Below are 56422 nucleotides of genomic sequence, written 5' to 3'. Positions count from 1 at the left end.
TGGCTGGAGCCGCTGCTGGCCGGCGAGATCCGCTCCGCCTTCGCCATGACCGAGCCGGAGGTCGCCTCCTCCGACGCGACGAACATCCGGACCCGGATCGACCGTGACGGCGACGACTACGTCATCAACGGCCGCAAGTGGTACATCTCCGGTGCGATGAACCCGAACTGCAAGATCCTCATCGTGATGGGCAAGACCGACCCGGACGGCGACGACGTCCGCCGCCAGCAGTCGATGATCCTCGTCCCGCGTGACACGCCGGGTGTCGAGGTGCGGCGCGCGATGCAGGTATACGGCTACGAGGACCACTCCCACGGAGGCCACGCGGAGGTCGTGTTCCACGACGTGCGGGTACCGGCGGCCAACCTGATCGGCGAGGAGGGCGGAGGCTTCGCCATCGCCCAGGCCCGGCTCGGGCCGGGGCGCATCCACCACTGCATGCGCCTGATCGGCATGGCCGAGCGCGCGATCGAGCTGATGTGCCGCAGGGCCGTGTCCCGCGAGGCCTTCGGCAAGGCGATCGCGCAGCAGGGCGTCGTGCAGAACTGGATCGCGGACGCGCGGGTCACGGTGGAGCAGCTGCGGCTGCTGGTGCTGAAGACGGCATGGCTGATGGACACGGCCGGCAACCGCGGCGCGCACACCGAGATCCAGGCCATCAAAATCGCGACGCCGCGGGCGGTCGTGGACATCCTCGACAAGGCGGTCCAGGTCCATGGTGCGGGCGGCGTCAGTCAGGACTTCCCGCTGGCGGAACTGTGGGCGGCGGCTCGGACGCTGAAGCTGGCGGACGGCCCGGACGAGGTGCACCAACGGTCACTGGCGCGGCGGGAGCTCAAGCGGTACGTGTGAGGTCCGGGCGGGGGTGACGCCTGCGGGTGGCGCCTGCGGCGGGCCGTTTCCCCACCCCGCCCCTTCTCCCGAACCGGGGCAGGCCCCGGGCCCCGTTCCGCCCCGCGGACCGCCTGTACCGCCCTGGCGGGCGGTGCCCCCAAGCCCCTACTGGCCTGGCGGCCGTGGGTGCCGGCACGGGCTGACTGCGCCGCTGCGCGGCACAGTCAGCCCGCCGACGGGCCATCTTTCAGCCTTGCCGACGTTTGAGGCGCGAGGGTCCGGAGCCAGAGCCACCCGAAACACCGCGCACCACAACCTCGCCGGCGCTTGGCGCCCGGAGGTCCGGGGGCGGAGCCGCCCGAAACACCGCGCACCACAACCTCGCCGGCGCTTGGCGCCCAGAGGTCCGGGGGCGGAGCCACCCGAAACACCGCGCACTTCAGCCTCGCCGGCGTTTGAGGCGCGGGAGTCCGGGGGCGGAGCCCCCGAAACACCGCGCGGAGCGCGGTGTCGGGTCCGGGCGGAGCCCGGTTGCGGGAAGGGGCGGGTGGGGGAACACGCCCCGCGCAGCGGCCCCGCACCCACCCGCTCAGTAGCCCGCGAACGGCGTATGGTCCGCGAGAGCCAGCTCGCGAAGAAACGCCCGCACCCTCAGCGCGAGCCTCGCGAGCCCCCGCAGGGCCGGTCCACGCCGCGAGCCGTACGCGGCAGTCCACAACGCCGGTACGCGATCCATCAGGTCCATGGATCAAGCGTCGCGCCGCCCCACCCCCTCGGTCCAACAGATGGTTTAGCTGGCAGCCATCGCGAACGGCGATGGGTAGATTGGCCCCCGTGGAGATCCGTCAGCTGCGCCACTTCGTGGCCGTCATCACCCACGGCAGCTTCACCGCCGCCGCCCGCGCCGAGCTCATCGTGCAGTCAGCGCTCAGCACGTCCGTCCGGAACCTGGAGCGGGAACTCGGCGCCGAGCTGTTCGACCGGACGGGGCGGCGGGTGGTGCTGACGGAGGCGGGGCGTGCCCTGCTGCCGGCCGCCCGCGGGCTCCTCTCGGACGCGGCCGCCGCCCGGGACGCCGTCGCGGCCGTCACCGAGCTGGCCACCGGCCGCGTGGCGATCGGCACCATCCAGACGCTCACCACTGTCGACCTCCCCGCCCAGTTGGCCACATTCCACCGGCGGTGGCCCGGCATCCAGGTCTCGGTGCGGGACGCGCCGGTCGGCGAACTGCTCGACGCGCTGCGCGCGGGTGAGCTGGACCTCGCCTATGTCGCCCCGGACGCGGACCAGTTGCCCGAGAGCCTCACCGCGTTCGCGACCTGGCACGAGGAACTGGTGCTGATCACCGCCCCGGGCCATCCGCTGGCCGCCGCGGGCCGCACCCTCCTGCACGATCTCGGCAGCGAGCCGTTCGTGGACTTCCGCGCGGGGACGGGCCTGGAGACAGCGGTGCGCCGGCTCGCGGCGCACTGCGGGCTCGAGCGGCGCATCACCTGTGACGTCACGCAGATCAAGTTGCTGGTGGACCTGGTGCGGGCGGGGATCGGCGTCGCGATCGTGCCGCGCCGGATCGGCGAGGACGCGGGGCTGCCGTGTGTGACGATCCGGCAGCCCGACCCCGGCAGGACCGTGGTGCTTGCGGGACGCGGTCCGCGCCCGCGGAACCCGGCGGCGGCCGCGCTCCTCGACCACCTGGCGGGCGCTACGGCCGCAGTGCCCTGAGCAGCAGGTCCGCGAGGTGGTCGGCGACCTGCTGCTTGGTCATCGGGCCGTCGGGTCGGTACCAGGTCGACAGGTGGTGCACCGAGCCGAAGTGGTAGTCGACGACCAGGTCGGCGGGGGTGGCGGCGGAGAAGACGCCGCTCTCCTGCCCTTCCTCCACCAGCGCCCGGAAGCGCTCGTGGTACCGGCGGCGTTCGGCGCGGACCTGCTTGTGCTTCTCCGGGCTCAGATGGTGCATGGAACGGAAGAAGATGTCCGCGTCGTCGAGGTTCTCGATGGTGGTGACGACGACGTCCGCCGCCGCGCCGCGCAGTCGCGCCTCCACGGGCTCGTCGGCGTCCGCGTAGGCGTCGAGCCGCTGCTGCTGGACGCGCAGCACGCGGGCGTAGACCTCCTGGAGGAGGTCCTCCTTGGAGCCGAAGTAGTGGTAGAGCGCGCCCTTGGTGACGCCGGCCGCCTCCACGATCTCCTGCACCGAAGTGCGGTCGTAGCCGCGCTCGGCGAAGAGCCGGGTGGCGGCGGCCAGCAGCCTCTGCGGGACGGGGGCGCCGTCCCCGTCCGTCGTCCTGGCCATTGCCGCCACCCGCCTTTCTTTCCGTTCTCCGAGCCGTGTTCCGCTGTGTGTCACGCGGGAGATCGCGGTTCCCGCCTGAGGATCTTCCCACTTGTCGCCTTCGGGAGCTCCGGCAGCACCTCGACCTCGTGCGGGTACTTGTACGCGGCCGGCCGCTCGGCACAGTACGCGGAGTCCGGTTCCGCCGCCGCCCCCGGGCGCAGGCAGGCGAAGGCCGATGTCGCCGGTGCGCGGTTCGCCGTCGGGGACAGCTCGTAGGTCTCGCGGTTGCTCGGACGGCCGTCGAAGTGGGCGAGGGCCGTGTGCCCGGTGGCACGGGCGACCGCGGCGCGGAAGGAATGCACCACGGTCGCGGGCGGGTCGACGGCCGCCCGCTGGGCGTCGCCGAGCTGGGACAGCCAGGGCCCGGCGGCGTGGATCGGGCTCATCGGCCGGTCTCCTCCCACTTCTGCTGGATGTGGTTCATACCGGCGAGCCACCGGTCGCTCCGGGTCGCTCGGGCCGCGTAGTACTCGGCGACCTCGGGGTGCGGCAGGACGAGGAAGCGGTCCTCGTCCATCGCCTCGAAGAGGGACTCGGCGACGTCCTCCGGCTCGATCGCGGTCGGCGTCAGGACCAGTTCGCCGGCCGTGCCGCTGGCGGTCAGCATGTCGGTGCGTACGCCCTGGGGGCAGATCGCGTGGACCTTGAGGCCGCGGTGCCGGTAGGTGAGGGAGAGCCACTCCGCGTAGGCGAGCGCGCCGTGCTTGGTGACGCTGTACGGCGCGGCGCCGATCATGGTGAGCAGCCCGGCGGCGGAGACGGTGGAGACGAAGCGTCCGCTGCCGCGCTCGAGCCAGTCTGGCAGCAGTGCCCGGCTCGCCCGTACGTGGGCCATGACGTTGACGTCCCAGGCGGTGGCCCATACGTCCTCGTCGGCGAAGGCGTCGCCGCCGGAGCCGAGTCCCGCGTTGGCGCAGTAGACGTCGACGACGCCGCCGAGGGCGTCACGGGCCTCGTCCACGATCCGCGAGGCGTCGCCGGGTACGGCGGTGGCACCGATCTCGTCGGCGACCTTCCTGGCCTTGCCCGCGTCGATGTCGTTGACGACAACGCGCGCGCCCCCGGCGGCGAACCGGCGGGCCAGCGCGGCTCCGATTCCGCCGCCCGCGCCCGTGATCACGACCCCAGCGCCCTGCACCGTACTCATCGGCTCCGCCTCTCCGTCCACCGGTCGATGTCTACAGACTAACCAGTCGGTATGTGGCCGCGGAAGAGGCAGGCACAACCACGTGCGCGGGTCGTTCCCCCGCGGCGACATGAGCGCTAGCGTGCGGTGGTCATGACACAAGGCGATCACGGAGGTAGCTCTATGAGCCTGTCCAGACGGGGTTTGCTGGTCGCGGGCGGCGGCGCGGTGGGAGCGATGACCGTCACCCCCGGGTCCGCCACGGCCCACTCGGGCCGCGGCAGGGTCCGCACCGGTTTCGAACGCCTGGCCGCCGACGGGTACGCGGCACTGTCCGGGCAGCGGGTCGGGGTGGTCACCAACCCGACCGGCATCACCCGCGACGTCAGCCACATCGTGGATGTGATGCACGCCGACGACCGTGTGGACCTCGTCGCGGTCTTCGGCCCCGAGCACGGCTTCCGCGGCACCGCACAGGCGGGCGGGTCAGAGGGCCGCTACGACGACCCGGCGACCGGGCTGCCCGTCTACGACACGTACCTCAAGAGCGGTCAACCGCTCGCCGACATCTTCACGGCCTCCGGCGTGGACACGGTCGTCTTCGACATCCAGGACGCGGGCGCCCGCTTCTACACGTACATCTGGACGCTGTTCGACTGCATGCGGGCGGCGGCGCTGTCCGGCAAGCGCTTCGTCGTGCTCGACCGGCCGAATCCGATGACGGGCAGGTCCGCGCTCGGGCCGGTGCTCGACAAGGCGTTCGCGACCTTCGTGGGCCGCGAACCCATCTCGCAGGCGCACGGCATGACCGTCGCCGAGCTGGCGCTGCTGTTCAACGGCGAGTTCCTGCCCCGGCCCGTCGAGCTCGGGGTCGTGACGATGAAGGGCTGGCGGCGGGGCGACTTCTTCGACGAGACGGGCCTGCCCTGGGTGCCGCCGAGCCCCAACATGCCGACGCCACAGACCGCGCTGGTGTACTCCGGCACCTGCCTGTTCGAGGGCACGAACCTCTCGGAGGGCCGGGGAACCACGCGCCCGTTCGAGCTGCTCGGCGCCGAGGGCATCGGCCCGGCCTGGGCCGGGGCGGCGAACTCGCTCGGCCTGCCGGGCGTCCGCTTCCGTGAGGCGTACTTCGCGCCCACCTTCTCCAAGTTCGCGGGGAAGACCGTCGGCGGCGTCCAGCTGCACGTCCACGACCGCGAGTCCTACGACCCGGTCCGCACGGGCATCGCCCTCCTGGTGACGGCGAAGCGGACCTGGAGCGGTTTCGCCTGGCGCGCCGACAACTGGATCGACAAGCTGACGGGTTCCACCAAGGTTCGCACCCTGATCGACGCCGGCGCGGACACCGACGAGGTGGTGGGCGCGTGGCAGGAGGAGCTGGCGGCGTTCCGGGCCGTCCGGAAGGAGTACCTCCGCTACTGACGCGGGGCGCGCCGGTACTGAAGCGGGGCTCGCTCCGAGCGGCTCGCACGGCACGAGGTATGGCCGTTTCTCCTCTTGCGCAGGATGCTGGGCCGCAGCGGAACGCAAGGGGAGGGGCGGGCCATGGCGGGGACGGGTGCGGGACCGTACCGGGAGATCTGCTTCGACGCGGACGGCGATCCGGGAGGAGGGGCGTACGACACGCTCGCGGCTGCGGACGTCACGGATCTCGTGGTGTTCGCACATGGCTGGAACAACTCGCCCGCCACCGCGCGCCGGTTCCACCAGTCGTTCTTCGCGCCCTTCCCCAAACTGCTGGCCTCGGCACCCGGGGTCCGTATCGGGTACGCGGGCGTGCTGTGGCCCTCCATGCGGTTTCCGGACGAGCCGTTCCCCGCCGCCGAGCGGGTCGAGGAAGCGGCGACGACGGCAGGGCCGGGGTTGGGCAAGCCGACACGGGACCTGCTCTCCTGCCTGTTTCCCGGGCACGGGGCGACGGTGGACCGGCTGGCGTCGCTCCTCGACGAACAGCCGGAGTCGCGGGCGGCGTTCGCGGAGTTCGGGATGCTCGCCCGGCAGCTGGCGGCGGTACCGCCCGGAGGGCTCGAGGCGGCGTTCGCGGAGGACCTGCCGCGGGACGAGCAGAGCCCGCCGGCGGTCCTGTACGAGGACGGCCTCACGCTGTCCCTGCGGCTGGCCGCTGCCCTCGACGGCCACCACCGGGACCACGGCGGGCCGGGGGCGGCCTGGCGGGGTGCGAAGGAGCTGCTGCGGCAGACGACGTACTACGCGATGAAGCGTCGCGCGGGAACGGTCGGCGAGCTGGGTCTCGGCCCGCTGCTGGGGCGGCTTTCCCGGTCCGCGCCCCACCTGCGGGTGCATCTCGTCGGCCACAGCCACGGTGCGCGGCTGGTCGCGTTCGCCCTGCGGGGACTGCCGGACGGAGCGTGCAACGTAAAATCGCTGACCCTGTTCCAAGCTGCTTTCTCGCACTACGCGTTCGCCACGAGCCTGCCCCACGCTCCGTCCCGCTGCGGGGTGCTCGGCGCGTTGCAGGACCGGGTCGACGGGCCGGTCGTGGCGTGCCATTCACGGCACGACACCGCGCTCGGGGTCTTCTACCCGCTGGTTTCGAGCCTGGCCGGCGACGAGGCGGCCGCGGCAGGCACCGACCGCAGGTGGTGGGCGATGGGACACGACGGAATCCGGGGAGTCGCGGACACGCCACGGCTGACGCTGGAGGAGGCGCTGCGGACCGGGCTGCCGGCCTCGGGCTGCGTCAGCGTCGACGCCTCGGCGGTGGTGCGGCGCGGCCGCCCGCCGGTGGGCGCCCACGGTGACGTCTGCCATGAGGAACTGGCCCGGGTGGTGCTGACGGCGGGCCGGGTCGCAGGGCACCACGCGGGGACGTGATCCGGCCGAAGCGCACATTCCCTCTTTTCGATGGAGCCGAAACGGGAACTCCTACGTCCATTCTTCAACGCCGATGTACCAGCGACGGAGGTGTCGTTACGATGGCCGGTTTCCGGAGTCTCGCGAGACAGGTGCGCGACCCGCGGTGTGATCTGGCGCTGCGGCGCTACTCGCTGCGCAAGTGCCTTGAAAGGTTCGCCCCTTACGGGCACCGGGCCACATGGGACCACCTGTGCGGCAGGCATGGCATCGATCCCGAGGACAGGGCCCCGGATCCGGCGCGGCTGGTGGCCGCGCTCGAGGAGCTGGAAGAGGCACGGGCCGTCTGGCTCGCGTACGAGGACAACTTCGCGGACCGCCGCAAACGGGAGAAGCACGACGGGCTGCGGCGGCCCGGACACATCGACGACTGGCACCGAAGGACATGGGGCGGCAACGGGGTCGCCCGCTGCGACACGCCGGCGGAGCATCCGTCCGCGCCCCTCGGTGAGGTGCTGCGCCGGCTGATCGGCGCACTCGAGGCGGAGCCGGGCTCCGGCTGCCCGGTGTGCCGGGGAACCGACATCGTGTGGCGACAGGACCTGCAGCGCGAACCCTGGTTCGGACCGGTCTGCACCGGCTGCGGGATCGTCGTGCCGCAGCCGGTCCTGACACCGGAGGCCGTGGCGGCGGCGAAGCGCGCGGGCCGGCGCGAGCTCGCCTCCGTCGCCTGACCTCCACGGGTTCCGGGGCGGGGGCCCGGGGCCCGTGGGCCCGGTCGGGGCCGGCCCGGTCGGGGACCCGTGGGCCGGGTCGGGGCCGCAACCGTGGGCCCGGTCGGGCCCGGGACCAGGCGGGGCGCGGTCAGCCCGGGAAGTCCTCCCACGCCTCGTCGGTGAACCGCCGCTCACGGGGCAGGTTCAGCAGCCCGACCTTGAAGAGGAGTGCGGCGTCGGCACCACGGCCCCGCAGCCGGCCGGGGGCGTGTGCCGCGATCCATGCCTGGAACTCGGCGACCGGTTCCTCCCGCCGGTGGTCGCCCCACCAGCTGCTGAACAACGGCCGGTCGTCGAGCAACTCGTCGATCCACAGCTCCAGGTAGTCGTGGAGCTGCTCGTCCGCCGGTCCGCCCGGCGGCTGCCGGGCCCAGGTCGCGAGGAACGGGGTGACCGTGGCGCCGACGACCACGCAGGCGTCGAAGACGTCGACCGCCGGATACAGGGGTCGTGCCCTGCCGACGGTGTCCGCCCACCAGGCTTCGAGGAACACACGGACGGCTTCCGCCTGCTCGGTCGGCCAGGTGCGCCAGCCGGAGCGCCCCAGCCCTGCCATCTCGTACGCGCAGGGCCCCTCGTAGCGGCCCGTCGCCAGCTGCCCGGCCAGTTGCGGAAGGATCCGGCGCATCACGGCCGGATGGTCGTCGAAGTGGGACGGCACCTCGTGCGTGAACATCCGCAGCACGTCGTCGGGCAGTTCCACGTCCGGCGTGCGCAGCAGCGCCGTCTCCTCCGGCAGATGACACAGGCCGCAGCCCGTCTCGCCCGGGCTGGTCATACCGGCGAAGACCTTCCGAACGCGCTGCACCGCCGTGTCGAGTACGGGTGAGGCCATGGGTGCCACCTCCTGTCGGGTGACTCCGGCCGCGGCTTACGCCCGCCGAAGATCGCGACGCTACCAGGCGGAAAAACCGATGGGCCAACGGGATTCGGCGGCGGCACAGTTGGCTGCGTTGCGGAACACCACCGAGGAGCCCCGACATGTCGACGCTGCGCGTCACCGCCGAAGTCCTGACCGTGCACGAGCACCCGAACGCCGATGCGCTCGAACTGGCCCAGGTGGGCCTGTACCGGGCCGTCGTCGCCAAGGGCGCCTACCGCACCGGCGATGCCGCGCTCTACATCCCGGAGCAGGCCGTTCTCCCGGCCGCACTCGTCGAGGAGCTGGGCCTGACCGGCCGGCTCGCGGGCGGGGAAGCCAACCGGGTCAAGGCGGTGCGGCTGCGCGGCGAGCTGTCACAGGGAATCGTGTGCCGGCCGAGCGCGCTCGCGGACGTCGACCTGGTGCGGGCGGCCGCGGACGGCACGGACTTCGCCGAGCGGCTCTCGATCACCAAGTGGTCGCCGCCGATCCCGCCCAGGATGAACGGTGACATCGAGGCTGCCCCGGACCTGCTCCCATGGGTGGACATCGAGAACCTGCAGCGTTATCCGGGCATCTTCGAGCCCGGCGAGGCGGTCGTGATCACCGAGAAGCTGCACGGCAGCGCCTGCCTCATGACCTACAGCACGGAGGACGGCGGGCGGGTGCAGGTCTCGTCCAAGGGGTTCGGCGCCAAGGGCCTCGCCATCAAGAACGACCCGGCGAACCTCTACTGGCGCGCGATCCTCGGGCACGGCGTGCCCAAGATCGCGGCACGCCTCGCCGAGCGGCTCGGCGCGCACCGGGTGGGGCTGTTCGCCGAGGTGTACGGCGCCGGTGTCCAGGACCTCGCCTACGGCAAGGACGCCAGAGCGCGGGACGGGCTGGGCTACGCCGTGTTCGACGTCTCGGCGGAGATCGACGGCCGGGTCCGCTGGCTGGATCCGGCCGCCGTGCTCCGCGGTGAACTGCCGGTCGTGCCCAGGCTGTTCACGGGCCCGTACGACGCGGACAAGGTGCTGGAGCTGGCGAGCGGCCGCGAGACGGTGTCGGGCCGGCGGCTTCATCTGCGGGAGGGCGTGGTGGTCCGTCCGGTCGTGGAGCGGTACAGCCCGGTCACCGGCGGACGAGCGATCGCCAAGGCGGTGAGCCCTGCGTACCTGACCCGCAAGGGCGGCACCGAGTACGAGTAGGAACCCCGCGCGGAGGGCGGGCCCGTCACGGGGGTGCGGGCCCGCCCTCCGGCCTGTCAGGCGCTGTCGCCCTTCGCGCGCCGCTGCTCCGCCAGCAGTCGCGAGCCGGTCAGCCGCTCGCCGAAGACGTCGTCAGGGTTGGACAGGACGCAGTTCTCCAGCGAGAGGCAGCCGCAGCCGATGCAGTCCGTCAGATGGTCGCGGAGCCGGCCGAGCTGTTTGATGCGCTCGTCGAGCTCGCCGCGCCACGCCTCCGAGAGCCGGGCCCAGTCGTCGCGGTCGGGCGTCCGCTCCTCGGGCAGCTCCGCGAGGGCTTTCCTGATGGTGGCGAGCGGGATGCCGACGCGTTGCGCGGCACGTACGAAGGCCACCCGGCGCAGCGCGTCCCTGCTGTAGCGGCGCTGGTTGCCGCTGGTACGACGGCTGCTGATGAGGCCTTTGGACTCGTAGAAGTGCAGGGCGGACACGGCCGCTCCGCTGCGCGCTGCGAGCTGGCCGACGGTGAGCTCGTGGATCTTCTCTGGAATCTGTGGCACTCCTCGAAGCCTACTGGTCCGTCGTTGACAGGACGGTGCCGCCCGACCATGCTGAGCAAGCGCTTAGAAACTTGTGGAACGCCTGAGAGGCAGGGACAGGGACATGACAGAGCCGAGGATCTTCACCTCCCCCGAGGAGTTGCGCGCCGGAGTCGGCGAGCGACTGGGTCACAGTGACTGGCTGGAGGTCGACCAGAAGCGGATCGACCTCTTCGCCGACGCCACGGGCGACCACCAGTGGATCCACGTGGACCCGGAGCGAGCCGCGAGCGGCCCCTTCGGCACGACGATCGCCCACGGCTACCTGACGCTGTCGCTGCTGCCCGCCCTGGTGCCCCAGGTCCTCCGGGTGGAGGGCATGAAGATGGGCATCAACTACGGCACCAACAAGGTCCGTTTCCCCTCCCCCGTGCCGGTGGGCTCACGACTGCGCGCCACCGCGGTTCTGCAGGGTGTCGAGGAGGCGGGCGGCGGCGTCCAGGTGACCGCCCTCGTCACGATCGAGCGCGAGGGCGGCGACAAGCCGGTGTGCGTGGCGGAGTCGGTGTCCCGCTACTTCTTCTGAGTGCTCCGGGGGCCCTTGGCGCTCACCATGCGCAGTACGAGGTCGGCGTAGAGGGCCCCGACCTCGTCCGGCGTCCGGCGGCCCTGGGTGTTGAACCAGCGCGCCACGTCGATGCAGAGCGACAGGACGGCGACGGTGGTGCCGGGCACGTCCGGCACGTCGAACTCACCCGCCTCGACACCCTCGTTGAGGATGCGGCGCACCACGGCGTCGGTCTGCCTGCGCAGCCCGAAGATCTCGGTGCGGTGGCCGTCGCTGAGCGCGTCGAGTTCGTACTGCACGACACGGGCGGTGGTGTGGCGGCCCGCGTGCCAGCGGACGAAGGAGCGCACGGCGTCGGCGAGGCGATCGGTGGGCGTGCCGGCGCCGTCGTATGCGGCGTTGAGGATCTCGAGAGCCTTGTCGTGCCCGATCCGGCTGATCCGGTGGAGCAGCTCTTCCTTCGTCTTGTAGTGGATGTAGAGCGCGGCCGGGCTCATGCCCGCACGGCCGGCGATGTCCCGGGTGGTGGTCGCGTGGTAACCGCGCTCGGCGAAGGCCTCGACAGCGGCGACGAGGAGTTTCCTGGCCGCGTCAGGGGTGACCTCGTCCCACGGCTTGTCCTCCTCAGCCGCCCGGTCCGCCGTCTCGTCCGCCGCACTCATCGCTCGTTCGCCCCTTTCGTGGCACAGGACGAACACCATACCCCGAAGGTGAGCAAGCGCTTAGAGTCTGACGGGTGCTTCCGGGCGGCCAGAACCCGGAGAACCACCCGGCCCACCCGCCCGGGCCGACCGCCGACCCCCGGCGCGCCTCAGAAGGCGGAGACCCCGGTCAGCGCCCGCCCGATGATCAGCTTCTGGATCTGGCTGGTGCCCTCGTAGAGAGTCATGACCCGGGCGTCGCGGAGCAGCTTTCCGACGGGGTACTCGTCGATGTAACCGTAGCCGCCGAAGACCTGGACGGCGTTGTTGGCGGCGCGTACCGCCGCCTCCGAGGCGAACAGCTTGGCCTTGGAGGCGGCCGTCGCGAACTCCTCGCCCCGGTCGATCAGGTCGGCGACCCGCCAGGTCAGCAGCCGGGCGGCGTCCACGTCGACCGCGATGTCGCTGATCAGCTCCTGGACCAGCTGATAGTGCGCGATCGACCTGCCGAACTGCTCGCGTTCCTTCGCGTAGCCCACCGCGGCGTCGAGCGCCGCCTGGGCGATGCCGACACAGCCCGCGGCGACCGACATCCGCCCCTTGGCGAGGGCGGACATCGCGATCGAGAAGCCCTTGCCCTCCGGGCCGAGCATCGCGGACGCCGGCACCCGGACGTCCTCGAGCACCAGCTCGGCGGTGGCCTGGCCGCGCAGCCCCAGCTTGCCGTGGACGGTGCGACGGGTGAGGCCGGGCGTGTCGGTGGGAACGAGGAAGGCGGACACGCCCTTGTGTCCGGGGGTGTCGTTGGTCCTGGCGAACAGCAGCACCACATCGGCCCAGGTGCCGTTGGTGATGAACATCTTGGAGCCGTTGATCACGTAGTCACCGCCTTCGGGGACGGCCCGGGTGATCAGGTTCCCGGCGTCGGAGCCGGTACCGGGCTCCGTGAGACCGAAGCAGCCGAGGGCGTCGCCGGCGGTGAGACGGGGCAGCCAGTGGCGCTTCTGATCCTCGGTGCCGTACGCGGCGACGGTCTTGGCGACCAGGCCCAGCGACACCGAGACGATCCCGCGCACGGAGGAGTCCCCGCGCCCCAGCTCCTCCGTCACGAGGCAGTACGAGAGATGGTCGCCGCCGGAGCCGCCGTACTCCTCGCCGACGGTGAGCCCGAGGAAGCCGAGCGCGCCGAGCTTCTTCACGATGCCCCGGTCGACACACTCGGCGCGGTCCCATTCGACGACGTGCGGGGTGATCTCGCGGGCGACGAAGTCCTTCGCCAGCTGCCTGACGGCCGACCGCTCCTCGCCGAGCTCCAGGTTCATGCGTAACCCCACTTTTAACTACCACTGCTAGTTTCCATCTGGCAGGCCCTACTATGTGCCGCATGGCCCGACCGCGCAAGCCCCTCCTCAGCAGAGACCGGATCGTCGAGACGGCGAGCGCGCTCGTGGACGCGGAAGGTCTGGACGCGGTCTCCACCCGCAGGCTCGCCGCGGAGCTCGGAGTGAGCGGACCCTCGCTCTACAACCACTTCCGCAACAAGGACGAGATCCTGGACGCCGTCGCCGACGCGGTCAGCTCCCGTGTCGACCTGTCGATGTTCGACGCGGACGACGCCCGGGACTGGCGCACCGCCCTGCACGACTGGGCCGTCTCCTACCGCGCCGCCCTCACCGCCCACCCCAACACCGTGCCCGTCCTCGCCCGCGGCCCCGGCCGCCGCCCGGCCGGCCTCAAGGTCGCCGACGCCGTCTTCGGCGCGATGGTCCGCGCCGGCTGGCCGCCCGCGCACGCCACCCGTATCGGCGCCCTGATGCGGTACTTCATCACCGGCTCCGCGCTCGGCTCGTTCGCCCGCGGCTTCGTCGACGACGCGACGGCGTACGACCCCGCCGACTACCCGCACCTGGGCCAGGCCCACCTGCTGGCCGACCAGCAGGAGAAGATCGACGAGGGAGCGTTCGAGACGGGGCTGACGGCCCTGCTCGACGGGCTGGCGATGCAGTACGAGGCCGTCCGCCACGACACCGGCGGGCACGACGCCGTCGGCATTGAAGCCACGGGGCACGACGCAACGGGGCACGACACGCTTCGGCCCACGCCGAACCGTCCCTGACGCATCCTGGGAGCCATGACCTCCTCCCGCGACCTCGCCGCGTTCGCCGCGCTCCTCGCCGACGAGACCCGCGCCGGCTTCGCGCTCGCGCTGCTCGACGGGCGGGCCTGGACCGCCGGGGAGCTGGCACGGCACGCCGAGGTAGCCGCGTCCACCGCGAGCGAACACCTCGGCAAACTCGTCGCCGGCGGGCTCCTCGCCGAGGAACGGCAGGGCCGCCACCGGTACGTCCGGCTGGCCGACGACCGGGTGGCACACCTGGTCGAGGAACTCGCCGCGTACGCCGCGCCCGGCCCGGCGCAGCCGCCGCGGACCCTGCGGGAGTCGAGCGCCGCACACGCCATGGCGCGCGGCCGTACCTGCTACGACCACCTCGCGGGACGGCTCGGCATCACCATCACCCACGCCATGACCACGCGCGGCCTGCTGACCGTGGACACCGGCTTCGCCCTCACCGAGGCCGGCACCGGCTGGTTCGCCGAACTGGGTGTCCCGCTCGACGCGGCCGGGCGCCGGCCGCTGGTGCGCGGCTGTCTCGACTGGACCGAACGCAGGCCGCACCTCGCCGGCCTGGCGGGCGCACGGCTGTGCCGGCACGCGCTGGACGCCGGCTGGTGCGTACGGATCGGCACCGAACGGGCCGTGAAGGTCACGGGGGAAGGCGAACGGGCGCTGCGCGCACTGCTCGGCATCGATCCCGCGATATTGCGGTGAGCGCCGAAGGGTCGGCACCGTACGGTCGCCCCATGACAACGGAGAACCGCCACTCGCAGTGGCCCGCGCTGGTGGCCGCGTGTGTGACCGTCGTGCTGTGGGCGTCCGCGTTCGTGTCCATCCGCAGTGCTGGGGAGGCGTACTCCCCCGGCGCACTCGCCCTCGGCCGGCTGCTCGCCGGGTCGCTCGCGCTCGGCTGTGTGCTGCTCATACGGCGGGAGGGCCTGCCGCCACGCGCGGCATGGCCCGGCATCGTCGTGTCGGGGCTGCTCTGGTTCGGCGTCTACATGGTGGTTCTCAACTGGGGCGAGCAGCAGGTCGACGCGGGCACGGCCGCGATGGTGGTGAACACCGGCCCGATCCTGATCGCCCTGCTCGGCGCCCGGCTGCTCGGCGAGGGCCTGCCGCCCCGCCTGGTGGCGGGCATGGCGGTCTCGTTCGCCGGAGCGGTGGTCGTGGGCCTGTCGATGTCGGGCGAGGGCAGCGCCTCCACCCTGGGCGTGCTGCTGTGCCTGCTGGCCGCGGTGGGCTACGCGGGCGGGGTCGTGGCCCAGAAGCCGGCGCTGGCGCACGGGAGCGCTCTGCAGGTGACGACGTTCGGGTGCCTGGTGGGCACGGTGGCGTGCCTGCCGTTCGCGGGGCAGCTGGTCGATCAGGCCTCCGACGCGCCCGTGTCGGCCACTCTCAACATGGTCTACCTCGGTGTGTTCCCGACCGCGCTGGCTTTCACGACCTGGGCGTACGCCCTCGCCCGTACGACGGCCGGACGGATGGGGGCGACCACGTACGCGGTGCCCGCGCTGGTGGTGCTGATGTCGTGGCTGGCCCTCGACGAGGTGCCCGCGCTGCTGACGACGGCCGGCGGCGCGCTGTGCCTGGCGGGCGTGGCCGTCTCCCGCTCCCGGACCGGTGCCCGGCCCGGGGCGGCCCGGCCGCGGTCGGTGTCCGCGGCCGGGAGCGAGGAGGACGTCAGCCGTAGGGGGATGCCTTCTCGGCGCGGGAGGCCGGGATCCTGATCGCGACGAGCGAGATCACGGCGAGCGCGACGATGCGGGGCAGGACCGCCGTGGACGTGACGGTGGCCGCGAACAGGACGGCGGGAGGACGGGCCGCGCAGGGGCGGAGCCCGACGGCGACCGGCCCGTCAGAACACCACCAGCGCCCGTCCGCCCTTGCCCGCCACCATGTTCTCGAACGCCGCCGGGATGCCGTCCAGCGCGATCCGTTCCGTGACCAGCGTGCTCATGTCCAGTCTGCCCGCGCGGATGTGGTCCGCCAGGACCGGAAGGTCCGCGGCCGGGTCGGAGTTGCCGTAGACGCAGCCGGACAGGGTGCGGCCCCAGTGGAAGAGCTCCAGCGCGTTGAACGTGACCTGCTGGTCCTTGCCCCCGATACCGACGACGATCGTGCGGCCGCCACGGCGGGTGGACTCCCAGGCGGCCCGGATGGTGACCGCCCGGCCGACGCACTCGATCGCCACGTCCGCGCCCCGTTTGCCCGTCAGCGCCCGGATCTCCCGCGCGGTGTTCTCGGAGGCGACGACGTATTCCGTGGCACCGGCTCGGCGGGCCAGCTCCTCCTTCTCCGGGGACACGTCGACGGCGATGACGGGCCCGGCGCCCGCGATCCGTGCGGACTGGAGCGTGGCCAGGCCCACGCCGCCGACGCCGTGAACCACGACGGACTCGCCCTCGCGCACCCGCGCGGCGTTGTGCACGGCGCCGTATCCGGTGAGGACGGCGCAGCCGAGCAGCGCCGCGTCCTCGAGCGGGACGCCTTCGGGGACGGGCAGCACGCAGTTCGCGTCGACGACGGTCTCCTCGGCGAACGCGGCGACGTTCAGGCCCGGATGGAGCTCGGTGCCGTCGGCCGCGACGGCGTGCACCCGGCCGGCGCCGGTCAGCGCGTCGGCGCACAGCCACACCTCGCCGATCGTGCAGGCGTGGCAACGGCCGCAGGACGGGGCCCAGTTGAGGACGACCGCGTCACCCACGGCGAGACGGGCCACGCCCTCACCGACGGCCACGACGGTGCCGGCGCCCTCGTGTCCGAGAACCGCGGGGACGGGCACCCGCATGGTGCCGTCGGACAGGGACAGATCGGAGTGGCACACCCCGGCGGCGGCGAGCCTGACACGGACCTGGCCGGGGCCGGGCTCCGGCAGGGAGATCTCCGTGATTTCGAGGGGAGCGCCGACGGCGGGCAGGACGGCTGCACGGACCACGTTGGTTTCCTTACCGCTCAGAGATGTCAGGGGGTGTCGGTGGTGGTGCCGGAGGTGTGACAGGAGGTGTGACAGGAGGTGTGGCAGGAGGTGTGGCAGGAGGTGGTGCGGGACGTGATGCGGACGTGGCGCGCGGGCATCAGAGCTGGAGGGATTTGGTCTGGAGGTACTCGGCCAGACCGTGCGGTCCGAGCTCGCGGCCGACACCGGACTGCTTGTACCCGCCGAAGGGCGCCAGCGGGTTGAACCGGCCGCCGTTGATGTCGACCTGGCCGGTGTCCATCCGGCGGGCGAAGGCCACCGCCTCCGACTCGTCGCCCGCCCACACCGCGCCGGCGAGGCCGTAGACGGTGCCGTTGGCGATGGCGAGGGCCTCGTCCTCGTCCTCGTACCTGAGGATCGACACGACCGGCCCGAAGATCTCCTCCTGGGCGATGGTCATGCCGGGCGTGACGTCGGCGAAGACGGTGGGGCTGACGTAGTAGCCGGTCTCCAGCGGCGCCTCGGGGCCGCCGGCGACGAGCCGGGCCCCCTCCTCGACGCCCTTCTCTATGTAGCCCCGCACCCGTTCCTGCTGCTTCGCGTTGACGAGCGGGCCGACCCGGTCGCCGGGGACGTACTTGGCGACGGCGGCCGCGGCGAGGGCGACCGCTTCGTCGTACCGGTCGCTGTGCACCAGCATCCGGGTCCACGCGCTGCAGGTCTGGCCCGAGTTGGACATCACGTTGGCGATGCCGACGTTCACCGCCCTGGCCAGGTCGGCGCTCGGCAGGATCACATTGGCGGACTTGCCGCCGAGTTCGAGCGCGACGCGCTTGATCGCACCGCCCGCGGTCGCGCCGATCCGCCGGCCGACGGCGGTGGATCCGGTGAAGGAGACCAGGTCGACGCCTTCGTGCTCGGCGAGCGCCTGACCGGCCACCGGTCCGAGCCCGGTGACGAGGTTGAACACCCCGGCGGGGATTCCCGCGTCGTGCACCGCCTCCGCGAACAGCTGCGCGGTCAGCGGCGTGTCCTCCGCGGGCTTGAGCACGACCGTGCAGCCGGCCGCCAGCGCCGGTGCCACCTTGGCGACGATCTGGTGCAGGGGGTAGTTCCAGGGTGTGATCGCCCCGACGACGCCGACCGGCTCCATCAGCACCGTGGAACTGCCGATCCTCTCCTCGAACGGGTACGAGCCGGCGAGCTCCGCGTACGACCCCGCGACCATGACGGGAAGACCCGCGTGGACCGCCCGGGCGAGGGCGGGCGGCGCGCCGAGTTCGGCGGTGACCGTCTCGGCGATCTCCTCCGTCCGGCGTCCGAGTTCGTCGCGGAGTGCCGCGATGTGCCGCGCGCGCTCGGCGGGTGGCGTCGCGGCCCAGCCCGGGAAGGCCGCGCGGGCTGCGCGTACGGCGACGTCGACGTCCTCGGCCGTACCGGCCGGGACATGCGCGATGACCTGCTCGTCCGCCGGATTGACGACCGCGATCGTCTCCGGTGCCGCGGCCGGCCGCCACTGGCCGCCGATGTACATGCCGTCGTGGGCCTTCATCGCTCTCCTCCACGCCTCGCGGTACTGTCCGCGACCCAAACTAGCGCCGTTAGTTTTACGGCGCCAGGGGCATCCGGCGTGCTGGAGGCCACTCCTTCGTACGGACTTCGGGCCCGCCCCCCGCCCCCGTCACAGGCCGGCACCCTCGCGCGAAGCCCCAGGCCCCCCCAGTACGTGCCGAGCCCACCCGCCCTCGTCCAGGCCGGGCCTCTGCCCCGATACGGCTCGGCCCACCGCTCGCACGCGCCCTGCCCCGCGTGCCGGCGGAGACCACCGCCCTCGCCGTCCGGACCGCACCCCCTTCCCCACTACGGACCGGAGACCGGAGCCCTCGCTCCGGTCGCGCCCTGCCCATGTGCGGGCGGACCTCACAGGGGCCGGTGCCCCCGCCCGCGTACAGGCGAGGCCGCTGCTCCCGGCCCGCACCAGCCCGCACCCGCGTCAGGCGTCGAGGCCCGGGAGGTCGGGCGGAGCGGGGCAGATCCGGCGGCCCTGGTGGTCGAAGACGTACAGGTGGGCGAGGTCGACGAGCAGCGGCACCTGCGCACCGGTGCGCAGGTGGATGTCGGGTCCGGTGCGGACGACGAGGTCGCTCGAACCCCCCGCCCGGCGCTCGCGGAAGGGTGCCGGCTCCGGCTCGTCGAGCACCGCGACCGGTCCCGCGACCTGGGCCATCGCACGGTCCTTGAGCCGAGTGAGCATTCCGGGGCCGACGTTTCGCCGACGCCGGACGGAGGTCTGCGGACGCGGCGACTCCAGATCGGCGACGACGGCGGGCGTCGAGCCGGTGTTGAAGTGCACCAGTGCCTCGTGCCCCTGGTACTCCATGTGTTCGACGAGCCCGGTCAGCGCGACCTCACCGGGGCGGGCCTGGCTGGGCGGCGCGATACGCGCGGCCTCGGACCGCAGTCCGACGATGATCTGCCGCCCCTGCTGGATGCGGAGCAACTGATGGTCGGGGCTCAGGGGTTCGGGCAGCGGCAGCCGCTGCCTGCCCAGGTCGATCGACATCCTGCCGTCCAACGGCGCATGGACGACGGCCTGCAGCAGATTGATCCGCGGCGTGCCGATGAACGCGGCGACGAAGACGTTCGCCGGGAGGGCGTAGGTCTCACGCGGGCTGCTGACCTGCTGCAGCACTCCGCCGCGCATCACCGCGACCCGGTCGCCGAGCGACATCGCCTCCGCCTGGTCGTGCGTGACGTACACCGTCGTCACACCCAACTCCGCTGTGAGCTGGGCGATTTCTGCGCGCAGATGATTGCGGAGCTTGGCGTCGAGGTTGGAGAGCGGCTCATCCATCAGGAAGACGGACGGCCGCCGCGAAATGGCCCGGCCCATGGCGACGCGCTGGCGTTCGCCGCCGGACAGCTGCGCGGGGAACCGGTCGAGGAGGTCCTCGATACCGAGCATCCTGGCGGTGGCCTCGACACGCGGATTGCGGTCGGCCCGCGGGTTCTCCAGTTTCAGCGGGAAACCGATGTTCTCCCGGTTGGTCATGCTCGGGTAGAGCGCGAAGTTCTGGAAGACCATGGCCATGTCGCGCTCCCGCGGCGGCGTGTCGTTGGCGTACTCGCCGTCCAGCAGCAACTCGCCCTCGGTGATGTCCTCCAGCCCGGCGATCATCCGCAGCACCGTCGACTTGCCGCAGCCGGATGGCCCGAGCAGTACGAGGAACTCCCCCGGTGCGACACCGAGGGAGAAGCGGTCGACGGCGCGGGGAGCACGGCCGTATCTCTTGCTGACGTTGTGCAGAGCGATGGCGCGAGTCATGGGTCCCGCCCGGGATGAGAAGGGGCAGCTGCGTGGCCAGAAGCTAACCCACTGTGTCCCGTCAGGGAATGGATCGCGCACGCCGGAAGGTGCACTTGTTGCACATGTGTCCACCATCCGAGACCGGGCGGGGCGGTGGAGTGGTGCGGCCGGGCAAGACGGCCAGGCAGGGCGGCCGGAAACGGTCGGTCCGCGGCGTACGTCCGCGGTCCGCACCGGAAACCGGGCCGGTTCCCCGGGCACCCGGCCGCGGGGCCGCCGTGTCGTACGGCAGGCCCCGCGTGCCGTGCGGTGCGGTCAGACCTGTTTGACGTCGGTGAGATGGGCGAAGACGACGACGTTGGCGGCGTAGCCCTTCTTCTTGTCGAAGCTGCCGCCGCAGGTCAGCAGCCGCAGTTCGGGCCGGCCGGTGTGGCCGTACACCTCCGCGTCGGGGAACTCCTCCTTCTTGTAGGTGCGCACCTTGTCCACGGTGAAGACAGCCGTCCGCCGGTCCGCGCGTACGACGTTGACCTTGTCGCCGGGGTCGAGCGCGTTCAGGTTGAGGAAGATGGCGGGGCCGGTCGTGGTGTCGCGGTGGCCGACCACCAGCGCCGTTCCCTTCTCACCGGGCGCCGGACCGTCGCGGTACCAGCCGACGAGGCGCGGGTTGTTCACCGGCGGGGCGCTGAGCTGACCCTTGCTGTCGAGACCGAGCCCCATCACCGGCGACTCGATCATGATGGCCGGGATCGACAGTTGCTTCGCCGGGGACGGCGGAAGGACGAGTGAGCCGCCCTTCGCCGTGTGCGCCTTGGGTGTCGCCGGCGCCGTGGGCCGCGCCGTCCCGGGTTTCGAGGGCCGGGGTGCCGGCTGCCGGGACTGCGCCGGCGCCTCGGTCGCCGGCGTGGCGACCGGCCTCGCGGTACGGGTGGTGAGGGGCGGCAGGTCGATCACGTTGGACCCGCCCTGCCCGCTGGGGCCGCCGGCCCCGGCCGGGGTGCTGCTCGCGGCATCCTGCTGCTCGGCGACCGGGCGGCCGGCACCGAGCGGTGTGTCCGCCGCGACGGTGACCGGCGGCGCGTCCGGGGGCGGGTCCTCGCACCCCCGGACGACGCCGGTGACCAGCGTTGCCGTCACGCTGAGCGTGATGGTCAGACGGCAGGCACGGCTCGGTCCGCGTCTGCGGCGGCGGCGACTGCGGACGTTACGCGGCGCCATGGGCGCGGCGGCGGGCCCGTCGGACGAGGACCAGGCCGGCCACTCCGGCGGCGCCGGTGACGAGCGCGGTGGTCACGCCGACGGAGGAGCCGTCGTCGCCGCCCCCGCCGGTCATGTCGGCCATGCCGCCGCCACCCGCGGGCACCGCGCCGTGCGGCCCTTCCTTGTCACCCTTGGACCAGTCCTTGCCCTGCTCCTTGTCCTCGATCTTGTCCTTCTCCTGGCCCTTGGCCCCGTGCTTGTCGCCGTACTTCTCGCAGTCGACGGTGAAGACCTTCTGCTTGGCCTCGGGGTTGCCCGGGACCGTCCAGGTGAGGAGGTAGTCGCCGTCGGGGAGGGCGTACTGCTGCGTGTGGCCTCGGCCGGCGATGAGCGCGATGGTGTCGTTCAGCGTCGGGCCGGTGGCCGTGGGCGGCTGCGGGGTGATCTCCCAGGCCAGTACCTCGAGGCTTTCGAAGTTGAAGGCGCTGAGGCTGAACTTGCAGACCCCCTTGATGTCGTCCCGGGTGTCCCAGTGCTCGACACCGGCCTTGTGGATCTTGAGGTCTCCGCTGTCGCCGGGCTGGGCGTAGGCGGCCGGTGCGCCCGCCAGGGTCACGCCGGCGAAGGCGACGGCGGCGAGGGCGGCGGCCCCCCGGCGTACACGGCGGGGGCGGAGGGTTGCAGTCGTGCTCATGCGAGGCTCCTTCAAGCCGATGCGATTGTCATACTGATCACGCGATCGCCTGACTAGATGTCACGAATTCGGCAGAAAGAAGCGTCGAAACGCTGAGAAGCCGTCAGAAATGCCTCTACTAGCGGACACGACGTGTATGCCGACCGGGGGACTGAGCCCCGTCGGCGTCGTGCGGACCGTCGCAGGCGGCAACCCCGTCGGGGCCGCCGGCATCTGCCGCCCCTGCACGACCGGCGCCCTCGGACGCGCCTGCACGGCCGCCGCCCTGCGCCGCGGCCGCCCCGGCCCGCCCGGTACGGACGGCGACCGCGCCCGACACGAGCAGCAGCCCACCCAGCATCACGAAGGGCGCCGCCGTGCCCGCGACCCCGGCGATCAGCCCGGCGGCGGCCGGGGCGGCGACCTGGCCGAGACGGTTGCCGGTCAGGCGCAGGGCGAGCGCCGTCGAACGAGCCCCGGCCGGAGCCGCCTGGACCACCGTCGTCATGGACAGCGGCTGCCCGACGCCCAGGCAGAAGCCGAGCGCCGCCAGCATCGCCGCGAGCGCCCACAGCGGCACCGGCAGCGCGACGGCCGCGCACAGCGCCCCCGCCAGCAGACAGGTCGTGGTGAGCAGGGCCGTTCGGCCGAGCACGCGGATCATCGGTGTCATCACCAGCCGGCAGGCGATGGTGGCGGCGGCCCGCAGACTCAGCAGCATGCCGACGACGACGGGCGGGATGCCGCGGTGCTCACCGACCACCGGCAGATACGCGGTCAGGATGTCGGTGGCCGAGAGCACGGCGAGGCTGATGAAGATCCCCGCAGGCACGCCACGGGTGCGCAGGATGCGGTGCACGGGCACCTTCTCCGCCGGCTCGCGCCGCTTCCGCTCGGCCCGCGGCGTCCGGCGCTCGATCCGCCACAGCGAGGTGAGGGCCGCGGCGCAGACGGCCGCGGAGACGACGAGCGCCAGCGCACTCGTCCGCATCATGTCGCCGCCGATCAACGCCCCTGCGGCAACGGGCCCGGCCAGCTGCCCGAGGGACGCGCCGATGGTGAAGTGACCGAAGTTGCGGTCCTGTTCGGCTGGCACGGACTGCCGGGCGACGATCGACTGGGCGCCGATGACGAAACAGAGATGCCCGAGTCCCATGACCCCGCTCCACGCCGCCATCGCGGCGAGCGAGCCCGCGAGTCCGCTCAACGCGCAGCCGCCCGCGATGAGTACGACGCCGAGCGGCAGCAGCGGCGCGCACCGGCCGTGGTCGGTCCTGCGGCCCAGCGGTACGGCGGCGAACAGCGGAAGCAGCGCGTACGCACCGGCGATCACGCCGATCGCCCGCTCGTCCGCGCCGAGCGCCAGCGCCCGGTACGAGACGGCCGGACGCGCCATCGACACCGCCCCCTGCGCGAAGCCGAAGGCGATGACGAGACGGAGCAGCCAGAACCTGCCCATGTCAGACGATGCCGAACAGGATCCCGGCCCCGAGCACCACCAGGCAGGTGAGCGCCGCCCACTTCACCGTGAATCTGGTGTGGTCGCCGAACTCGACCTTCGCCATGCCGACGAGGACGTACACCGCGGGGACGAGCGGGCTGGACATGTGCAGGGGCTGCCCGACGAGGGACGCCCGGGCGATCTCCAGGGGTGACACGCCGTGGGCGGCGCCCGCCTCGGCGAGGACCGGCAGGACACCGAAGTAGAAGCCGTCGTTGGACATGAAGTACGTGAGCGGAAGGCTCAGTACGCCGGTGACGATCGCCATGTGCGGGCCCATGCCGTCCGGGATGGCGGCGACCAGCCAGTCCGCCATGTGCTCGACCATGCCGGTGCCGGTGAGGACGCCGGTGAAGACCGCGGCGGCGAAGACCATGCCGGAGACGTTGAGGACGTTGTCGGCGTGTGCCGCGATCCGGGCCTTCTGCTCGGACATCTTGGGGAAGTTGACGGTCAGGGCCAGCGCCGCGCCGATGAGGAACAGCACCGGGATCGGCAGCAGTTCCATGATCATGGCGGTGAGCAGGGCGAGGGTGAGGCCGGCGTTGAACCAGTACAGCTTCGGGCGCAGGGTGGGGCGGTCGGGGTCCAGGCCCTGGAACCCGCCTTCCAGGTGCGGCTCCCCCGAATCGGAAGCGGAGTCGGAGTCGGAGCCGGCCGACGAGCCGCCGGTCGCGGGGCGCTCGCCGCCACCACCGGCCTTGACGAGCACCGTCTCGGTCTCCGGCTCGAGCACCTCGTCGAGGCTGAGGTACCCGAGCCGCTTGCGCTCGCGTCGGCCGAGGACGCAGGCGAGGAGGAGCACGAAGACGAGGCCGACCCCGAGCGCCGGGATCATGGGTACGAAGATGTCGGCGGCGTCCAGCTTGAGCGCGGTGGCGGCACGGGCGGTGGGGCCGCCCCAGGGCAGGGTGTTCATCACACCGTTCGCCGTGGCGGCGATGCCGGTCAGCACGACCAGGCTCATCTTGAGGCGCTTGTAGAGGGGATACATCGCCGAGACAGTGATCATGAAAGTGGTGGAGCCGTCACCGTCCAGCGAGACGATCGCGGCGAGCACCGCCGTACCGACCACGATGCGCAGCGGGTCCGCCTTGCAGAAGCGGAGGATGCCCCGCACGATCGGGTCGAAGAGCCCGACGTCGATCATCACACCGAAGTAGACGATGGCGAACATCAGCATCGCCGCCGTGGGGGCGAGGTTGCCGACACCCTCGAGGACGTAGTCGCCGAGCTGGGCGCCCTGCCCGACAGCGACGCAGAAGAGGGCGGGTATGAGGACCAGCGCCGCGATCGGCGACATCTTCTTCATCATGATCAGGACCAGAAAGGTCCCGATCATGGCGAAGCCGAGGATTGTCAGCATGGGGACACCTAACGTTCATCCTTGAACTGCCACCGGCGGAAGCGGCCACCGGGGTGCGGTCCGGATGACGTTAGGTGTCGTCATCTGCCGTTAACAAGATGTCGACGTGTGAGCAATACGAGCAAAACCCCAGGTCATCGGGTTGGCGTCACATCCACGGGGATGGCGTTGAGCACCGCCGTTCCCGAGAGGGGGTCCAGGCGTGATCCGTCCAGCAGCTGGTTGACGTTGACGCCGGGACTGCCCGCGGCCACCGTCATACGGGTGCCGGGACGGCTGTGGCCCCACCCGTGCGGCAGGCTCACGACTCCCGCCCGTACCGAGTCCGTGATCTCGACCGGGGCCTCGACACTGCCGCCGTCCGCGGTGACGCGTGCCGTGGCACCGTCCTCGAGGCCGAGCCGGGCGGCGTCGTCCGGGTGGACATGGAGGGTGCAGCGGTTGGAACCGCCGTTCAGCGTGGGCACGTTGTGGAGCCAGCTGTTGTTGGAGCGCAGATGGCGGCGGCCGACGAGTACGAGACCGGCAGGCCGCTGGGTGAGCGCCGCGCGCAGCCTGGGCAGGTCGTCGGCGATCGGGCCGGGCAGCAGTTCGACGCGTCCGCTGCGGGTCCTGAGGATCTGCGGGAGGCGGGGCCGGAGGGGGCCGAGGTCGATTCCGTGCGGTGCCCGCAGCAGGTCGTCGAGGACGAGGTCGTACGGGCCGAGGCGGAGCATCATGTCCAGCCGCCGTTCGGGGCCGCTGCTGCCGCCCAGCAGCCGCGCCTGCTCTGCGGGGTCGGTTCGGAAGAGCGGCGAGTGCGGGTCCGTGACCGCTTTGGCCAGGGCTTTCCGGATGACCATGTCGTCGACGGCGGACGGATCGGCCCCGTGCATCCCCGACACGGCCAGGACCAGTCGCGCGTGGATCTCGCACTCGTCCATCAGCCCGGCCTCCAGCGGTACGGCGGCGGGGCTGTAGCGGACCTGGTTGCTGACGGCCAGCGCGTTGAACGCGAAGTCGAAGTGGGCGCTCTGGGCCGGCGGCGGTGGGGGCAGCACGACGTCGGCGTGGCGTGAGGTCTCGTTGAGATAGGGGTCGACGCTGATCATCAGGTCGAGGCCGGCCAGGGCCCGGTCGAGGCGGTCGCCGTCGGGGGCGGACAGCACCGGGTTGGCGGCGACGGCGATCACGGCACGGATCCGTCCCTCGCCCGGTGTCTCGATCTCCTCCGAGAGCGCGGCGATGGGCAGTTCGCCCTTGGCCTCGGGGTGGCCGCCGACCCTGCTGTTCCAGCGGCCGAGCGCGAACCCCTTGCCGGGGGCCGCGGGGCGCGGGGCGCGATCGGTGGCGGCGAGCGGGAAGAGGGCGCCACCGGGCCGGTCGAGATTGCCGGTCAGGACGTTGAGGACGTCGACCAGCCAGCTGGCGAGGGTGCCGTGCTCGACGGTGCAGCTGCCGATGCGTCCGTAGACGGCTGCCGTCGGTGCGGCCGCGAGTTCCCGGGCGATCGTACGGATCTCCTGCGCGTCCATGTCGCAGGCGCCGGCCACGGCTTCGGGCGTGAAGTCCTTGACCGCGGCCTCCACTTCGGCGACGCCCTCGACGTGGCCGGCCAGGGCGCCGAGATCCGTGAGCCCCTCCTCGAAGAGCACCTGGGCGAGAGCGGCGAGCAGCAGGGCGTCGGTGCCCGGGCGGATGGCGACGTGCCGGTCGGCGAGCCGGGCGGTGCGGGTGCGGCGCGGGTCGACGACGGTGAGGGTGCCCCCGCGGCGGCGGAGCGCCTTGAGCTTGCCGGGGAAGTCGGGCGCGGTGCACAGGCTGCCGTTCGACTCCAGCGGGTTGGCGCCGAGCATCAGCAGATGGTCGGTGCGGTCCAGGTCGGGCACGGGGATCGCCACGGCGCTGCCGAACAGCAGTCCGCTGGAGACGTGCTTGGGCATCTGGTCGAGGGTGGAGGCGGAGAAGATGTTGCGGGTGCCCAGCGCGGAGATCAGTACGGGCGGATAGAGGCCGCCGGCCATGGTGTGGACGTTCGGGTTGCCGAGGACGACTCCCACGGCGTCGGGTCCGTGCTCCTCGATCAGCGGCCTGATCCGCGCGGCGATCAGGTCGAACGCCTCCTCCCAGGTCGCGTCGCGCAGCTCGCCGTCCTCCCGGATCAGGGGGGTGCGCAGCCGGTCCGGGTCGGCGTCGAGCTCCCCGAAGGAGGCCCCTTTGGGGCAGATGAAGCCCTGGCTGAAGATGTCGTCCTGGTCGCCGCGGGCGCGGGTGACGCGGGTGCCATCGATGGTGAGGGTGAGTCCGCAGGTGGCTTCGCACAGGGGGCAGATCCGCAGGGCGGTGCGCGTCTGTGCGGCGGGCGGGGACGTCGTCGTGCGGGTGTCGGGGGCGGTGCGGGGCATGAGCCCTCCCGGGGCGGCGGCAGCGGCGAAGTGTCGGCCGATCGAGCATACCGACCGGTACGCATGCGCGGGAAGGCCGCTTTCCGACGCGTCGGCCTGGCCGCCGTCGGCCGAGGATCCGGGCGGGACACGCGCACAGCGGCGCCCATGTCTCGGTCACGATCTCCTCGCCCCCGGTGGGCAGCAGGTTCGGCGTAGCCGTCCAGGTCGCGGCGGGCGAGCGCGCTGACCAGGGCGCGCTTGTCGCAGAGGAAGCGGTGGACGGAGCCGATCGGGACCCGGCCCTGACGGCGACCGTCCGGGTGGACAGCCGCTCACAGCCGTCCTCTTCGAGGACTTCGGCGCAGGCGTCCAGGATCCGGGCGAGCGGGCCGGCGCTGCGCCGCTCCACCGGTGCACTGCGGAGACGGGGACGGGAAGGAGGAGGGAAACCTGCCGTCGACACGCGGTCCGTCATGCCGTCCCGTTGCCGATGACGGGGTGGACCTGCAATCCTGTGGTTGTCCATAGGAATGGGTCGGCGGACCCTCAGCACCAGGAGCGGGCGATGAGCGGCACCGAGCAGGCGCGGAAGATTGTCGAAGGACTGACCGATCAGTCGTTCTCCCCCGGCTTCGGCAACGAACACAGCTCCGAGGCGGAACCCGGAGCACTTCCGCGCGGGCGCAACTCCCCCCAGCGCGCCCCCCACGGTCTCTACGCGGAGCAGCTCAGCGGGTCCGCCTTCACCGAGCCCCGCGCGCACAACCACCGGTCCTGGCTGTACCGGATCCGCCCGTCGGCCGCGCACCCCCCGTTCGTCCGCGCCGACAACGGCCACATCCGCAGCGCCCCCTTCACCGAGACCGTGCCCGACCCCAACCGGCTGCGCTGGAACCCGCTGCCCGAGCCCGCGCCCGGCACGGACTGGCTGGCGGGCCTGTGGACCCTCGGCGGCAACGGCGACGCGACCCAGCGCACCGGCATGGCCATCCACCTCTACAACGCCGACACGTCGATGACGGACCGGGTGTTCAGCGACTCCGACGGCGAGCTGCTGATCGTCCCCGAGCGGGGCGGCCTGCTGCTGGTGACCGAGTTCGGTCTGCTGCCGGTCCGCCCCGGCGAGGTCGCCCTTGTCCCGCGCGGCGTCCGCTTCCGGGTCGAGCTCCTGGACGAGACCGCACGGGGCTACGTCTGCGAGAACTACGGGCAGCCGTTCCAGCTCCCCGACCTCGGCCCGATCGGCGCCAACGGCCTGGCGAACGCCCGTGACTTCCTGGCGCCGGTCGCCGCGTACGAGGACGTCGAGCGCCCGGTCGAGGTCGTCAACAAGTTCTGCGGAAACCTGTGGACCGCGACCTATGACCACTCCCCCCTCGACGTGGTCGCCTGGCACGGCAACCATGTCCCCTACGTCTACGACCTGCGCCGCTTCAACGTCATCGGGTCGATCTCGTACGACCACCCCGACCCGTCGATCTTCACCGTGCTGACCTCGCCGTCCGACACCCCCGGTCTCGCCGGCGTCGACTTCGTCGTCTTCGCGCCGCGCTGGCTGGTCGGCGAGGACACCTTCCGGCCGCCGTACTTCCACCGCAATGTGATGAGCGAGTACATGGGCCTCATCGAGGGCGCGTACGACGCCAAGGCCGAGGGCTTCCTGCCGGGCGGCGGCTCGCTGCACAACATGATGTCGGCGCACGGCCCCGACCGTGAGACCTTCGACCGGGCGAGCGCCGCGGAACTGCGGCCGCAGAAGATCGACGACGGGCTGGCCTTCATGTTCGAGACCCGCTGGCCGGTCACCGCCACCGGCCAGGCCGCGGAAGCCGACCATCTGCAGAAGGGGTACGACAACGTGTGGCAGGGTCTTGAGCGTCACTTCCGGCCGTAGTAGAGAGATGCCGTGTACGGAGATGCCGTGTCCTCCTTCGCCCCCGACTCGCTGGTCCTGAACCGCAAGCTGCCGCTGTGGTACCAGGTCTCGCAGTCGCTGCGCGCCTCGATACTGGGCCGAGGGCCCGAGGCGTCGCTGCGGCTGCCCACCGAGGAGCAGCTGGCCCAGCACTACGGTGTGAGCGTCCTGACCATGCGCCAGGCACTCAAGGAGCTGGAGACGGAGGGCCTGATCAGCAGGCACCGGCGGCGCGGCACCTTCATCGAACCGGGAGCCCGGCGGGGCGCGCCCCGCCGGCTCCTCGGCTCCATCGACGCGATCGTCGCGCAGCAGTCCGGCGAGCTCACCACGATCCTCGGCCACGGCCCCGAGCCGGTGCCCGGTGAGCTCGCCGAGCACTTCCCGGGCGCGGCGGAGATCGTGATGTACCGGCGGCTGCGCTGTGACGGGGACAGCGGCGAGCCGACCAACTGGGCGGAGAACGCCCTGCACCCGGACGTCGCCGCCGGTCTGGACGTCGCCGACCTGGAACGCTGGCCGATGACCAAGGTGCTGCGGGACGCGCTGGGCGTCCGGATCAGCCGGATCACGGACACGGTGGAGGCACGGCTCGCGGACCCGCGGACCGCGGAACTGCTGCGGGTCCCGCTGCTGAGCCCGATCCTCCACTACACCGGGGTGACCTACGACGACTCCGGCCGGGTCGTCGACGTGGCCCGCATCCGCTACCGCGGCGACCGGTTCTCGTTCTCCGTCACCTTGGACGCCGCGGAGTAGCGGGGCTGACTACCATGCGGACGGTGTCTGCTCTCACCGAGGACGTACCGCTGCTCGACGACCTCATGCCGTGGTCCGTCGCGCCGCTTCGGCTGGGCCGGAGCTGGGTGATGGCCCCGGACGCGGCGACCCTGCGGGCGCGTTGGGACGCCCTCGTACGGGCAGAGGGCGACGAGCGTGCGGCGTTGTTCCGCCCGACCAGGCTGCGGGGACCGCACAGCGCGGTCGCTCAGCTGCCGGGCCGGCCGACCGGTACGGGGCGGCTGGCGCGCGAGAACGGGCCCTGCCCGGAGCCCGTGCGGGTGCTGCACGGCGCGTTCGACGAGCAGTGGCTGATACCGGACCACCGGCTGATCGACGTGGCCAGGCCCGAGTTGTGGCGGGTACGGGACGAACGGCAGCTGTTCGTCGTGGAGACGGGCCCTGCCCTGGTGGTGTCCGGGCTGCTGCCGGACGGGCGTTCACCGGCGGGCCGGCCGGGACGGGTCCGCCCGCTCTACCGGCGGCCCGGCGGTCACGAGCCCAACCTCGCCCCGGGCCTCACCGAGCTGCTGGGCGAGCGGTACGGGCACCCCGTGGACGCGGAGGACTTCGCCGCGTGGGTGGTGGCGGCCTGGCAGCCGTCCACGGCGGGGTGCGCGGTGCCGCTCACCGAGGACGCCGGCGTGTGGGCCTCCGGTGTCGCCCTGGGCCGCGAGCTGATCCGCGTCATGCTGCGCGGCGCGCGGGGCGGCGAGCGCCCGAAGCTGCCGGGCGGTCGACGGCCCTACGTCCGCGCGGCCGTCCCGGCCCGGCCCGGCTCGCTCGACTACGACGCTGCCGACGAGGCCCTGCTGGTCGGCGGCACCGGTCGTGTCTCGCCTGTCCCGGCGGCGGCCTGGCACTTCGAGATGGGCGGCGTGCGGGTGCTCGAGCTGTGGTTCGCGCAGCGCACGGAGGGGGCGGAACCGGGCACGCTGGAGGCGGTGGGGCCGGCGTCCTGGCCGCAGTCGTGGACCTCCGAGTTGCTGGAGCTGATCACCGTACTGGCGCTGCTGGCCGAACTGGCTCCGCAGCGAACGGCTTTGGCCGAATCCGGGCGGTGGCTGCCCGCCGAGGCACTCCGCTCGGCGGGCGTCCTCCCGCCGCCGGCCCGCTCGCGCCGTCCGGCGTCGGTCCTGGACCACGCGGAGGAGGGCCCGGAGGGGCAGTTCGCACTGCTGTGAGGCGGTGCCGCGCGGGCCCGGCGGACGGGGGGCGCCGCGCGGGCCCAACGGAGCACGGGGGCACTGCGTAGGCACCGCGGACCGGCCGGGCCGGCTGCCCCGCCAGGTACGCGCAGCAAGAGCCGCGCTCCACATGACGGCGACGGCCCGGCAGCGTTCCGCCTGGCCACCACCTGGGTGGGCATCCTGCTCGGCCCGCCTCGCGCAGCGAGGAGGCAGCCGGCCAACCGGGCAGTGCGACCTTCGTGCTGCCTTGGCTGTCGAGCGCCTGTCTGCCCACCGACGGCCTGCCGGGACGGCTGCGCACGGCCGCGGAGCGGAACCCGGTCTCCGCCGTGAGCGCCGCGGTGCGCGAGCTGTTCGGCAACGCGGCGCCACCGGCCGACGCGGCCCGGCCGGTGGCCCATCCGGTCGCCGACGCCGTGTGCCGGTCACCGGCGCCGCTCGCGCTCCGTGTGCCGCTCGCGGTGCGGCGGCTCACCCGGTCCTGACCCCGCCCGGCCACCGGGGTGGTGACAAAGGTGGCCGGTACACGATATGCACGGCGGATGAGCCATCAGCCGCAACCGCTGCCCCTCGGCGGCATCACCGTCGTCGCCGTCGAGCAGGCCGTCTCCGCCCCGTTCGCCACCCGTCAGCTCGCCGATCTCGGCGCCCGTGTCATCAAGGTGGAGCGTCCTGACGGCGGGGACTTCGCCCGCGGGTACGACACGGCCGCCCGCGGCCTCGCGTCGCACTTCGTGTGGTGCAACCGGGGCAAGGAGTCCATCGCGGTCGATCTCAAGGACCCGCGGGGCCGGGACATCGTGCACCGGCTCGTCGCCGGCGCGGACGTGTTCGTGCAGAACCTCGCGCAGGGCGCGGCCGCCCGGCTGGGACTGGACGCAGCGGCCCTGTGCGCCAGGCATCCGCGGCTGGTCGCCGTCGACATCTCCGGTTACGGCGCCGAGGGGCCGTACGCGCACAAGAGGGCCTACGACATGCTCGTACAGTGCGAAGCCGGCCTGGTCTCCGTCACGGGCACGCCGGAGGAGCCGGTGAAGGCGGGCATCCCGGCGGCCGACATCGCCGCCGCCATGTACGCCTTCTCCGGTGTGCTGGCGGCGCTGCTGCGACGCGGTGCCACCGGGCTCGGCGGCCCGGTGGAGATCTCGATGCTGGAGTCGCTGGCCGAATGGACGGGGCACCCGCTGCACCACACGATGCACGGGGGCGGGACACCGGCACGCACGGGTCTCGCGCACGCCGTCATCGCGCCGTACGACGCCTACTCCACCGCCGACGGCGGCCAGGTCCTGCTGTCCGTGCAGAACGACCGCGAGTGGCGGCGGCTCGCCGAACAGGTACTGGAGGAGCCGGCGCTGGCCCTGGATCCGGCGTTCTCCACCAACAGGGCCCGGACGGTGAATCGCGAGCGCACGGACGCGGTGGTGGCCAAGGCGCTGGCGGGGCTGGGCACCGCGGAGGCGGTGACGCGGCTGGAGGCGGCGGGCATCGCCTGCGCACGGCTCAACGGCATGGCCGACGTGGCCGCTCATCCACAGCTGAAGGCGCGGGACCGGTGGCGCGAGGTCGGGTCACCGGTGGGGCCGCTCCGGGCGATGCTGCCGCCGATCAATCTGCCGGGCGGGGAACCGGCTGTGATGGGGGCGGTGCCCGGTCTGGGCGAGCACACCGACACGCTGCTTCGGGCCTTGGGGATGACGGATGAAGCTGCAGCGGTACTGCGCCGGGACGGTGTGGTCGCCTGAGCGGGGTTGGGCGGGGTCGTCCCGACGCCGTGGGAGCCGGTGGGCGGTGCGGCCGGGTCGGTTCAGCGGCGGCTGCCGAACAGTGAGCGGCGCAGTCGGCGCAGGGGCGCGAAGAGCGACACGCGTGCACTCCTGCTCCTGTGGCTGCGCGTCACGTCACGCGAGGTCAGTTCTCGCATCAGCAGCGTCGCCTCCGCCGACTCGCGCTGCGGGACGGCAGGGCCGCCGAGCACCGAGAGGTGGCGGTCTAGGCGCGAGCTGGTCGCACCGCTCCCGCATGTGATGGCAGGCACTCGCGCCCTGCTGCGCATTGTTATCTGTTCCATGTCACTCCCCACCCGTACGAGGCACCCGGCCCGGGCAGGGTAACCCTATCGCCCCGGCGGGACACCCGTGTATCCCGCCGGCATGATTCACCACACCCGTACACGGGTTGACAATTACTCTCTGAATGCGGGTGTTTCCAGGGCGAGTTGGACAGCGTGCATGCGTTTTCCGGACTCCATCACATTGATGACCACTCAGGACTGCTTCAAACGCCGTGACTTGAGCTAGCTTGGAGTGGTTTCCGCCGTGTTGCGGATCTGGTTGCGGGACAGGAGGCCGGTCATGGGCGACGTTCCGGGGACGCCGGGATCCGTACGGCTGGTCGCGGGCCGCTACCGGCTGCTGAGCCCGCTGGGCGAGGGCGTGACGGGCTTCGTGTGGCGGGCCCGGGACGAGATGCTGGGGCGCGAGGTCGCCGTCAGGGAGATCAGTGCACCCGCCTCCGCCGACGCCGGAGAGGCGCGCAGGCTGTACGACCACCTGGAGAACGCCGCCCGCACCGCCGGCCGCGTCTCGCACCGCAACGTGGTCGCCGTCCACGACGTGGCCACCGACGACGGCCGGCCGTGGATCGTCATGGAACTCGTCCGAGGGCTCACCCTCGCCGACGTCCTCGACGCGGAGGGCCCGCTGCCGCCGCACCGCGCCGCCCACATCGGGGCGGAGATCCTGGCCGCCCTGCGGGCCGCCCACGCCGCGGGCGTGCCGCACGGGGACGTCAAACCGTCGAACGTGCTGATCGCCAACGACGGGCGGGTGATGGTCACCGACTTCGGAACACTGACGGCCGACGACACTCCGGGGTTCGGAGCACCGGAGAGGGCGCCGGGCAGGGCCCCGCGCCCGGAATCGGACCTGTGGTCGCTGGGGGCGCTGCTGCGCGCGGCCGTGTCGCCGCCTTCGCGGCGGGAGTGGTCGCCCTCGGGGGAGGAGCCGTCGCCCTCACGGGAAGAAGGACTGCCGCCCGGCGCGGAAACCGGGCTCCGGAGCCCGAAGGCAGCGGGCGCCGCCGACGGCCTGGGCCCGGTCGTCGCCGGGTTGTTGCGCCCCGACCCCGCGGACCGGCTCGACGGGGCGGAGGCCGAGCATCAGCTGCGTCTCGCGAGTGCGGGAGGCGGCGTGCGTACCGACACGCCGGCGTCCGCGTCCTCCACGGACACCGCACCGAGCACCGCGGCGGACCGCGCGGGAGAGCCGGACGCCGGACCCGCCGCCCGGCAGCCCGCGGCCGTGACCGCGGCGGCGACCGGGCCGGACGAGACCAGGCGGGCCACGGCGGTGCTCGCCGTGGGGGTGGCGCTGATGCTGCTCATCGTGGCGGCCCTGGTCTGGGTGCTGGTCGGAGGCGGCGGGTGACCGCCTGCCGGGCGGAGCCGGAGTTCCGGTCCGCCGGCGGACGCTTCCGCGTCCACCGGCAGCCGGGCCGCACCGTGCGCTCAGGGCCTTTCGTCCGGATCCCGCCGGGCTCGCGTGCCCTTGCGCGCACGCTCGCTCATCCGGCCTGATCCGAACGGAAGACCCTAGTCGTTGGCGTTGAACACGGGCAGATAGCCGCCGGACTGACCGGCCGCTGTCGGGTGGTACGACTCGCCGATGTTCAGCCAGTTGACGCTGTGGAGCCATGACGAACCGGAGCAGATCTCGTGACCGGTGAACGTCCCGACGACACTTCCGAAGGTGTACCCGTGGTCCGCCGCACGCTTGGCGGTCGCCGTGTTGAGGTGGTCCGCAGCGTCGTTGATGGCTCGCCGCTCGTTCTCGCTCAGGCCGGCGACACAGCTGCCGCCCAGCTTGTAGAAGCGGGGATAGCCGAGGACGACGACCCTGGCCGCGGGGGCCTTTGCGCTGATCGCCGAGTACACCTGGTCGAGCTTTCCCGGCAGGGTCGTGTCGACGTACGCCTTCGCCTGGTTGATCCGGTTGATGCAGGTCGACTCGGACTGCAGGACGCATGTGGTCATGACGTCCGCGAAGCCGGCGTCATTGCCGCCGACGGTGATGGAGACGAGGTCGGTGGCGGAGCTGAGCGGGCCGAGCTGACTTGCCGTGACATCACCCGTACGAGCGCCGGAGCAAGCGGTGAACGCGAACGACGAGGGTGAATTGGAGTTCGCCCAGAGCTTGGGGAAAGCCCTGGTGCTGCGCTTGCAGTTACCGCTCGCGCTGTCGTAACTGCCGGCTCCCACACCGGAGGAGTAGGAGTCGCCGAGGGCCACGTAGTCCAGTGACTGGGCGGTGGTGTCGGCCTGCGCCGGGCCCGCTCCGGTGAGAGCGAGGACAGCGCCGAGGAGGAGTGATGATGAGAATGCCGCGACTCGGGACAGTTTCATGGAACCTCCCTTTAGCAGGATCTCTGCCTCAACTTTGGTACCAGCGGACGGACTTCACCGGAAGTGTCCATGCCAAGAATTGTTACTGACGAGTTAGTGGGGCGCCTGGGGCGCTGTGGCACGAAGCGACTGATCCGCCGTCAGAAAGGGCCGGTGTCGGTGCCGCGACAGGCACGGGCCGACGCGGGGAGGCGCGGGGGTTCACGGAGGTGCGCCGTCGCCGCGGCCCACGGGAAGTGCCGGGCCGTCCCGCGCGACCGGCGCTGAACGGACATCGGCCGCAGGTCCCGCCGCACCGGCCGCACCACCGCACCGGTCACACCGGCCGCACCGGCCGCACCGGGCAAAAGACGGTGCGGCGGCCGGTGACGTGCCGGATCATGGGCGCCATGTCTGCCAACCCCCAGGACGCGCTGCCGATCCGGCTCAACGTCGACGACAGCGATTCACCCTCCGACGTCGTCGACGCGCTGTTCCTCGGCCGCTTCGCGACGGGCGAGCAGCCGTACTCGCACAGCTCCTCGATCGACCGGGTCAAGTCCGGCGCGACGATGCTGCCACCCGGCGCCTCCGTGCTGCGCTCGGCGCGCGACGACGACCGCAGCGCCACGCTCGCCCAGGGAGACGGCTGGACACTGCTGGTCTCCCGCTGGAACCGCGCCGCCGACGTCACGGTCACCGCGGTCACCTCCGAGCTCGCGGAACGGATCCTCAAGGCGGCGACGGACGGCGCGGCGGACGAGCCGGAGCCGGAGGCGTCGAACGTGACCATGGGATTCTGGTACGTCTCACCGCGCCGCGGCCCGCACCGCACGACCCGGCAGATCGCCGCCGGCACATGGGACGAGGTCCGTCCCAACTACACCGCGCCGGTCGCCGACGCGATGGACCGGCTGATGAAGGTGACCCCGGACGACATCGCGGGCCGGCTGCTGCTGCTCCACGGCCCGCCGGGCACGGGCAAGACGTCCGCACTGCGCACCCTCGCCCGCTCGTGGCGCGACTGGTGCCAGGTGGACTGCGTGCTGGACCCGGAGCGGCTGTTCAACGACGTCGGCTATCTGATGGACATCGCGATCGGCGAGGACGAGGGCACGTCCAAGGGGCGCTGGCGGCTGCTCCTCCTGGAGGACTGCGACGAGCTGATCCGCGGCGAGGCCAGGCACACGGCGGGCCAGGCGCTGTCCCGCCTGCTCAACCTGACGGACGGTCTGCTGGGCCAGGGCCGCAACGTCCTCGTCGGTGTCACCACCAACGAGGACCTGGAGCGGCTCCACCCGGCCGTCGTCCGCCCGGGCCGCTGCCTGGCCCGCATCGAGGTGGGCCCTCTGACACGGCCCGAGGCCGTGTCGTGGCTCGGCACGGAGGAGGGCGTGGGCCGCGAGGGCTCGACGCTCGCGGAGCTCTACGCGCTCCGCCGCGGCACGGCGCCGGCGTCGGTCCCGACGCAGGCCGGAGGGGGCGCGGACGCGGGCCTGTACCTCTGACGCGGCGGCGGGAAGCAGCCCGGGACGGTGGTCGAGGACCGGAAAACGGCCGGGCGGCGGAAACAGCCCCGTACGGGGCCCGCTTCTTTCCCCGCGCGTCTCCGCGTCAGTTCCCCGCGCCGTACACCGCCCGCACCGCGTCCTCGACCGCGCCCACCGCCGTCTCCTCCGGGATGCCGAGGCGGCGCGCCAGCGTCGCGAACTCCGCCGCCGCCTCGGCCACCCGCCGCTGGGCCGCGTCCCCCGCCGCCGCGACGAACGTCCCGTTGCGGCCCTTCGTCTCGATCACCCCGTCGCCCTCCAGCGCCCGGTACGCCTTCGCCACGGTGTTGGCCGCGAGCCCCAGTTCCTCCGCGAGACCGCGGACGGTCGGCAGGCGGTACCCGACGGGCAGCGTGCCGGAGCGGGCCTGCTCGGCGATCTGGGCGCGCAGTTGCTCGTAGGGCGCGTCGGACGAGTCGGCATCGACAGTGATGTTCAAGGTCACGGCGTGATTGTCCCCCACGACCCGGAAATTGGGAGGCGCCGCCGCCGCCCACACGCGTAGCGTCCGTCCCCATGACTGTGATCGTCCGTGATTTCCGTCCCGAGGACGCCGAGGCCGTGACGCGGGTACGGCGTGCCTGTCTGCCCTTCGAGGTGATGACGCCCGCGTCCCTCCTCCTCGGCGTCGAGACGGCCAACCCCGCCAAGAAATACCGTCTGCTGGTCGCGGAGAAGGACGGGGAGCTGATCGGGACGGCCCATGCCGGCATCGCGTACGACTCCACGGAGCCCGGCCAGTCGTTCGTCACCCCGCATGTGCACCCCGACCACCGGGGGCACGGCGCCGGTGGTCTCCTGCTGCGCGTCGCCGAGGACCACCTCGGGGCGGAAGGCGCGACCAACGTGTACGCGTGGGTCCTCGACGACCCGCGGAACCTCGCCTTCGCCGAGAAGCGGGGCTACTCCCCCACCCGTGCCGCCCACTTCCAGCGGCTGGACCTGGCGAACGGCCCGCTCCCCGGTCTGCCGGCACCGTCCGACCTGCCACCCGGCGTCGAACTGCGCACCGCCGCCGACTTCGAGGACGACCCGCGCCCGCTGTTCGACGCGGACGCGGAGGCGACCGCGGACGAACCGGGGGACATCAGCAGCAGCCTCGACGACTACGAGGACTGGATCACCCACACCTGGAACGACCCGTTGCTCGACCGCCGTCTCACCACGGTCGTCGTGGTCGACGGCAGCGTCGCGGCCTACACCGCGGCCCTGACCGACGGCAACACCCGTTACGCGACCGGCATGACCGGCACGATGCGCGCCCACCGCGGCAGGGGACTGGCCAAACTGGCCAAGACGGACTCGCTTCACCGGGCCCGCGCGGCGGGGTACACGGACGCCTTCACCAGCAACGACGCCGACAACGGCCCTATGCTCGCGATCAACAGGTGGTTCGGCTACGAGATCTGTGCGACGGAGGTCCGCCATGTCCGCCCCCTCGATTGAGGTACGGCTCGTCAAGGCCGGTGCCACGAAGATCCGATACCCCGCACAGCTGCTCACCGACGACGGCACCCGGCTCACGGTCCGCGCCCCGTGGGCCGCGCCGGGGACGCGCGACTTCGGCTTCGTACGCTTCGAGGCCGGGGACGTGTTCACCGAGCACTACTGGCGGGACCGCTGGTACTCGGTCAAGGAGGTCCGCACCGGCGACGGCACCCTGAAGGGCTGGTACTGCGACATCACCCGGCCCGCCGTGCTGGCGGACGACGGCGCCGAGCTGAGCGTCGAGGACCTGGACCTCGATCTGTGGGTCTCGGCGGACGGCAAGGAGATCCTCCGGCTGGACGAAGACGAGTTCGATGCGAGCGGTCTGACCGACCGGGACCCGCAGGCCGCGACACAGGCCGTCCGTGCTCTCGACGAGCTGGAACGTCTCGCCCGCGCGGGCCGCTTCACCGATCTGCTGACGTCGTGAACGGGTGAGGGGGCGGGCCACCACGATGGCCCGCCCCCTCACGTCCTCGCACCTCAGACCGACTGATTCCGGTTCCGGTTCCGCATGAGGAGCTTCTTCAGCCAGGGCCAGGCCAGCAGCACCACGACCACCGCGTACACCGTCACCGAGAACGGCGTGTTGACGAGTCCGACGGCGCTGCCGTCGCTGATCTGGAGCGCGCGCCGCAACTGCTGCTCCGCCGCAGGGCCGAGGATGACACCGATGACGGCGGGCAGGACGGGGAGTCCGTAACGCCGCATTCCGAAGCCGATCAGGCCGATGATCAGCAGGATCACCAGGTCGATGGCCTCACCGCCGACCGCGTACGCACCGACCGCCGCGAAGAACAGGATGCCGGCGTAGAGGTAGGGCCGCGGGATGCGCAGCAGCTTGGCCCAGAGCGGCGCGAGCGGCAGGTTGAGCGCGAGCAGCAGCACCATGCCGACGAACAGCGAGGCGATCAGGCCCCACACCAGGTCCGGCTCGCGCTCGAAGAGCAGCGGGCCGGGCTGGATGCCGTACTGCTGGAACGCGGCCAGCATGACCGCCGCGACGGCGGTCGTGGGCAGGCCGAGGGTGAGCATCGAGACGAGCGTGCCCGCGGCGGACGCGGAGGCGGCCGACTCGGGTCCGGCCACGCCCTCGATGGCGCCCTTGCCGAACTCGTCCTTGTGCTTGGACAGCCGCTTCTCTGTGACGTACGAAAGGAAGGTGGGGATCTCCGCGCCGCCGGCGGGGATCGCGCCGAACGGGAAGCCGATGACGGGTCCGCGCAGCCAGGGCTTCCAGGTGCGCTTCACATCGGACTTCGCCAGCCACGGCCTGCCGACCGGGATCGCGTCGCCGCTGGTGCGCCGCAGGTGGGCGGCGACCCACAGGGCCTCGCCGATCGCGAAGAGACCGACCGCGACGATGACGACGTCGATGCCGTCGGCGAGCTGGAGCGACCCGAAGGTCAGCCGCTGCTGACCGGTCATCTGGTCGAGTCCGACGAGGCCGAGGGTGAGACCGATGAGCAGCGACGCGAGGCCCCGGATCCGCGAGGAGCCGAGCACCGAGGTGACGGCGATGAACGCCAGCACCATGATGGCGAAGTAGTCGGGGGCGCCGATGTCGACGGCCAGCTCGGCCACCGTCGGGGCGAGCGCCACCAGCAGGACGGTGCCGATCAGACCGCCCGCGAAGTGTCCGCCCGCCGCCGCGGCCAGCGCCTGGGCGCCGCGGCCCGCCTTCGCCATCGGGTTGCCCTCGATCGCGGCGACGACGGCCGCGCTCTCACCGGGCGTGTTGAGCAGGATCGAGGTGGTGGAGCCGCCGAACATGGCCCCGTAGTAGATGCCGGCGAACATGATGAACGCGCCGGTCGGCTCGAGACCGTACGTGACGGGCAGCAGCAGCGCGACGGCCATGGCCGGACCGATACCGGGCAGGACGCCGATGGCCGTACCGAGCAGGACGCCTATGGCGGCCCAGAGCAGGTTGATCGGAGTGAGCGCCGTGCCGAAGCCGTCGAGGAGGGAGTTCAGGGAATCCATCAGAGCACTCCCATCAGCGGGCCACCGGGCAGCGGTACGCCGAGCAGGTTGTTGAAGACGAAGTAGGTGACGAGGGACAGGACGGCCGCGATCAGCGGGTCACGGTCGACGCGACGGCTGCCGAGCGCGTAGGCGGAACCCCAGAAGAGCAGCGCGCCGGAGATCGGGAAGCCGAGCGGTCCGATGAGGACGGCGTTGCCGAGGAACACCCCGGCGAGGAGCAGGACCGTCCGCCAGTCGCTCGGCTCCGAGAGGTCGATGTCCTCGCCGCCCTCCGCCTCGCCCCGGCCGCCTCTGAGCACGTCGATCGCGAGGAGGACGGCGACGACCAGCAGGCCGAGGCCGACGACGACCGGAACGGTCTTGGGGCCGACGGGCCCGCGCTGGGCGATGTCGACATCCATGGTGAGCGCGTCCGTGAGGACGAGGACACCGATGACGAGAAGCAGCAGGCCGACGCCGAGCTCGGAGTGTTCACGCAGCCAGGAGCGCCGGCTGCCGGTCTCTGTCGTGCTCACAGCCCCAGCTCCTTCAGCACCTGGTCGACGCTGTCGTCCTGTTGGTCGAGGAAGTCGCCGAACTCGTCGCCGGCGAGGAAGGCGTCGTCCCAGCCGTTCTTCTTCATGGAGTCCCGCCACTCCTGGGAGTCGTGCAGCTTGGTGACGAGCCCGATGAGCTTGTCCCGCTCCGGCTCGGACAGGCCGGGCGGTGCGACGATGCCGCGCCAGTTGGTGAACTCGGTGTCGAGGCCGGCTTCGCGCAGGGTGGGAGCGTCGAGACCGGGGACACGCTCGGGTCCCGTGACGGCCAGCAGCCGCAGCTCGCCCGACTTGATCTGGTCGAGGTACTCCCCCACTCCGGAGACACCGAAGGCGACCTTGTTGCCGAGGATGGAGGCCAGCAGTTCGCCGCCGCCGTCGAAGGGGATGTAGTTGACGGTCTTGGGGGCGATCCCCGCGGCCTTCGCCATCAGCATCGGCGCGAGGTGGTCCGGCCCGCCGGGCGACGAACCGCCGCCGACGGGCAGCTTGCCCGGGTCCTTCTTCCACGCCTCGAGCAGTTGGCCGATGCTCTTGTACGGGGAGTCCTTGGACACCACCACGATGTCCTGCTCCTCCGTGAGCCGGGCGATGGGGGTGGTGTCGGCGAGCGTCTTGGGCGACTTGTTGGTGTGTACGGCGCCGACGACGCCGAGGCCCATGGACATGGCCAGCTTGCCGTTGCCGTGCTCGCCTGCGAGCCGGGCCAGACCGACGGTGCCGCCGGCGCCGGGCAGGTTGAAGACCTCGATGTTGTGGGTGAGCCCTGCGTCCTCTGCGTTCTTCGCGGCGGTGCGGGCGGTGATGTCGTAGCCGCCGCCGGGCGTGTTGGGAACCATGAACCGCAGTCCGGGGATCTGCGTCCCGGTCTCGGCACCGCTGCCCGTAGTGAGCAGCGGCGGCCCCACGAGCACCAGCAGCGCCGCCCCGAGCAGGGCAATGGGGGTGCGCATTCGCAACTGATCGCCTCTCGTCGTGGATGTGTGAAGTGGCCCACATGTTGCCTGCGCGTTAAGAAGCTGTCTCTCTTCCGGAATCAACGGACGTTGTGAACCTTGTGGTCGCGGCTTAGCGTGACGTCGTGACAAAGGTGCTGGTGGTGGACGACGACTTCATGGTCGCCAAGCTGCACAGCCGCTATGTGTCCCAGGCGGAGGGGTTCACGGTCGTCGGGGTGGCCCACAGCGGCGCGGAGGCGCTGCGCGCCGCCGAGCGGCTGCGGCCCCACCTCGTGCTGCTCGACGTCTATCTGCCCGACATGGACGGGATCGCCGTACTGCGCGAGCTGCGGGCCGCGGAGGCGCTCGACCGTGCCCGACCGCCCGTCGACGCCCTCTTCATCACGGCCGCCCGCGACGCCGCGGTCATCCGCTGCGCCCTGCGCGCGGGCGCTCTGCACTATCTGATCAAGCCCTTCAACCAGGCCGCCCTCCATGAGCAGCTCCGGCATGTGGCGGCGCTGCGCTCGCGTCTCGACCGGATGGACGAGGCCCGCCAGGAGGACGTCGACCAGATCTTCGGCGCCAGGCCCCCCGGCTCCCGTGAACTGCCCAAGGGCCTCGCTCCTCACACGGCCGAGCTTGTCGAGCGGATCCTGCGCGAGCACCCGGGCGACCTGTCCGCCTCCGAATGCGCCCAGGCCGGCTCACTGTCGCGCGTCAGCGCCCGCCGCTACCTCGAGTACTTCGCGGAGACGGGCCGCGCCGAGGTGACCCTGCGCTACGGCGGCACAGGCCGCCCGGAACGCCGCTACCGCCGCATCGGCTGACGGGCCCGGCCCGGACGGGCCACCAGGATCGCGGACCGGGACGCTGCTCCGCTGCCGGGCCCGAGGCGGTTGCGGCCACTGATCGAGATCGGGGGCCCGCGCGAACCGATCAGTCCAGTGCGTCTTGACAAGCAGCGCGTTCGGGCATGACGGACAAGCCCGGCATGGTCCCGTCAACGACGCGACTCGTGATCACCGAGGGCCTGTCGGCGCCAGGTGCCGTCGGCCTCGGGTACCGGCGGCTAGGCTGCCGGTCATGACCGACTTCGTGCAGGTGTCCACTGCGACTGAAACCCGGGACCAAGCAATCGAGTTGGCGAAATCCGCCGTCCGCGAGCGGCTTGCGGCCGGGGCTCAGGTCATCGGCCCCGTGACGTCCGTCTTCTGGCACCTCGGGGAGTTCGGCACCGGTGAGGAGTGGCAGCTGCTGCTGACCACACGCACCGAGCGCTACCCCGAGCTCGAGACGCATCTGCTGGAGCACCACCCCTGGGAGACGCCGCAGGTGCAGGCAGTGCCCGTTGTCGCGGGGTCCAAAGGGTGTCTGAGCTGGGTGGCGAAGAACACCGCTCCGGAGAACGGCAGGTAGGTCAGAGCACAGCCGCTCGCTCGAGCGCGTCGTCGACCGCTGCGTTTCCGCAATGGGGCGCGAGCCGCTCGAGTACCGACTGAAGCCGTTTCCTGGGCCGCACGGATGCGACGCCGTTCGTCAGAGCGAGAGCCTGGCCGGTGACCGCGGCGGCCTGGTCGACCTCACCGGCCGTCAGGTAAGCCTCCGCCAGCCAGGAAAGATACAGAGCTTTGTCCCTCGCGTGGGTGTCGTCGTGACCGGCGAGAGCCTGCTCGACGTGCTCCGGGACGGCCCGCCCGAACTCGGGGCGTCGGTCAGCCCACCACCTCCGTGTCGTAGAAGCAGTAGTGCCCCGCGATGGCGGCCACGCCTGGTTTTGGGTCGAGGTACGCCCAGACCAGATCGTCCGCGCCGGGCACCGACCAGTAGGAGGCGTCGCCCTTGAACGGGCAGTGGGTGCGGGTGCCGGAGGGGGTCAGGAGGTCGGTCCGTACGTCGGCGGGCGGCAGGTAGTACCGGTCCGGACAGCCGGTCTCGCGCAGGACCAGGGGCTGCCGGCTCTCGGCGAGCGTCCTTCCGTCCCGGACGACGCGGACGTGCTCGGTCCCGGCCTCGACGGTGATCCGGTGTCCCCGGCCCGTCTTCGTGTGCGTTGAGTGTGAGGTCATATCCGGATCAGCACCCGAACGGGCCCCGCTGTTCCCGCCCACGCCCGCCCGGCCGCCGGTCCTGGGGCACGGACGCCGTTTGGGCGTCCATGGTTTGTCATGGGGTCCGGAACCATGGTCCGGGCCGCGAGCACCTGTGGCCGTGAGGAGTTGCGCGAACATGCGTAGAGCGCACTCGAAATCGCCTCACCGTTCCGGGGCACCCCATGGAACGACATGCCTTCGGTGGCACGGCACGGTCAGTGGCCGCACGGCGCCACCGCAGAAGCGGTTCGTGCGAAGTGCGGACCGGCAACGGCTGTCAGGGTGGCCATGGGCGCGTGGGATGTGCGCGCTGCCCCGATGTGTACAGCGGATCCGTCTCGCGCGGTCGGCCGCCGTATCCCGTTTCCTGATCCGGCTCCCGCCGCTGGGCCTGATCGCTCGGCGGCGCTTCGCCGGTGGTCGTGGGGGTGCGCAGGATGAGGACGGCCATGTCGTCGTGACCGTCGCTGGGGTGATGGTCGGCCAGGGCTTTGCACAACTGGTCGACCGGCGCCTGAGCGTGCCGGTGGGCCGTGGCGGCGAGCGAGTCCAGCCCGCGGTCCAGCGGCTGGTCGTGCCGTTCGACCAGTCCGTCCGTGTAGAGGATGACGGTGCTGTTCGCCGGCAGGGGGAAGGTGTGGTCGGGCCGGGGCAGGGTGGCGTCCACCCCGAGCGGCAGCCCTGGTTCCGCCTCGAGGTAGCGCACGTCGCCGTCGGGCAGCAGGACGAGAGGCGGCGGGTGTCCCGCGCTGGACCACCGCAGGACCCAGCCGTGATCAGCGGGCTCGATGCGGGCCACGCACGCCGTGGTGACGAGATGGCCGCCGGTCATGTGCATGATCCGGTCCAGTTGTGCCAGTGACGAACTGGGCGGGCTTTCCGCGTCGAACGACAGCGCCCGCAGCATGCTACGGGTCTGGGACATCGCGGCTGCCGCCCTCATGTCGTGGCCCACCACATCACCGATGATCGCGACGCAGGAACCGTCGGGGAGTTTCACCGCGTCGTACCAGTCACCGCCCAGGTGCCCGGGCGCGTTGGCCGGCCGGTAGATCGTGCACGACTCGAACGGCTGCAGGTCCAGCAGTTGAGGCAGCAGCAACCGTTGGAACTGCTCGGCGCTGTTGCGGACCTGGTGATACAGGCGGGCGTTCTCGATCGCGACACCCGCGGTCCCGGCAAGCGCCAGGATCACCCCCTCGTCGTGCCGGTCGAACGGCTTGCCGTCCTGCCGGTCGGACAAGTACAGGTTGCCGTACACACGGCCCCGGACGGAGATGGCGACCCCGAGCAGCGAACGCATCGGCGGGTGGCCGGGCGGGAAGCCGGCGGACTCCGCGTGGTCGGCGATGTTCTCCACCCGTAACGGCTCCGGATGATGGATCAGGTGCCCCAGCAGGCCACGCCCCCGGGGCAGCTCCACCCCGGAGAGATTTGCCAGCTCCTGGGTGCTGAGACCGAGAGGGATGAACTCCGCGAGGAGTTCTCCCTCGTCGTCCAGCACGCCCATGGCCCCGTAGCGGGCGCCGACCAGGTCCATGGCCGTGCGCACGATCCGACGCAGCACCGTCGGCAGCTCCAGTGCGCTGCTGATGCCGAGTACCGCCTCGAGCAGCCCTTGCAGGCTTCGCTGCGCCCGGGCGAGAGCGTGCATCTGCTCACCGATGCGGTCCAGATCGGAACTGAGCGGCAGATTGAGCAGCGACATGTAGGGAACGTCTGCCGAGTCGTCGGAGGGCGTGTCCTGCGGGTCCCGCACCACTGACCTCACTCTCCTCCCGCCGCGGCTGCGGCGCCGGCGGGGGCATACCGCCGTCCGCGTCCAGCTCAGGCCATACGACCACACAACAGTCCCCGGACCGCGGTCATGGACGCGGGCCGTGCACCGTATGGCCCAAACCCGGCGGCCGAGCCGGGCGTGGGCCCCACGGCGGTCGGCACGGGCGGCGTTCGCGGTCCGAACGGCGGCGCTGTTCGGGATCGGCCGGCGCAGGACCGCGACTGCGGGCGGGCGGCACGGCCGCTGAGGGATACGGGGCGAGGCTGCCCTCCGCCTTTCGGGCGGAGGGCAGCCTCATGTGTGCGTGGGTCAGTCGAACACGGACGCGCAGGTGGTGGGCTTCGCGTTCGCCGGGTCGAGGGCGTTGGCGACCTCGTGGTAGGCGATCAGGTCGAACACGCCGATCGCGACGTGCTCGGAGAAGTCGACGGGGCAGAGGTCCTGGAGCAGTACGTTGCGGACGTTCGGACCGCTGAGGTACTGCGACTGCCAGGGAGTGACCACCTCGTCGTAGCGGGTGGCGATCACGGTGTACTTCACGCCGGGGACGGTGTCGCCGCCCTCGTTGAGCCGGGTGATGAAGTCGGATCCGGCGACCTGGTCGGCGAGGGCGGGGGTGCTGTCGTTCAGCAGGTCGCCCACGCTCGGGAAGTACGGCAGCAGTTTGGTGAAGCCGTTCAGGGTGGTGCCGTGGTTGCTCGGCGCGATGCCGACCAGGGCACCCACCTTCTCCGCTCCTCCGAGGAACTTGAGGTAGTGGCGCGGCATCATGCCGCCCTGGGAGTGGCCGACGATGTCGGTCTTGGAGGCGCCGGTCGCGGTGAGGACCCGGTCGACGTAAGCGGACAGCTGCTCCGCCGACTTGTCGACAGGGCCGAGGCCGTGGAAGAAGGGCACGTTCGGGAGCTGCCCGTAGTCGAGGGAGAAGACGCAGTAGCCGCGCTTCACCAGGTACGGGGCGAGGACGAGCCAGTTGTCCACGGAGTTGCCGAACGTTCCGTGGACGAGGACGACGGGGCGGGGATGGGCGGCGGAGGGCTTGCAGTCGTAGTCGTTCCAGCCACTACTGGGGGCGGCAGCGACCTCTTGCGCGGTAGCGGTGGCGGCTGGGGTGAGGGCGACGACCACTGCAAGCATGAAGGCTGACAGCGGTCTGAGCGCACGTTTCCAAGGCAGCATCGATCGGTCTCCTTGCGGCTCAAGGGAGTTGCGATGGCTGGATATGCTGTGCTCACGACAACTTACGGGCGAGTAACCACCACTGGGAAGTTACGCGTCGGTAAAGACTGACTTTTCTTCAACCTCCGGCCGCGCGGGAGGACTTCGGCCTCTACGCGGCCAGCGACCCCGGCACGACCGCCCGCGGGCCGAACTTCGCCCGAGCCCGGTCCGCCACTTCCTCGATCCGGCGCGCCCGCTCGTCGGCGGGGTCGAACGTCAGCTGACGCGCCGCCCGTTCGGCCGCGGTCAGGCCCTCCGCCCGCAGCGACAGGCCACGCACCCTGGCCCGCTGCAGCCCGAGCCCCGCGTGGAGCGCGTACGCGACGTCGGCGAGCGTCCCCGAATGGGCGGTGAGTTCGCGCAGAGTGCGGGTACGGGTGGTCGTTGACCGGTCGGCGTAGCGCACGGTGAGCGTCAGCGACCGGCACACCTGGTGCTCGCCGCGCATCCGCACACCCAGCTCCTCCGCGAGCGAGAGCAGCGCCCGCCGGTGCTCCGCCTGGTCCAACTCATCGATTCCGAAGGACCGTTCGGCGGCGATGGAGCGTGAGAGGGCGTTCGGGACCACCACCGTACGGTCGATGCCGCGCGCCCGCTCCCACACCTCGCGCCCGACCCGCGCGCCCAGGATCCGCTGGACCACCGCGAGGGTCGCGCCGGCGAGCCGGCCGACGGAGTCCAGCCCGTACGCGCACAGGGTGCGGGCGGTCACCGGTCCCACCCCGTCGAGCGCGGCGACCGGCTTGTCCGCCAGGAAGGCAGCGGACTCCTCCTCCGTCACCACCAGGGTCGTACCGGGGACGGCTTCCCGTGCCGCCATCCTGGCGAGCATGGGTACGGGGCCGGCGCCGATCACGCAGTCCACGCCGCAGTGCGCGAGTGCCCGTACCCGCAGCAGGGCGGCGAGCTGGGCAGCGTCCCGCCCGAAGTACCGCTGCGCGCCCCGGACGTCGACGAGCGCCGCGTCCGGCGGCAGGGCCTGGACGACAGGGCTGATGTCCTCGGACAGGGCGAGCAGCGCGGGCAGTGCCGCCAGGGCCGCTCCCGTCCCGGGTGCGGGCTGTGCGAGCAGGAAACGTACGCAGAGGATCATCCCGCGCTCCCCGGGCTCTGGTGCCACAACTTCCTTCCACCCGCCGCCGGCTCACCGGCGGGTTTGAGATCCGCCCACGGGTTGAGCTCGTAGCCGGTCGGCAGCTGGATACGGCGGCCGCCGCCGGCGCCCCTCCCGCTCTCCGGCGCGGGCGCCGACCCGCTCTCCGATTCACCTTCCGGCTTGTTCCCCGGCGCGGGCGCCGCCAGCCGGGCGGCGACCGCGTCGAGGCCGCCGGTGCGCCGCAGTTCCACCAGCTCCGCCAGGTTCCAGGCGGCCGAGCCGACCACGCTGAGGCTGCGCGGTCCGCGCCGCTGCACCACTCCGCGTACCAGCAGCAGCCAGGAGTGGAAGACGGTGTGGGCGCAGGCGGCGTGGCTGTCGTCGAAGAAGGCGAGGTCGACCAGGCCGGTGCCGTCGTCGAGGGTGGTGAAGATGACCCGCCTGCCGGAACGGATCGGCGGGGTCTGAGTGGCCGCCTTGGCGCCCGCGACGAGCACCGTCGCCCCGTGCGACGCACCGCGCAGCCGCTGCGCGGAGAGCACGCCCAGCTCGGCCAGGAAGGCATGGTGATCCGCCATCAGGTGGCGGGAGGTGTCCATGCCGAGCACCCCCAGTTCGGCGCTGAGACGTTCGGCGTCGCCGAGGTCGGGCAGCCCGACGGGGGCGGTCTTCTGCCCGTGGGCGAGGGGGAGCTGGCTGCCGTAGGAGGCGGCACCGCGCCGGCCGCGGTGCAGCTCGGCGAGATGCAGCAGCAGGTCGCGCCGGTTGGCGCCGAAGGCGTCGAGCGCGCCGACCTGGGCGAGCCGCTCGGCGACCGGCCGCCCGGGACGGGCCCGCTGCCAGAAGTCCAGCAGTGAGGAGTACGGCTGCCCGGCCTCGATACGGTCCGCCTCCGCCTCGCTGATGCCGTGGACGTCCGAGAGCGCGAGCCGCAGGCCCCACTGCCCGGAACCCTCACCATCAGACACCAGTTCGATTCGATGGGCGACCGCCGACCGGTTCACATCCAGCGGCAGCACCGGAACCCCGCGCCGCCGTGCGTCCGCGAGCAGCAGCCGCTTGGGATACATGCCGGGGTCGTGGGTGAGCAGCCCGGCGTAGAAGGCCGCCGGGTGGTGCGCCTTGAGCCACGCCGACTGGTACGTCGGCACGGCGAACGCGACCGCGTGCGCCTTGCAGAAGCCGTAGGACCCGAATGCCTCGATGATCTCCCAGGCGCGGCCGATCACCTCGGGCGCGTATCCCCTCGCCCCGGCGCTCTGCGCGAACCACGCCTTGATCTTCCCCTGCGACTCGGGATCGGACAGACCGCGCCGCACCCGGTCGGCCTCGTCGCGTCCGCAGCCGGTCATGATGTCCAGGATCTCGATGATCTGCTCGTGGAAGACCACCACCCCGTACGTCTGACGCAGCGGCTCCTCCAGGTCGGGATGCGGATAGCGGGCGGGCGCACGGCCGTGCCTGGCCTCGATGAACGGCCGCACCATGTCGGCCGCGACGGGGCCCGGCCGGAACAGCGAGATGTCGACGACCAGGTCGCCGAAGGTCTCCGGCTGCAGCCGTCCCACCAGATCGCGCTGGCCCGGCGACTCGATCTGGAAGCAGCCCAGCGTCTCGGTCGACTTGATGAGCCGGTAGGTGTCCGGGTCGCCCGGCGGTACGGCGTCGATGTCGATCTCCTCGCCGCTCGCCCGCCGCACCTCTGCGACCGCGTGCGCCATCGCCGACTGCATCCGCACACCGAGGACGTCCAGCTTGAGCAGCCCGAGCTCCTCCACGTCGTCCTTGTCGAACTGCGACATGGGAAATCCCTCGCCGCTGGTCGGCACCACCGGCGTACGGGTGAGCAGCGAGGCGTCGGAGAGCAGCACGCCGCACGGGTGCATGGCGACCCCGCGGGGCAGCGCGTCCAGCGCCTCGACCAGCTCCCACAGCCTGCCGTGCTCCTCTCCCGCCACGTCGCGCAGCTCCGGCAGCTCCTCCAGTGCCACGCGGGCGTCGCGGGCCCGGATGTGCGGGAAGGACTTGGCGATCCGGTCGATCTCCGCCGGGTCCATGGACAGGGCGGCGCCCACGTCCCGTACCGCGTGGCGGACACGGTAGGTCTCGGGCATGGAGACGGTCGCGACCCGTTCCTCACCGAAGCGGCCGATGATCGCCCGGTAGACCTCGAGCCGGCGGGCGGACTCCACGTCGATGTCGATGTCGGGCAGGACCCGGCGGCGCTTGGAGAGGAAACGTTCCATCAGCAGGCCGTGCTCGATCGGGTCGGCGTGCGCGATGCCGAGGAGGTGGTTGACCAGCGAGCCGGCGCCGGAGCCGCGGGCCGCGACCCGGATACCCATCCCTTTGACGTCGTCCACGACCTGGGCGACCGTCAGGAAGTAGGAGGCGAAGCCGTGGTGGGCGATGATGTCCAGCTCGTGGTGCACCCGCTCCCAGTACTCGCGCCGGCCGTCGTAACCGCGCAGCACCATCCCGGCGGCGGCCCGGGAGGCCAGCACCCGCTGCGCCGTGCGGTACTCCGCGCCGACCAGGGCCGGCTCGGGGAAGTGGACGCTGCCGATCCCGAGGTCGTCCTCGGGATCGACCAGGCACTGCGCGGCCGTCTCCTCCGTCATGGCGAGCAGCCGGTGCGCGAGTTCGCGCCGGAAACCGGCGGCCTCCGAGACCTGCTCGGCGAGGCGGGCCATCGCCGCCGTGTCCTTGAGCCAGCGCTCGCCGCTGTCGAGACCTTTGCGCGGGTCGATCGGCACCAGGCGGCGGGCCGCGTCGAGGACGTCGGCGACCGGCCCCTGGCCGGGATCGGCGTAACGGACGGCGTTGGTCAGCACCGCCCGTACACCCTGCTCGGCGGCGAGGCCGAGGGTGCGGGCGGCGTGCCGCAGCGATCCCGCGCCGGTGCCGGTGCGGCCGTGGTGCACGACCTCCAGGCGCAGCCGGTCGCCGTACCGCTCCCGCCAGGGGGCGAGCAGCTTGGCGGCACGGTCCGGGCGGCCGGCGGCCAGGGCGCCACCCACCTCGGAGGCAGGGCCGAGCAGCACGGTCAGCCCGTCGCCGTGATTGGCGTCCCAGGGCAGCAGCGGACTGCGCGGGTCGGCGGCGTGGGCGGCGGTGATCATCCGGCACAGCTCGGCCCAGCCCCGGCGGTCACGGGCGAGGAAGACGGTACGGGGCGCGGACTCGTCGACGAACGCCCCGCCGCGCACCGGTGTACGGCGCCGCTCGGCGGGCCCGTCCTGCCGCTCCCGCTCCCCCACGGCGAGGTCGACCCCGAACAAGGGCCGCACCCCCTCCTTGGCGCAGGCAGAGGCGAAGCGGACCGCGCCGGCGAGGGTGTCGCGGTCGGTCAGCGCGAGGGCGTCCATACCGCGCTCGGCGGCACGCCCGGCCAGCCGCTCCGGGTGGGACGCCCCGTATCTCAGGGAGAACCCGGAAACGGTGTGCAGATGCGTGAAGCCTGACACCTGCACCTCCTGGATCAGTCGTTCTCACCTCCCCCACCTCCACCATAGACCAGTTTCGAACATGCGTACGACACATTGTCCGGCGCCCTGCCACCCGGCGGCGCAGTGCCCGGCTCCGGGTCGCACAGTGCCCGGCTCCGGGTCGCGCAGGGGCCCCTGCCAGGGGTCATACGACGACCCCGCCAAGGCTCATACGGTGACCCGCGGCCGCGACGGGGCGGCACCGGAACGGCCCGGCAGCGCGGTCGCGAGGAACATGCCGAACCCCGCAACGAGCGCCAGAACCACCGGCGCCGCCCCCGTCCCGGAGAGGGACTCCGCGGACACCGGCCCCCCGCCGGGCGCGGTGAGGGTCATCAGCGCGGTCGCCGCGGCCACCCCCAGCACCGGCCCGACGTTCATCGCGGTCTGCTGGAGTCCGCCCGCCACGCCCGCGTGCTCCGTGGGAGCGTGGCGTACGACGACCGCCGTCGCGGCGACCATCACGGCACCGAATCCGGCACCCAGCAGGAGGAAGGCGCCGCCGACCGCCGTCACGCCGGACGCCCGGTCGAGGCGGGACAGCGCGAGTGCGCCGAGGACGAGGAGGGCCATCGCCACGGCGGTGGTCCGGCGCGGACCGTACCGCCGCAGCAGCACGGCGGTGACCGGCGCGCCCAGCACGATCGCCGCGGGCCCGGGCAGTCCCTGAAGCGCGCTGCCGAAGGGATCCAGGCCGAGGACGCCCTGCAGGAAGTAGGTGCCGGTGAACACGGCCCCGAACAGCACCGCCGACGCGCACACCAGCATCCCGAGCGCAGCGGCGACGGCCGTGGAGCCGAGCACTTCGGGCGGCACCAGCGGGCCGGGGGTGCGCCGCTCGTGCCGTACGAACGCGACACCGGCGATCACGGTCGCGCCGAGTCCCGCCACGGTCGCCGCGGCATGCCCGGCGCCGGGCACGCCCACGAGGGTGTGCACCAGACAGGCCAGGGCGACCGCGAGCAGACAGGCGCCGGGCAGATCGAGCCGGGCCCTCGGCCCGGTCGCCACCGGCGCCGGGTCCCGTACGGCGAGGACGAGCAGCCCGATCACCAGCGCCGGTACGACATTGAGCCAGAAGACGGACCGCCAGCCGAAGTGCCCGGTCAGCGCCCCGCCGACGAGCGGACCGGCGGCGGCCGCCACGCCGATGGCGCTGGTGCGCAGCGCGATGGGCGTCCCCAGGCGGTCGGGAGGGAAGGCGGTCCGCAGCATCCCGAGGGTGGCCGGCTGCAGCAGGGCCCCGAACACCCCCTGCACGACGCGCAGCGCGATCACCCAGCCGATGTCCGACGCCAGGCCGATCCCGGCGGAGGCCGCGCCGAATCCCAGGATCCCGGTGGCGAACACCTGCCGGTGGCCGTACCGGTCGCCGAGACGGCCGGAGAGGACGAGCAGGCCGGCCACCGCGATCAGATAGCCGGTGCCGGTCCACTGCACCTGCTCGAAGGAGGCCCCCAGATCCCGCTGCATGGTGGGCTGCACGATGGTCAGCACGGTTCCGTCGAGTGCCACGATCGCCGCTCCGACGACGCTGCCGGCCAGCGTGATCCGCCGGTGGCCCGCACCTGCGGGGGTTCGGGCACTCACCGGCGCTCCGGCCCGAGATGGGCGTCCAGCACGGTACGCAGCAGCGGCTCCACGTCCTCCGTGCCCGTCGCGAGCTGGATGCTGCCCCAGCCCCACAGCTGGGCGATGCCGTGCAGATTCGCCCACAGGGCGGTCGCGACGACCTGCGGCGGGGCGCCCTGCGGGCGCGTCCGCACCTGGGCCACCGCGTCCACGAACCGGCCGAAAAGCGGCAGGCTGGTCTCCCGAAGCCCGAGATGACCGCTCTTCAGCAGGTCGTGGCGGAACATCAGCTCGAACATGCCGCCGCGGGTGCGCGCGAAGTCGAGGTAGAGGCGGCACAGTGCGGCCACCCGGGCACGCGGCTCCTGTTCAACGCCGTCGGTCACTTCGGCGGCCCTGCGCGCCAGGTCGGCGAAGCCCTCCCGGGCGATCGCGGACAGCAGGGAGAGATGGGTGGGGAAGTAGCGGCGGGGAGCGCCGTGCGAGACGCCCGCGCTGCGGGCGATCTCCCTCAGGGACAGCGCGTCGATTCCCCTGGTGGTCACCAACTCGACGCCCACCGCCACCAGACGGGCCCGCAGACCCTCGTCCTGTTCGCTCATGGACAGTGTCTACCGCAGTCGCGTAGACACTGTCTACTACGCGGGTGGACAGTGTCCGCTCTCAGCCATCCGGCTGACTCCGCATGCGGGCACCACGGTCCCCGCCCAGCGTTGGGCCATGGCACAGAAGGCACAGCCACAGACGGACGACGAGCCGCGCGGGGGGTTCCTCGGCCGGATCAGGGACGCGGTGACCGTACGGGCCGCGGTACTGGTCCTCGGCGTACTGGCGCTCCAACTCGGCTTCATCACGTCGTACATCGGCGCCTTCCACCAGCCGAAGCCGCACAAGATCCCGCTGGCGGTCACCTCGCCCGACGCCCAGGTCGCCGACGAGGCCCTGTACCGGCTCGCTCGGCTGCCGGGCGAGCCCCTCGAACCGCGCACCGTCGACGACGAGGCGGCGGCCCGGCGGCAGATCACCGAACGGAAGGTCGCGGGGGCCCTCGTCATCGACCCACGGGGCGGCACCGACCGGTTGCTGGTCGCGGGCGGCGGCGGAGGCGCGTTGTCGCAGGCGCTCGCCGAGGTCGTCACGAAGGCCGGGAATTCCCAGGGCCGCGGCGTACGCGTGGCGGACGTGGTCCCCGGCGCCGCGGGCGACGCGCGGGGGCTCTCCTCGTTCTACCTGGTGGTCGGCTGGTGTGTGGGCGGCTATCTGTGCGCGGCGATCCTCGCGATCAGCGCGGGAGCCCGCCCGGCCGACGCGGGCCGCGCCTTCATCCGGCTCGGCGCGCTGCTGCTCTACTCGATCGCCTCCGGGCTGCTCGGAGCGGTGATCGCGGGCCCGGCTCTGGACGCGCTGCCCGGCAGCGTCTGGGCCCTGTGGGGACTCGGCACGCTGATCGTCCTCGCCGTCGGGGCGATCACGCTGGCGCTGCAGTCGCTCGTGGGGATCGTCGGCATCGGGCTGGCGATCCTGCTGGTCGTGGTGCTCGGCAACCCGAGCGCGGGGGGCGCCTACCCCTACCCGCTGCTGCCACCGTTCTGGCGGGCGATCGGGCCCGCGCTGCCGCCCGGCGCGGGCACGTACGCGGCGCGCTCGATCGCGTACTTCCGGGGCAACGGGGTGGGCGGACCGATGCTGGTGCTCGCGGCGTGGGCGGTCGCGGGCACCGTGGTCACGGCGGTGTGCGCGGGGCTGCGCAGGGGCGGAACGGGAAAGGACACGGCGGAGGGCCGGTCCCCGTCACCCTGACGTGACGGGGCCGGCCCCCTGGAGCCCGGCGTCAGCCGATTTCCGCGCCGAACACCGACAGCGCCTCCGTCACCGGCTGGAAGAACGTCTCGCCGCCCGACGAGCAGTCACCGCTGCCGCCCGACGTGAGGCCGATCGCCGCGTCGCCCGAGAAGAGGGAGCCGCCACTGTCGCCCGGCTCCGCGCAGACGTTCGTCTGGATGAGGCCCTCGACGATGTCGCCGTTGCCGTAGTTGACCGTCGCGTCGAGACCGGTGACTTCACCGTCGTGAACCTGAGTGGTGGAGCCGCTGCGCGTCACCTGCATGCCGACGGTCGCCTCGCCCGCCTGGGTGATCGCCTGCGTGCCGCCGTCGTAGAGGTTGACCTCGCTCGGGTGCTCCGTGGCGCCGCTGTACTTCACCAGCGCGAAGTCGTTGCCCGGGAACTGCGAGTCGACCATCGTGCCGATCGCCGCGCCGCCCGCCGAGTCGGACCACTCGCTGCCGGACTGCCCGCAGTGTCCGGCGGTGATGAAGTGCGGCTCGCCGCCCTTGACCACGTTGAAGCCGAGCGAACAGCGCCCGCCGCCGGAGTGGATGGCGTCGCCGCCGGCGATGAGGGGCTTGAACTCGCCCGCGGTCTTCTTCAGGTCCGCCTTGTCGCCGAGGCCCTTCACGACCTCCTGCAGCTTGGCCCAGTCGGCGCCCTCGACCGTACGGTCGGCCGTGACGACCACCTTGTTGGTGACCGGGTCGGTCGCCCACGAGGTTCCCGGAATGGTCGCCTTGTCCGAGAGGGTCTGCCGTGCGCTCTTCAGCTCCACGAGCGTGTTCTCAACGATTCTGGCCTTGCCGCCCGCCTCGCGCACCGTCTGCGCCGCGTCCTCGCTCAGCACGTTCACGATGAGCGCCTTGGTACGGGCGTCGTAGTACGCCCCGGCCTCAGCGGCGCCCAGGTCCGCCCTCAACGTGTGCGCGAGGTCACCGGCCGCCGGTGCCGAGAGCGCCTTCACCTCGAACTGCGCGGTGTTGTCACTGGCGTTCGCACTCTGGAAAGTGACGCCCGCGGCGACGACGGCGACGATCGCGCCGCCGGCTACCGCCGCTTTCCTCTTGGGTATGCGTCGGTGCTTCAACTTCGACCTCCTGTGGGGGCCGCGCCCGGGCGAGTGGGGTGCCCGGACACGGAGGATGAGCCGCCCACTATTCCGAGGCGTCGCACTCGCACACAAGGTCGACTACTGGACGGGCACACGACAACACGGTTGCGTTCACAGCCTCTTCACAGGAACCGGGCCCGCCGCACGGTGACGAGCCTCCGCCCGATGGTCCGGGCGGAGGCTCGTACAGATCTGCCGACAGGTGCCGACCGCGTCAGTAGACGCTCACTCCATAGGCGTTCAGAGCCTCGGTGACCGGCTGGAAGAACGTCGTGCCGCCCGAGGAGCAGTTCCCGCTGCCGCCCGAGGTCAGGCCGATGGCCCGGCTGCCGGAGTAGAGCGGGC

At 72.0% G+C, this 56422-nt stretch carries 52 protein-coding genes (2 of these 52 running past the window's edge); 22 read left to right on the top strand and 30 right to left on the bottom strand.

What is annotated here, in order from left to right:
- Together ACFYV1_RS22965 and ACFYV1_RS22960 are read left to right on the top strand one after the other, a co-directional pair.
- A protein-coding gene (locus ACFYV1_RS22965; RefSeq protein WP_389397403.1) for an acyl-CoA dehydrogenase family protein crosses the window boundary here: on the top strand, positions 1-852 show its 3' portion. Its footprint begins 363 nt before the window's first position; 852 of the gene's 1215 nt are visible here — the last part of the coding sequence; its start codon lies off the left edge, out of view; its stop codon occupies positions 850-852.
- 816 nt (positions 853-1668) lie between these two features.
- Positions 1669-2556, top strand: coding sequence for a LysR family transcriptional regulator (locus ACFYV1_RS22960; protein WP_389397402.1), 888 nt, complete (start codon positions 1669-1671; stop codon positions 2554-2556).
- Here ACFYV1_RS22960 and ACFYV1_RS22955 read toward each other — a convergent pair.
- Genes ACFYV1_RS22955 through ACFYV1_RS22945 form a run of 3 tightly spaced genes read right to left on the bottom strand, consistent with a single transcriptional unit; the run spans position 2537 to position 4319 of the window.
- On the bottom strand, positions 2537-3130 hold the full coding sequence (locus tag ACFYV1_RS22955; protein WP_389397401.1) for a TetR/AcrR family transcriptional regulator: 594 nt from the start codon (positions 3128-3130) through the stop codon (positions 2537-2539). The two genes, ACFYV1_RS22960 and ACFYV1_RS22955, sit on opposite strands and share 20 nt — an antisense overlap.
- A 50-nt stretch (positions 3131-3180) precedes the next feature.
- A complete protein-coding gene (locus ACFYV1_RS22950) occupies positions 3181-3558 on the bottom strand; it encodes a hypothetical protein (RefSeq protein WP_389397722.1) in 378 nt (125 codons plus the stop codon).
- Positions 3555-4319: an SDR family oxidoreductase gene (locus tag ACFYV1_RS22945; RefSeq protein ID WP_389397400.1), complete on the bottom strand. Its 765-nt coding sequence runs from the start codon at positions 4317-4319 to the stop codon at positions 3555-3557. The genes ACFYV1_RS22950 and ACFYV1_RS22945 overlap by 4 nt, the downstream gene beginning before the upstream one ends.
- Positions 4320-4481: 162 nt before the next feature.
- On the opposite strand from ACFYV1_RS22945, the gene ACFYV1_RS22940 reads away from it, so the two are divergent.
- The 3 genes from ACFYV1_RS22940 to ACFYV1_RS22930 all read left to right on the top strand — a co-directional run bounded on the left by ACFYV1_RS22940 (position 4482) and on the right by ACFYV1_RS22930 (position 7849).
- The gene (locus ACFYV1_RS22940) at positions 4482-5723 is read left to right on the top strand and encodes an exo-beta-N-acetylmuramidase NamZ domain-containing protein (RefSeq protein WP_389397399.1); all 1242 of its coding nucleotides are present in this window, start codon (positions 4482-4484) and stop codon (positions 5721-5723) included.
- A 123-nt stretch (positions 5724-5846) separates the two neighbouring features.
- A complete protein-coding gene (locus ACFYV1_RS22935) occupies positions 5847-7136 on the top strand; it encodes a serine-threonine protein kinase (RefSeq protein ID WP_389397398.1) in 1290 nt (429 codons plus the stop codon).
- A 101-nt stretch (positions 7137-7237) separates the two neighbouring features.
- Entirely contained in the window at positions 7238-7849 is a 612-nt protein-coding gene (locus ACFYV1_RS22930) for a hypothetical protein (RefSeq protein ID WP_389397397.1), read from the top strand.
- A 130-nt stretch (positions 7850-7979) separates the two neighbouring features.
- Here ACFYV1_RS22930 and ACFYV1_RS22925 read toward each other — a convergent pair whose 3' ends face one another.
- On the bottom strand, positions 7980-8726 hold the full coding sequence (locus ACFYV1_RS22925; protein ID WP_389397396.1) for a hypothetical protein: 747 nt from the start codon (positions 8724-8726) through the stop codon (positions 7980-7982).
- A 146-nt stretch (positions 8727-8872) separates the two neighbouring features.
- Between ACFYV1_RS22925 and ACFYV1_RS22920 the strand changes: the two genes are divergently transcribed.
- The gene (locus tag ACFYV1_RS22920; protein ID WP_389397395.1) at positions 8873-9946 is read left to right on the top strand and encodes an RNA ligase (ATP); all 1074 of its coding nucleotides are present in this window, start codon (positions 8873-8875) and stop codon (positions 9944-9946) included.
- Between the two features lie 56 nt (positions 9947-10002).
- Here ACFYV1_RS22920 and soxR read toward each other — a convergent pair whose 3' ends face one another.
- On the bottom strand, positions 10003-10482 hold the full coding sequence (soxR, locus tag ACFYV1_RS22915) for a redox-sensitive transcriptional activator SoxR (protein WP_389397394.1): 480 nt from the start codon (positions 10480-10482) through the stop codon (positions 10003-10005).
- A gap of 103 nt (positions 10483-10585) precedes the next feature.
- Here soxR and ACFYV1_RS22910 point away from each other — a divergent pair, with 103 nt between their 5' ends.
- Complete coding sequence (locus ACFYV1_RS22910; RefSeq protein ID WP_389397393.1) at positions 10586-11047, top strand: MaoC family dehydratase; 462 nt, start codon at positions 10586-10588, stop codon at positions 11045-11047.
- Here ACFYV1_RS22910 and ACFYV1_RS22905 read toward each other — a convergent pair.
- Both ACFYV1_RS22905 and ACFYV1_RS22900 read right to left on the bottom strand, forming a co-directional pair.
- Positions 11035-11691 (bottom strand): TetR/AcrR family transcriptional regulator, encoded by a 657-nt coding sequence (locus tag ACFYV1_RS22905; protein WP_389397392.1) that lies wholly within the window; start codon positions 11689-11691, stop codon positions 11035-11037. The two genes, ACFYV1_RS22910 and ACFYV1_RS22905, sit on opposite strands and share 13 nt — an antisense overlap.
- 149 nt (positions 11692-11840) lie before the next feature.
- Positions 11841-12992 (bottom strand): acyl-CoA dehydrogenase family protein, encoded by a 1152-nt coding sequence (locus tag ACFYV1_RS22900; protein WP_389397391.1) that lies wholly within the window; start codon positions 12990-12992, stop codon positions 11841-11843.
- A gap of 62 nt (positions 12993-13054) precedes the next feature.
- Between ACFYV1_RS22900 and ACFYV1_RS22895 the strand changes: the two genes are divergently transcribed.
- From ACFYV1_RS22895 to ACFYV1_RS22885, 3 genes are read left to right on the top strand one after another with little or no spacing between them, the layout of a single operon-like run.
- Positions 13055-13786 carry a TetR/AcrR family transcriptional regulator gene (locus tag ACFYV1_RS22895; protein ID WP_389397390.1) on the top strand — a complete coding sequence of 244 codons (732 nt, stop codon included), beginning with the start codon at positions 13055-13057 and terminating at the stop codon, positions 13784-13786.
- 15 nt (positions 13787-13801) lie between these two features.
- A complete protein-coding gene (locus tag ACFYV1_RS22890; protein WP_389397389.1) occupies positions 13802-14500 on the top strand; it encodes an ArsR/SmtB family transcription factor in 699 nt (232 codons plus the stop codon).
- Positions 14501-14532: 32 nt separating this feature from the next.
- Positions 14533-15516, top strand: coding sequence for a DMT family transporter (locus tag ACFYV1_RS22885; RefSeq protein ID WP_389397388.1), 984 nt, complete (start codon positions 14533-14535; stop codon positions 15514-15516).
- Between the two features lie 128 nt (positions 15517-15644).
- Here ACFYV1_RS22885 and ACFYV1_RS22880 read toward each other — a convergent pair whose 3' ends face one another.
- From ACFYV1_RS22880 to ACFYV1_RS22845, 8 genes are all read right to left on the bottom strand, one after another.
- Complete coding sequence (locus tag ACFYV1_RS22880; protein ID WP_389397387.1) at positions 15645-16724, bottom strand: zinc-binding dehydrogenase; 1080 nt, start codon at positions 16722-16724, stop codon at positions 15645-15647.
- A gap of 139 nt (positions 16725-16863) precedes the next feature.
- Entirely contained in the window at positions 16864-18258 is a 1395-nt protein-coding gene (locus ACFYV1_RS22875) for an aldehyde dehydrogenase family protein (RefSeq protein ID WP_389397386.1), read from the bottom strand.
- Positions 18259-18699: 441 nt separating this feature from the next.
- Positions 18700-20031, bottom strand: a complete 1332-nt coding sequence (locus tag ACFYV1_RS22870) for an ABC transporter ATP-binding protein (RefSeq protein ID WP_389397385.1) — start codon at positions 20029-20031, stop codon at positions 18700-18702.
- A 297-nt stretch (positions 20032-20328) separates the two neighbouring features.
- Positions 20329-20967, bottom strand: a complete 639-nt coding sequence (locus tag ACFYV1_RS22865; RefSeq protein ID WP_389397700.1) for a class F sortase — start codon at positions 20965-20967, stop codon at positions 20329-20331.
- Positions 20968-21217: 250 nt separating this feature from the next.
- Positions 21218-21907 carry a hypothetical protein gene (locus ACFYV1_RS22860; RefSeq protein ID WP_389397384.1) on the bottom strand — a complete coding sequence of 230 codons (690 nt, stop codon included), beginning with the start codon at positions 21905-21907 and terminating at the stop codon, positions 21218-21220.
- Between the two features lie 118 nt (positions 21908-22025).
- Positions 22026-23345: an MFS transporter gene (locus ACFYV1_RS22855; protein ID WP_389397383.1), complete on the bottom strand. Its 1320-nt coding sequence runs from the start codon at positions 23343-23345 to the stop codon at positions 22026-22028.
- A gap of 1 nt (position 23346) precedes the next feature.
- Positions 23347-24753, bottom strand: a complete 1407-nt coding sequence (locus ACFYV1_RS22850; protein ID WP_389397382.1) for a CitMHS family transporter — start codon at positions 24751-24753, stop codon at positions 23347-23349.
- A 134-nt stretch (positions 24754-24887) separates the two neighbouring features.
- Positions 24888-27137, bottom strand: a complete 2250-nt coding sequence (locus tag ACFYV1_RS22845; RefSeq protein WP_389397381.1) for a molybdopterin oxidoreductase family protein — start codon at positions 27135-27137, stop codon at positions 24888-24890.
- 547 nt (positions 27138-27684) lie between these two features.
- Between ACFYV1_RS22845 and hmgA the strand changes: the two genes are divergently transcribed.
- The 5 genes from hmgA to ACFYV1_RS22820 all read left to right on the top strand — a co-directional run bounded on the left by hmgA (position 27685) and on the right by ACFYV1_RS22820 (position 32749).
- Complete coding sequence (gene hmgA, locus ACFYV1_RS22840; protein ID WP_389397380.1) at positions 27685-29013, top strand: homogentisate 1,2-dioxygenase; 1329 nt, start codon at positions 27685-27687, stop codon at positions 29011-29013.
- Positions 29014-29040: 27 nt separating this feature from the next.
- Entirely contained in the window at positions 29041-29793 is a 753-nt protein-coding gene (locus tag ACFYV1_RS22835; protein WP_389397379.1) for a GntR family transcriptional regulator, read from the top strand.
- Positions 29794-29807: 14 nt separating this feature from the next.
- Positions 29808-30998: a type ISP restriction/modification enzyme gene (locus tag ACFYV1_RS22830; protein WP_389397378.1), complete on the top strand. Its 1191-nt coding sequence runs from the start codon at positions 29808-29810 to the stop codon at positions 30996-30998.
- A gap of 245 nt (positions 30999-31243) precedes the next feature.
- Positions 31244-31489, top strand: coding sequence for a hypothetical protein (locus ACFYV1_RS22825; protein WP_389397377.1), 246 nt, complete (start codon positions 31244-31246; stop codon positions 31487-31489).
- A gap of 57 nt (positions 31490-31546) precedes the next feature.
- Entirely contained in the window at positions 31547-32749 is a 1203-nt protein-coding gene (locus ACFYV1_RS22820) for a CaiB/BaiF CoA transferase family protein (RefSeq protein ID WP_389397376.1), read from the top strand.
- A 62-nt stretch (positions 32750-32811) separates the two neighbouring features.
- On the opposite strand, the gene ACFYV1_RS22815 is transcribed toward ACFYV1_RS22820, so the two are convergent.
- Entirely contained in the window at positions 32812-33075 is a 264-nt protein-coding gene (locus ACFYV1_RS22815) for a hypothetical protein (RefSeq protein ID WP_389397375.1), read from the bottom strand.
- A 283-nt stretch (positions 33076-33358) separates the two neighbouring features.
- Between ACFYV1_RS22815 and ACFYV1_RS22810 the strand changes: the two genes are divergently transcribed.
- Complete coding sequence (locus ACFYV1_RS22810) at positions 33359-34432, top strand: protein kinase (protein WP_389397374.1); 1074 nt, start codon at positions 33359-33361, stop codon at positions 34430-34432.
- Between the two features lie 164 nt (positions 34433-34596).
- On the opposite strand, the gene ACFYV1_RS22805 is transcribed toward ACFYV1_RS22810, so the two are convergent.
- On the bottom strand, positions 34597-35406 hold the full coding sequence (locus ACFYV1_RS22805) for an SGNH/GDSL hydrolase family protein (RefSeq protein ID WP_389397373.1): 810 nt from the start codon (positions 35404-35406) through the stop codon (positions 34597-34599).
- 389 nt (positions 35407-35795) lie between these two features.
- Here ACFYV1_RS22805 and ACFYV1_RS22800 point away from each other — a divergent pair, with 389 nt between their 5' ends.
- On the top strand, positions 35796-36893 hold the full coding sequence (locus tag ACFYV1_RS22800) for a DUF5925 domain-containing protein (protein WP_389397372.1): 1098 nt from the start codon (positions 35796-35798) through the stop codon (positions 36891-36893).
- A 106-nt stretch (positions 36894-36999) separates the two neighbouring features.
- Here ACFYV1_RS22800 and ACFYV1_RS22795 read toward each other — a convergent pair whose 3' ends face one another.
- The gene (locus ACFYV1_RS22795; RefSeq protein ID WP_389397371.1) at positions 37000-37380 is read right to left on the bottom strand and encodes a GntR family transcriptional regulator; all 381 of its coding nucleotides are present in this window, start codon (positions 37378-37380) and stop codon (positions 37000-37002) included.
- Positions 37381-37451: 71 nt separating this feature from the next.
- Between ACFYV1_RS22795 and ACFYV1_RS22790 the strand changes: the two genes are divergently transcribed.
- Together ACFYV1_RS22790 and ACFYV1_RS22785 are read left to right on the top strand one after the other, a co-directional pair.
- Complete coding sequence (locus tag ACFYV1_RS22790) at positions 37452-38381, top strand: GNAT family N-acetyltransferase (protein ID WP_389397370.1); 930 nt, start codon at positions 37452-37454, stop codon at positions 38379-38381.
- Positions 38362-38853 carry a DUF402 domain-containing protein gene (locus ACFYV1_RS22785; protein WP_389397369.1) on the top strand — a complete coding sequence of 164 codons (492 nt, stop codon included), beginning with the start codon at positions 38362-38364 and terminating at the stop codon, positions 38851-38853. The genes ACFYV1_RS22790 and ACFYV1_RS22785 overlap by 20 nt, the downstream gene beginning before the upstream one ends.
- 53 nt (positions 38854-38906) lie before the next feature.
- Here ACFYV1_RS22785 and ACFYV1_RS22780 read toward each other — a convergent pair whose 3' ends face one another.
- Genes ACFYV1_RS22780 through ACFYV1_RS22770 form a run of 3 tightly spaced genes read right to left on the bottom strand, consistent with a single transcriptional unit; the run spans position 38907 to position 41907 of the window.
- Positions 38907-40409 carry a tripartite tricarboxylate transporter permease gene (locus tag ACFYV1_RS22780; protein WP_389397368.1) on the bottom strand — a complete coding sequence of 501 codons (1503 nt, stop codon included), beginning with the start codon at positions 40407-40409 and terminating at the stop codon, positions 38907-38909.
- Complete coding sequence (locus tag ACFYV1_RS22775; protein ID WP_389397367.1) at positions 40409-40927, bottom strand: tripartite tricarboxylate transporter TctB family protein; 519 nt, start codon at positions 40925-40927, stop codon at positions 40409-40411. The genes ACFYV1_RS22780 and ACFYV1_RS22775 overlap by 1 nt, the downstream gene beginning before the upstream one ends.
- The gene (locus ACFYV1_RS22770; RefSeq protein WP_389397366.1) at positions 40924-41907 is read right to left on the bottom strand and encodes a Bug family tripartite tricarboxylate transporter substrate binding protein; all 984 of its coding nucleotides are present in this window, start codon (positions 41905-41907) and stop codon (positions 40924-40926) included. Before ACFYV1_RS22770 ends, ACFYV1_RS22775 begins: the two co-directional genes overlap by 4 nt.
- Positions 41908-42062: 155 nt before the next feature.
- On the opposite strand from ACFYV1_RS22770, the gene ACFYV1_RS22765 reads away from it, so the two are divergent.
- Together ACFYV1_RS22765 and cutA are read left to right on the top strand one after the other, a co-directional pair.
- Positions 42063-42716, top strand: a complete 654-nt coding sequence (locus ACFYV1_RS22765; RefSeq protein ID WP_389397699.1) for a response regulator — start codon at positions 42063-42065, stop codon at positions 42714-42716.
- 256 nt (positions 42717-42972) lie between these two features.
- Positions 42973-43305: a divalent-cation tolerance protein CutA gene (gene cutA, locus ACFYV1_RS22760; protein WP_389397365.1), complete on the top strand. Its 333-nt coding sequence runs from the start codon at positions 42973-42975 to the stop codon at positions 43303-43305.
- 296 nt (positions 43306-43601) lie between these two features.
- Here cutA and ACFYV1_RS22755 read toward each other — a convergent pair whose 3' ends face one another.
- The 7 genes from ACFYV1_RS22755 to ACFYV1_RS22725 all read right to left on the bottom strand — a co-directional run bounded on the left by ACFYV1_RS22755 (position 43602) and on the right by ACFYV1_RS22725 (position 53738).
- Positions 43602-43955: a DUF427 domain-containing protein gene (locus ACFYV1_RS22755; protein ID WP_389397364.1), complete on the bottom strand. Its 354-nt coding sequence runs from the start codon at positions 43953-43955 to the stop codon at positions 43602-43604.
- A 301-nt stretch (positions 43956-44256) separates the two neighbouring features.
- Positions 44257-45687, bottom strand: a complete 1431-nt coding sequence (locus ACFYV1_RS22750) for a PP2C family protein-serine/threonine phosphatase (RefSeq protein WP_389397698.1) — start codon at positions 45685-45687, stop codon at positions 44257-44259.
- 381 nt (positions 45688-46068) lie between these two features.
- Entirely contained in the window at positions 46069-46938 is an 870-nt protein-coding gene (locus ACFYV1_RS22745; RefSeq protein WP_389397363.1) for an esterase/lipase family protein, read from the bottom strand.
- A gap of 151 nt (positions 46939-47089) precedes the next feature.
- Positions 47090-48073: a hypothetical protein gene (locus ACFYV1_RS22740; RefSeq protein ID WP_389397362.1), complete on the bottom strand. Its 984-nt coding sequence runs from the start codon at positions 48071-48073 to the stop codon at positions 47090-47092.
- On the bottom strand, positions 48070-51543 hold the full coding sequence (locus tag ACFYV1_RS22735; protein WP_389397361.1) for a DNA polymerase III subunit alpha: 3474 nt from the start codon (positions 51541-51543) through the stop codon (positions 48070-48072). The genes ACFYV1_RS22740 and ACFYV1_RS22735 overlap by 4 nt, the downstream gene beginning before the upstream one ends.
- 189 nt (positions 51544-51732) lie before the next feature.
- Positions 51733-53154 carry an MFS transporter gene (locus ACFYV1_RS22730; RefSeq protein ID WP_389397360.1) on the bottom strand — a complete coding sequence of 474 codons (1422 nt, stop codon included), beginning with the start codon at positions 53152-53154 and terminating at the stop codon, positions 51733-51735.
- The gene (locus ACFYV1_RS22725; protein ID WP_389397359.1) at positions 53151-53738 is read right to left on the bottom strand and encodes a TetR/AcrR family transcriptional regulator; all 588 of its coding nucleotides are present in this window, start codon (positions 53736-53738) and stop codon (positions 53151-53153) included. The genes ACFYV1_RS22730 and ACFYV1_RS22725 overlap by 4 nt, the downstream gene beginning before the upstream one ends.
- A gap of 118 nt (positions 53739-53856) precedes the next feature.
- On the opposite strand from ACFYV1_RS22725, the gene ACFYV1_RS22720 reads away from it, so the two are divergent.
- Complete coding sequence (locus tag ACFYV1_RS22720) at positions 53857-54936, top strand: DUF3533 domain-containing protein (protein WP_389397358.1); 1080 nt, start codon at positions 53857-53859, stop codon at positions 54934-54936.
- A gap of 31 nt (positions 54937-54967) precedes the next feature.
- On the opposite strand, the gene ACFYV1_RS22715 is transcribed toward ACFYV1_RS22720, so the two are convergent.
- The gene (locus ACFYV1_RS22715) at positions 54968-56053 is read right to left on the bottom strand and encodes a S1 family peptidase (protein ID WP_389397357.1); all 1086 of its coding nucleotides are present in this window, start codon (positions 56051-56053) and stop codon (positions 54968-54970) included.
- Between the two features lie 238 nt (positions 56054-56291).
- Positions 56292-56422, bottom strand: the 3' portion of a protein-coding gene (locus ACFYV1_RS22710; protein ID WP_389397356.1) for a S1 family peptidase. Its footprint extends 766 nt past the window's final position; only the last 131 of its 897 coding nucleotides appear in the window; its start codon lies off the right edge, out of view; the stop codon is at positions 56292-56294.

Origin of the sequence: Streptomyces sp. NPDC003023 (genome assembly GCF_042888225.1) — a bacterium.
In the GTDB taxonomy this organism is placed as follows: Bacteria; Actinomycetota; Actinomycetes; order Streptomycetales; family Streptomycetaceae; genus Streptomyces.
The sequence above is the reverse complement of the archived record's forward strand: the minus strand, read 5'-3'. Positions and strand labels throughout refer to the sequence as shown.

Bases quoted from the DNA above. Each gene is read 5' to 3' on its own strand.
- ACFYV1_RS22955 (WP_389397401.1), bottom strand. From the start codon at position 3,130: ATGGCCAGGACGACGGACGGGGACGGCGCCCCCGTCCCGCAGAGGCTG.
- ACFYV1_RS22950 (WP_389397722.1), bottom strand. From the start codon at position 3,558: ATGAGCCCGATCCACGCCGCCGGGCCCTGGCTGTCCCAGCTCGGCGAC.
- ACFYV1_RS22945 (WP_389397400.1), bottom strand. From the start codon at position 4,319: ATGAGTACGGTGCAGGGCGCTGGGGTCGTGATCACGGGCGCGGGCGGC.
- ACFYV1_RS22940 (WP_389397399.1), top strand. From the start codon at position 4,482: ATGAGCCTGTCCAGACGGGGTTTGCTGGTCGCGGGCGGCGGCGCGGTG.
- ACFYV1_RS22935 (WP_389397398.1), top strand. From the start codon at position 5,847: ATGGCGGGGACGGGTGCGGGACCGTACCGGGAGATCTGCTTCGACGCG.
- ACFYV1_RS22930 (WP_389397397.1), top strand. From the start codon at position 7,238: ATGGCCGGTTTCCGGAGTCTCGCGAGACAGGTGCGCGACCCGCGGTGT.
- ACFYV1_RS22925 (WP_389397396.1), bottom strand. From the start codon at position 8,726: ATGGCCTCACCCGTACTCGACACGGCGGTGCAGCGCGTTCGGAAGGTC.
- ACFYV1_RS22920 (WP_389397395.1), top strand. From the start codon at position 8,873: ATGTCGACGCTGCGCGTCACCGCCGAAGTCCTGACCGTGCACGAGCAC.
- ACFYV1_RS22910 (WP_389397393.1), top strand. From the start codon at position 10,586: ATGACAGAGCCGAGGATCTTCACCTCCCCCGAGGAGTTGCGCGCCGGA.
- ACFYV1_RS22905 (WP_389397392.1), bottom strand. From the start codon at position 11,691: ATGAGTGCGGCGGACGAGACGGCGGACCGGGCGGCTGAGGAGGACAAG.
- ACFYV1_RS22900 (WP_389397391.1), bottom strand. From the start codon at position 12,992: ATGAACCTGGAGCTCGGCGAGGAGCGGTCGGCCGTCAGGCAGCTGGCG.
- ACFYV1_RS22895 (WP_389397390.1), top strand. From the start codon at position 13,055: ATGGCCCGACCGCGCAAGCCCCTCCTCAGCAGAGACCGGATCGTCGAG.
- ACFYV1_RS22890 (WP_389397389.1), top strand. From the start codon at position 13,802: ATGACCTCCTCCCGCGACCTCGCCGCGTTCGCCGCGCTCCTCGCCGAC.
- ACFYV1_RS22885 (WP_389397388.1), top strand. From the start codon at position 14,533: ATGACAACGGAGAACCGCCACTCGCAGTGGCCCGCGCTGGTGGCCGCG.
- ACFYV1_RS22875 (WP_389397386.1), bottom strand. From the start codon at position 18,258: ATGAAGGCCCACGACGGCATGTACATCGGCGGCCAGTGGCGGCCGGCC.
- ACFYV1_RS22870 (WP_389397385.1), bottom strand. From the start codon at position 20,031: ATGACTCGCGCCATCGCTCTGCACAACGTCAGCAAGAGATACGGCCGT.
- ACFYV1_RS22860 (WP_389397384.1), bottom strand. From the start codon at position 21,907: ATGAGCACGACTGCAACCCTCCGCCCCCGCCGTGTACGCCGGGGGGCC.
- ACFYV1_RS22855 (WP_389397383.1), bottom strand. From the start codon at position 23,345: ATGGGCAGGTTCTGGCTGCTCCGTCTCGTCATCGCCTTCGGCTTCGCG.
- ACFYV1_RS22850 (WP_389397382.1), bottom strand. From the start codon at position 24,753: ATGCTGACAATCCTCGGCTTCGCCATGATCGGGACCTTTCTGGTCCTG.
- ACFYV1_RS22845 (WP_389397381.1), bottom strand. From the start codon at position 27,137: ATGCCCCGCACCGCCCCCGACACCCGCACGACGACGTCCCCGCCCGCC.
- hmgA (WP_389397380.1), top strand. From the start codon at position 27,685: ATGAGCGGCACCGAGCAGGCGCGGAAGATTGTCGAAGGACTGACCGAT.
- ACFYV1_RS22830 (WP_389397378.1), top strand. From the start codon at position 29,808: ATGCGGACGGTGTCTGCTCTCACCGAGGACGTACCGCTGCTCGACGAC.
- ACFYV1_RS22820 (WP_389397376.1), top strand. From the start codon at position 31,547: ATGAGCCATCAGCCGCAACCGCTGCCCCTCGGCGGCATCACCGTCGTC.
- ACFYV1_RS22815 (WP_389397375.1), bottom strand. From the start codon at position 33,075: ATGGAACAGATAACAATGCGCAGCAGGGCGCGAGTGCCTGCCATCACA.
- ACFYV1_RS22810 (WP_389397374.1), top strand. From the start codon at position 33,359: ATGGGCGACGTTCCGGGGACGCCGGGATCCGTACGGCTGGTCGCGGGC.
- ACFYV1_RS22805 (WP_389397373.1), bottom strand. From the start codon at position 35,406: ATGAAACTGTCCCGAGTCGCGGCATTCTCATCATCACTCCTCCTCGGC.
- ACFYV1_RS22800 (WP_389397372.1), top strand. From the start codon at position 35,796: ATGTCTGCCAACCCCCAGGACGCGCTGCCGATCCGGCTCAACGTCGAC.
- ACFYV1_RS22790 (WP_389397370.1), top strand. From the start codon at position 37,452: ATGACTGTGATCGTCCGTGATTTCCGTCCCGAGGACGCCGAGGCCGTG.
- ACFYV1_RS22785 (WP_389397369.1), top strand. From the start codon at position 38,362: ATGTCCGCCCCCTCGATTGAGGTACGGCTCGTCAAGGCCGGTGCCACG.
- ACFYV1_RS22780 (WP_389397368.1), bottom strand. From the start codon at position 40,409: ATGGATTCCCTGAACTCCCTCCTCGACGGCTTCGGCACGGCGCTCACT.
- ACFYV1_RS22765 (WP_389397699.1), top strand. From the start codon at position 42,063: ATGGTCGCCAAGCTGCACAGCCGCTATGTGTCCCAGGCGGAGGGGTTC.
- cutA (WP_389397365.1), top strand. From the start codon at position 42,973: ATGACCGACTTCGTGCAGGTGTCCACTGCGACTGAAACCCGGGACCAA.
- ACFYV1_RS22755 (WP_389397364.1), bottom strand. From the start codon at position 43,955: ATGACCTCACACTCAACGCACACGAAGACGGGCCGGGGACACCGGATC.
- ACFYV1_RS22750 (WP_389397698.1), bottom strand. From the start codon at position 45,687: ATGTCGCTGCTCAATCTGCCGCTCAGTTCCGATCTGGACCGCATCGGT.
- ACFYV1_RS22745 (WP_389397363.1), bottom strand. From the start codon at position 46,938: ATGCTGCCTTGGAAACGTGCGCTCAGACCGCTGTCAGCCTTCATGCTT.
- ACFYV1_RS22740 (WP_389397362.1), bottom strand. From the start codon at position 48,073: ATGATCCTCTGCGTACGTTTCCTGCTCGCACAGCCCGCACCCGGGACG.
- ACFYV1_RS22725 (WP_389397359.1), bottom strand. From the start codon at position 53,738: ATGAGCGAACAGGACGAGGGTCTGCGGGCCCGTCTGGTGGCGGTGGGC.
- ACFYV1_RS22720 (WP_389397358.1), top strand. From the start codon at position 53,857: ATGGCACAGAAGGCACAGCCACAGACGGACGACGAGCCGCGCGGGGGG.